Genomic DNA, 57,171 nt, shown 5'->3' with positions numbered 1-57,171 from the left:
TCATCACTCAGGGCACCCTGAAGATCACCGGCGACACCGTGACCATCACCCAGAACGCCCAGGGCGAGCTGGAAGTCTTCACCTCGGTGGGCAAGCCTGCCTACTACGAGCAGAAGCCTGCGGTGGACAAGCAGATCGTCAAGGCATACGGCATGACCATCCAGTACTTCGCTGCCAACGAGCGCATCGTGCTGATCGACCAGGCCAAGGTGATCCAGGAAGGCAACACCTTCGAAGGCGAGAAGATCGTCTACGACACCCAGCGCCAGATCGTCAACGCAGGCCGCGCCACGGGCACCAACGTCGGCACTCCGCGTCCGCGCATCGACATGGTCATCCAGCCGAAGAAGAAAGAGCAGCAAGCGGGACAAGCAGAGTAATGGCGACCCTCAAAGCCCAGCACCTGGCGAAGAGCTACAAGAGCCGCCAGGTCGTCCGTGACGTCAGCCTGTCCATCGACAGCGGCCAGATCGTCGGCCTGCTCGGCCCCAACGGTGCCGGCAAGACCACCTGCTTCTACATGATCGTGGGGCTGGTGAAAGCCGATCAGGGACGCGTGCTGATCGATCAGCAGGACGTCACCCACCAGCCCATGCACGGCCGTGCCCGGGCCGGTATCGGCTACCTGCCCCAGGAAGCCTCGATCTTCCGCAAGCTCAGCGTGGCCGACAACATCATGGCCATTCTCGAGACCCGCAAGGAGCTCGACCGCGCCGGCCGCCATCGCGAGCTGGAGAGCCTGCTGCAGGAGTTCCACATCAGCCACATCCGCGACAGCATCGGCATGAGCCTGTCCGGTGGCGAGCGTCGTCGCGTGGAAATCGCCCGCGCCCTGGCCACTGCCCCCAAGTTCATCCTGCTCGACGAACCCTTTGCCGGTGTCGACCCGATTTCCGTGGGCGACATCAAACAGATCATCCATCACCTCAAGGCCAAGGGGATCGGCGTGCTGATCACCGACCACAACGTCCGCGAGACACTGGATATCTGCGAAACCGCCTACATCGTGAATGATGGCCAGCTCATCGCCGAAGGCAGTGCAGAAGAGATCCTGGCCAACCAACTGGTCAAGGAAGTCTACCTGGGGCACGAATTCCGCCTCTGACGGACCAGCCCTGCGCGCAAAATGTTGCGGGCAGTAGAAAAATCATTCAAGGTCAGGCATATAATTTGCTTCCTGGTGGCGCCTCGGCGCCCTGTAGTGGATGGCGCATGTGCGCCGGCGAATAAGGTGCTAAGCCCTCTGCCATGAAACCATCGCTAGTCCTGAAGATGGGCCAGCAGCTGACGATGACCCCGCAGCTGCAACAGGCCATTCGCCTACTCCAACTGTCCACCCTGGATCTGCAGCAGGAAATCCAGGAGGCCCTGGAGTCCAATCCCATGCTCGAACGCCAGGAGGAAGGAGAAGACTTCGACAACTCCGACCCCATGGCAGAAAGCGAGCAACTGCCCAACTCCGCCAGCCAGGAATCCAGCTTCCAGGAATCCAGCGTCCCCACTTCGGAGAGCGAAAGCCTCGAAGACGGCGAATGGCACGAACGCATCCCCAGCGAACTGCCCGTCGACACCGCCTGGGAAGACGTCTACCAGACCAGCGCCAGCAGCCTCCCCAGCTCCGATGACGACGAGTGGGACTTCACGTCCCGCACCTCGGTGGGCGAGAGCCTGCAAAGCCACCTGCTGTGGCAGCTGAACCTGGCCCCCATGTCCGATACCGATCGCCTGATCGGCGTCACCCTGATCGACTGCATCAACAATGACGGCTACCTGGAGGAAACCCTCGAGGAAGTCGTGGAAGCCTTCGACCCCGAGCTCGAGATCGAACTCGACGAGGTGGAAGTCGTCCTGCACCGCATCCAGCAATTCGAGCCCGCCGGCGTCGGCGCCCGCGACCTGCGCGAGTGCCTGCTCCTGCAACTGCGCCAACTGCCCGCCAAGACCCCATGGCTGAGCGAGGCGCAGCGCCTGGCAGGCGACTATCTCGATGTTCTCGGCAGCCGCGACTACAGCCAGCTCATGCGCCGCATGAAGCTCAAGGAAGACGAGCTGCGCCAGGTGATCGAGCTGATCCAGGGCCTCAACCCCCGCCCCGGCTCACAGATCGAAGCCAGCGAACCCGAGTACGTCGTGCCGGATGTCATCGTGCGCAAGCACAATGAACGCTGGCTGGTGGAACTGAACCAGGAAGCCGTCCCGCGCCTGCGCGTCAACCCGCATTACGCCGGTTTCGTCCGTCGTGCCGACTCCAGCGCCGACAACACCTTCATGCGCAATCAGCTGCAGGAAGCCCGCTGGTTCATCAAGAGCCTGCAGAGCCGCAACGAAACGCTGATGAAGGTCGCCACCCAGATCGTCGAGCACCAGCGCGGTTTCCTCGAGTACGGCGACGAGGCGATGAAGCCCCTCGTCCTGCACGACATCGCCGAGGCGGTGGGCATGCACGAGTCGACCATCTCACGCGTCACCACCCAGAAATTCATGCACACTCCGCGTGGCATATACGAACTGAAATACTTCTTCTCCAGCCACGTCAGCACCTCCGAAGGCGGTGAATGCTCGTCTACCGCCATCCGCGCGATCATCAAAAAACTGGTCGCTGCGGAAAATGCCAAAAAGCCGTTGAGCGACAGCAAGATCGCTGGTTTACTGGAAGCACAGGGTATCCAAGTGGCCCGCCGCACAGTCGCCAAGTACCGGGAATCCCTCGGGATAGCGCCTTCCAGCGAACGCAAGCGGCTGATGTGACGCGGATTGATCCACGCCAAAGTGTTCCGGTGGCAGGCCCGTTAGCCTGTCTCTTACACACGGGCAATAAGGAGAAAGCGGTATGCAAGTCAACATCAGTGGACATCAACTGGATGTGACCGACGCCCTGCGCGACTACGTTGTCGAGAAGTTCGACAGACTGGAGCGCCACTTCGACAAAATCACCAATGTGCAGGTGATCATGCAGGTGGAGAAACTGAAGCAGAAGATCGAAGCCACCCTGCACATCGCCGGTGGTGAGGTCGTAGCCAATGCGGAGCATGAAGACATGTACGCGGCCATCGACCTGCTCACCGACAAACTCGACCGTCAACTGATCAAACACAAGGAAAAGCAGCTGAACCGCCAGCAGGGCGCCACCGCCCGCTGACATTCCCCTTCCTATGATCCGACTTGAGCAAATCCTGACCCCCGGCCGTTCCCTCGTGAACGTGCCGGGCGGCAGCAAAAAACGTGTCCTGGAACAGATCGCCAACCTGGTTGCTCGCGAACTTCCCGACCTCGACTCGCAAGATATCTTCGAAAGCCTGGTCGCCCGGGAGAAACTCGGCTCGACAGGATTCGGCAACGGTATCGCCATCCCCCATTGCCGGCTTCCCGGCTGCACCGCGCCCATCAGCGCCGTGCTGCGCCTGGATGCCCCCGTGGACTTCGACGCCATCGACGGCGCCCCGGTGGACCTGCTGTTCGTACTCTTGGTCCCCGAAGCCGCCACCGATGAACACCTGGAACTGCTCCGCCAGATCGCCAGCATGCTGGACCGCACCGAGGTGCGTGACCGCCTGCGCCAGACGCAGAGCAGCGACAGCCTGTACCAGGTGGTAGTGGACGTCCAGAACGGACGCTAGGACCTTGCCATGCGCCTGATCATCGTCAGCGGCCGTTCAGGCTCAGGCAAGAGCACCGCCCTCGACGTTCTCGAGGACAATGGCTTCTACTGCATCGACAACCTGCCCGCCGGCCTGCTCCCCGAACTGGCCGAGCGCGCACTGCTGCAGACCGAGTTGCTGCACCCCCAGGTCGCCGTCTCCATCGACGCACGCAACCTGCCCAGCCAGCTCAAGCGTTTTCCCGAACTCCTCGAAGAGGCCCGCGCCCGCCACATCCACTGCGATGTGCTGTACCTGGACGCGGATGACGAAACGCTACTCAAGCGCTTCTCGGAAACCCGCCGCCGCCACCCGCTGACCAACGAAGACCGCTCCCTCGCCGAGGCCATCCTCGACGAAGCCTCGTTGCTCGCTCCCATCGCCGACCTCGCCGACCTGAAGATCGACACCACCCACCTCAATCTGTACCAGCTGCGCGACAGCATCAAGCTGCGCCTGCTGAACAAGCCCGAGCCGGGAACCGCCTTCCTCGTCGAATCCTTTGGCTTCAAGCGGGGCATGCCGGTGGATGCGGACCTGGTGTTCGACGTGCGCTGCCTGCCCAATCCCTACTGGAAGCCTGAGCTGCGCGATAACTCCGGCCTCGACGCCAATGTCGCCGAGTACCTGGCCGCGCAACCGGATGTCGAGGAGATGTACCAGGACATCCTCGGCTACCTGAACAAATGGCTGCCGCGCTTCGCCGCCAGCAACCGCGCCTATGTCACCGTCGCCATTGGCTGCACCGGCGGCCACCACCGTTCCGTGTACCTCGCCGAGCGCCTCGGCCAGGCGCTCAAACCCAACCTGAAGAACGTCCAGGTTCGCCACCGCGACCTCAGTTAAAGGATCCCCGCCGCGATGCCAGCCTGTGAAATCACCATCATCAACAAACTGGGGCTGCATGCCCGCGCCGCGGCCAAGTTCGTCGGTGTCGCCGGGCGCTACCCCTGCCAGATCCGCGTAGGCCGCACCCCGGAAAGCCTGGTGGACGGCAAAAGCATCATGGCCGTGATGATGCTCGCCGCCGGCAAGGGCACCAACATCCACCTGCACACCGAAGGCGAGCAGGACGACGATGCGCTCAACGCACTGATCGAGTTGGTCAACAACCGCTTCGACGAAGGCGAGTGACGGAAAGCCCGGTACAGATACCGGGCCCGAAAGAGCTGAAACACTGAACCACCCCGCGACGCCTTCCCTGCGTCGCGACATGATCACCGGCCGATCAGGCCAGCGCCGTATCCAGCACCATCATCAGGCAGAAGCCCGCGGCCAACCCCAGGCTCGCAGCGGTTTCGTGGCCCTTGCGATGGCATTCCGGGATGATTTCGTGGGTCACCGCGAAGAGCATCGCCCCCGCCGCCAGGGCCAGGCCCCAGGGCAACAGCAACGCCGACACCTGCACCAACCAGGCACAGAGCAACGCGAACACCGGCTCCACCAGCCCGGACGCCGCGCCGATCAGCATCGCCTTGCCCCGGGACATGCCCGCCCCCGCCAACACCAGGGAAATGATCAACCCCTCCGGCAGGTCCTGCAGTGCGATGCCCAATGCCAGGCTATCCGCGCCCGCCAACCCGGCGCCCGCCGCCACGCCCACCGCCATGCCTTCCGGGATGTTGTGCAGGACGATGGCAATGACGAACAGCAGGATGCGCGGTGCCAGCACCAGGCGGTCGGTACGCGCATCCACCTCGAGCTGCCGCTCCGGCAGCAGCCTGCCAAGGCCGAACAGTGCACTGGCCCCCAGCAACAGGCCGAGGCTCATCAGGAAGCCTGCCGACCATTTGGAAAAGCCCAACTGGCCGGCCGCATCCAGTCCGGGGATCAACAGCGAGAACACCGTCGCCGCCAGCATCACACCGGCACCGAAGCCCAGCAGGGTGTCGGAGGTGCGTGCCGAGATGCTGCGCATGAACAGCACCGGCAAGGTGCCGACGGCCGTGCCCAACGCACACAGCGTGCCCGACTTCAGCGCATGCCAGAGATGAGGCTCCAGCGCACGCTCGGCAGCCAGTACCGCCTGCCAGGACAACAGCAGGCAGCCGACGAGCATCACGCAGAGGCCAAGAACCTGGCGCAGGGAAAGCCCGCTGGGTAATAGAGAAGACATGGGACCCCGGCTGGGCGAGTGCAGGCGCCCGTCGGCACCCAGGCTGTGCAGGTCGGGCTCAGGCATCAGGCCATCGCCTCTCGGTATCGACGGTCCACTTCGGCCCAGTCGATGACATTGTAGAAAGCGCCGATGTATTCGGGACGACGGCTCTGGTAACGCAGGTAATAGGCGTGCTCCCAAACATCCAGCCCGAGGATCGGCACGTTGCCATTCATCAGCGGGCTGTCCTGGTTACCGCTGCTCTCCACCACCAGGCGCTTGCCCGGCGTCACGCTGAGCCAGGCCCAGCCGCTGCCGAAGCGGGTCAGCGCCGCCTTGGTGAAGGCCTCCTTGAAGGCCGCGAAGCCGCCCAGCTCCGCCTCGATGGCCGCACGCACGGTGCCATGGGACTCCCCACCGCCAGTGGGCGACATCACGGTCCAGAACAGCGAATGGTTGGCGTGCCCGCCGCCGTTGTTGATCACCGCGCCGCGCAGTTGCTCGGGCACCTCCGCCAGGCGCCGCAGCAACGACTCCACCGGCAGCTGGCCGAGGGGGTTGCCCTCCAGGGCTGCATTGAGATTGTTGATGTAGGTCTGGTGGTGCTTGCTGTGGTGGATTTCCATGGTCTGCGCATCGATATGCGGTTCCAGGGCATCGTAGGCGTAGGTGAGGACGGGCAGGCTGTAGGTCATGGTCGGTTCCTTGTTCAATGGTAGTAGCGGCTGCCGGAGGTGCTCGGCAGGGCTCGCGAAGAATGGCCAGGCACGATGCCGAGCAGGCGATCGGTGCGGGGATAGGCGCCGTGCTCCTGGATGAACTGCAACAGGCTGCTGTAGGTGCAGCGGCTGTGGCGCAGGGCAACGTCGCGCAGCGCCTCGGGCAGGCTGGTGTCACGCAGCACCTGCAGCAGGCGCTCGTGGCAGGTGCAGAGGTTCTCCGCCGTCTCCTCCGGCTGGCCGAGCATCAGGTGCAGGTCGGCCAGGTTGTGGTGGGAGACCACGAACGCGGCCACCGCCTGGTCCGCATCCGGCCACCGCTCCAGCAGCATCTGCGCCTGGGCCAGGGCCTGCAGGTAAAGCTCCCGCGCCTCGATCCAGTCACCGCTGTGGAAGCTGCGGTTGCCAGCCTCGATGGTTCGTTTCCAGTACTCCATCGGCCACCTCCAGGTGGGCGAAGGGTGCCGCCGTGGCAGCACCCGGTGTCGCGGCTAGAGGCCGCCCTCGGTGAGTTTTTCCGGGTCGAGCAGCTTCTCCAGCTCCGCGCGGCTCAGCTCGGTGTTCTCCTGCGCCACATCGATCACCGGGCGCCCCTCGCGGTACGCCTGCTTGGCGATCTCGGCGGCCTTGAGGTAGCCGATGATGGGATTCAGCGCGGTGACCAGAATCGGGTTGCGCGACAGCGCTTCGTTCAGCTTCGGCTGGTTGACCTTGAAGCTCGCCACCGCACGGTCGGCCAGCAGCAGGCTGCTGCTCGACAGCAGCTGGACGCTGTTCAACAGGTTGTGGGCGATCACCGGCAGCATCACGTTCAGCTCGAAGTTGCCCGACTGGCCGGCAACGGTGATGGCCGCGTCATTGCCGATCACCTGGGCGGCGACCATCGCCGTGGCCTCGGGGATCACCGGGTTGACCTTGCCCGGCATGATCGAGGAGCCCGGCTGCAGGGCCTCCAGCTCGATCTCGGCCAGGCCTGCCAGCGGGCCGGAGTTCATCCAGCGCAGGTCGTTGGCGATCTTCATCAGGGTCACCGCCACCGTTTTCAGCTGGCCGGACAGGGCCACGGCGGTGTCCTGGGAGCCGATCAGGGCGAAGAAGTTGTTGCCCGGGGTGAACTGCAAGCCGGTGAGCAGGTTCAGCTCCACGCAGAAACGCTCGGCGAAGCGCGGGTGGGCGTTGATCCCGGTGCCGACCGCGGTGCCGCCCTGGGCCAGTTGCTGCAGGCTCGGCATCAGCGCACGCAGGTGCTCGATATTGCTCTGCACCTGCTGGGCCCAGCCGTCCAGCACCTGGCTCATGCGCACCGGCATGGCGTCCATCAGGTGGGTGCGGCCGGTCTTTACATAGGGGCGTACTTCCAGGGACTTCTCGCAGAGCACCTTGAGCAGGTGGCCGAGGGCGGGCAGCAGTTGCTCGCTCACCTCGATGGCCGCGCTGGCATGGATGCTCGACGGGATGATGTCGTTGCTGCTCTGCCCGCAGTTGACGTGGTCATTCGGGTTGACCTTCTCCGCCAGCAGGCGGCTGGCCAGGGTGGCGATCACCTCGTTGGCGTTCATGTTCGAGCTGGTGCCGGAGCCGGTCTGGAACACGTCCACCGGGAAGTGGGTCATGAAGTCGCCCGCCAGCAATTCCTGGCAGGCGCTGACGATGGCGTCGCCCATGGCCGGGCTGATCTGCTCCAGGTCGACGTTGGCCCGTGCGGCAGCAGCCTTGGCGAGGATCAGTGCACGAATGAAAGCTGCCGGCATGCGCTGGCCGGAGACCGGGAAGTTGTTCACCGCCCGCTGGGTCTGCGCGCCGTACAGCGCCTTGGCCGGGACTGCCAGTTCGCCCATGCTGTCGCGTTCGATTCGGGTATCAGTCACGCTGTATTTCCTTCTTCCGGTTCGATGTAGCTCAGGGATGGCGCCAGGCGCAGGGTCGCCAGGCGCCGCTGCAGCCCGAGCAGGCGCTGGCGTCGCAACGGATCGCGGGCCAGCGGGCGCAGGGACTGCAGGGGTAGATAGGCGTGGTCGAGGCACAAGCAGCGCCAGTGCCAGGGCAAGGCGCGGTCGGTGGCGCTGTCCAGCAGCAGCTGGAAGCTGCCTTCGAAAATGCGCCAGGCCGGCAGTTCGTGGTGCACGACCAACTCGTGGCCATCGTTGAGGAAGCGCGTCAGCAGGCGCGGATCGTCCGGCGCCAGGGCGCAGCGGATACGCTGGCCAAGCCAGCGCCAATCGGAGCATGCCTGGGGTTCGTCGAGACGGGGCCGCACTGCGAATCCTCAAATAGTAAGCATTCGCGTTTGAGAATAATAAACATTACTCGCACTTGCAAAGTGAAAGTGCGTCAGAGGCGGCCCCGCCTCACGTCAGCGGACGCAATCCATGCGTTAACGGCTGGCAGATTGGCTGCAAAAGCATCCAACAGCACCGATCTCCGGAGCACATGAAAGTCGCGTCGTCGAGCGTGGCGGGCCATCGGTGCGGGAAAAACACCCATAAAAAACGCGCCACCCGGGCGCGTTCTTCATAACGACGGCTGGGCGGGCGATCAGCTGCCCGCCACCGTCATGCGCTCGATCAGCACCGAGCCGGTGCGGATGTTGCCGCGCACTTCCAGGTCGCTGCCAACGGCGAGGATCTGGCGGAACATGTCCTTCATGTTGCCGGCGATGGTGACCTCCTGGACGGGGAACTGGATTTCGCCGTTCTCCACCCAGTAACCGGCCGCACCACGGGAGTAGTCGCCGGTGACCATGTTCAGGCCGTGGCCCATCAGCTCGGTCACCAGCAGCCCGCGGTCCATGCGGCGCAACAGCGCCTTCTGGTCTTCCTGGCCGTGGGTGACGAAGAGGTTGTGCACGCCCCCGGCGTTGGCGGTGCTGGGCAGGCCCAGCTTGCGCCCGGAGTAGGTGCCGAGGATGTAGGAGACCAGTTCGCCCTTCTCCACGAACGGCTTGGCGTAGGTCGCCAGCCCGTCGTTGTCGAAAGAGGCGCTGGCCATGGCGCGTGGGATCAGCGGGCGCTCGTCGATGCTCAGCCACTCGGGGAACAGGCGCTCGCCCAGTGCACCTTCGAGGAAGGACGACTTACGGTAGAGGTTGCCGCCGGAGATGGCCGACAGGAAGCTGCTGAACAGCCCGGTGGCCAATTCCGCGGCGAACAGCACCGGCACCTCGCAGGTGGGCACCGGGCGCGCGCCCAGGCGGCTGACCGTGCGTTCCGCCGCGCGGCGGCCGATGACCTGAGCATCGGTCAGCTGGGTGCCGATGCGGTTCACGTCGTACCAGTAGTCGCGCTGCATCTGCCCTTCGCCACCGGCGATCATCACGCAGCTCAGGCTGTGCCGGCTGCTGGCGTAGCCGCCGATGAAGCCATGGCTGTTGCCATAGACGCGGCAGCCTTGGTGGGTGCTGAGGGTGGTGCCATCGGCGTTGCTGATGCGCGGGTCGGCATCGAAGGCCGCCGCCTCGCACACCAGCGCCTGCTCCACCGCCTGTTCGGGGGTGATGGTCCAGGGGTGGTAGAGATCGAGGTCCGGCAGGTCACGGGCCATCAGGCCGCGATCGGCCAGGCCGGCGCACTCGTCCTCGGAGGCGTGCTTGGCGATGGCCAGCGCGGCGGCCACCGTCTCGCGGATGGCGTCATCGCCGGTGGCCGAGGTGCTGGCCGAACCCTTGCGCTGCCCCACGTACAGGGTGATGCCGAAGCCTTGATCACGATTGAACTCGACGGTTTCCACTTCGCGCTGGCGCACCGTGGTCGACAACCCCTGCTCCACCGAAACCGCGACCTCACAGGCCGTCGCACCCTGGCGACCGGCTTCGGCGAGGATGCGCTCGACCCGTGCCTGCAACTCGGGCAAGGCCTGCGGGCCGACCACTTCTACTTCACTCATAGCCACTCCAGTTCACAAAACCTTTTCGACGGGGCGGGCGCACCCGGCGCACCACCCCACGGACCGCACCATTGCGGCGCCAGCCGGGCCGGACAATCCCCGTCCGACTGGTTATCATGGCGGCGTTTCCCACTGGATCGCCCCCATGTCTGAATACCTCGACGACGACTTCTCCGGAGAGAAGAGCAAAACCCAGGTCAAGAAAGAGCTTCACGCCCTGCAGGACCTCGGTGAACGTCTGACCACGCTCAAACCCGATGTCCTCGCCAAGCTGCCGCTGACCGACGCGCTGCAGAAGGCCCTGCTCGAAGCGCCTAGGCACAAGGCCCACATCGCCCGCAAACGCCACCTGCAGTACATCGGCAAGCTCATGCGCGAGCAGGACATCGAGGCCATCGTCACCCTGGTCGACCAGCTCGACGCCTCCACCCGCCAGTACAACGAGCGCTTCCACAACCTGGAGCGCTGGCGCGACCGCCTCATCGGCGGGGACGACAGCACCCTGGAATCCTTCGTCGCCGAATACCCGGAAACCGACCGCCAGCACCTGCGCAGCCTGATCCGTCATGCCCAGCACGAGGCGGCCCGTAACAAACCGCCGGCCGCGGCGCGCAAGGTCTTCAAATACATCCGCGACCTGGACGAAACCCAGCGCGGGCTGCGTTAAAGGCCGCTGGAAGCTCGAAGCCGGAAAGCACACGGCTTCGAGCGCCCAACGCCCCTCCTCAAGCTCCCGTACCACCCACCGTGATCGCATCGATCTTCAGTGTCGGCTGGCCCACGCCGACGGGCACCGATTGCCCATCCTTGCCGCAAGTGCCCACGCCGCTGTCCAGCGCCAGGTCGTTGCCGACCATGGAAACCCGGCTCATCGCCTCGGGGCCGTTGCCGATCAGGGTCGCGCCCTTGACCGGCGCGGTGATCTTGCCGTTCTCGATCAGGTAGGCCTCGCTGGTGGAGAACACGAACTTGCCGCTGGTGATGTCCACCTGGCCGCCGCCGAGGTTGGCGCAGTAGATGCCGCGCTCCACCGAGGCGATGATCTCTTCCGGGTCGCTCTCCCCCGCCAGCATGTAGGTATTGGTCATGCGCGGCATCGGCAGGTGCGCGTAGGACTCGCGACGGCCGTTGCCGGTGGGCGCCACGCCCATCAGGCGGGCGTTGAGCTTGTCCTGCATGTAGCCCTTGAGCACGCCGTTCTCGATCAGCGTGGTGCACTGGGTCGGGGTGCCTTCGTCGTCCAGGCTCAGCGAGCCACGGCGGCCCGCCAGGGTGCCGTCGTCGACGATGGTGCAGAGGCTGGAAGCGACCTTCTCGCCGATCCGCCCGCTGTAGGCCGAGCTGCCCTTGCGATTGAAATCGCCTTCCAGGCCGTGACCCACCGCTTCATGCAGCAGCACGCCGGACCAGCCCGCGCCCATCACCACCGGCAAGGTACCGGCCGGCGCCGGAATGGCTTCCAGGTTCACCAGCGCCTGGCGCAGCGCCTCACGGGCGTATCCCATGGCGCGGTCTTCCTGGAGGAAATAGCGGTAGTCGGTACGCCCGCCACCGCCGTGGCCACCGCGCTCGCGGCGACCGTTCTGTTCGACGATGACGCTGACGTTGAAACGCACCAGCGGGCGCACGTCGGCACCCAGGCTGCCGTCGCTGGCGGCGACCAGAATGTGTTCCCAGACACCCGCCAGGCTCACGGTGACCTGCTTGATGCGCGGGTCCAGCGCACGGGTGGCGACGTCGATGCGCTTGAGCAGCTCGACCTTCTCGGCGCGGTCGATCACGTCCAGCGGGCTGTCCGGCGCGTAGAGCCGGGCGACGTCCGGGCTGGCGAAGGCCTGCACGCGGCCCTGCTGCCCGGCACGGGCGATGGAGCGTGCGGCGCGGGCCGCCTGGCCCAGTGCATCGGCGGTGATGGCATTGCTGTAGGCGAAACCGGTCTTCTCGCCGGACTGCGCGCGCACGCCCACGCCCTGGTCGAGGTGGAAACTGCCGTCCTTGACGATGCCGTCCTCCAGCACCCAGGACTCGGAAACCTGGCCGTGGAAGTACAGGTCGGCGGCATCGATGCCCGGGCCGGCGACTTCGCCCAGCACGCCCGGCAACTGCTCGATGGTAAGGCCGCCGGGTGCCAGCAGTTGGTCACTGACGGATAACAACAATTGGCTCATAACTTCTCCGTTCTCGCCGGCCCGGGTGCGGCCGGCGTCAAGAATCTTCTGTGTGCCGTCACCGGCATGCGCTGGCGCACCGCCAGCTGTTCGTCCTTATCGCGGCGGGCGATCAGCACCGCCTCGCCGCTGGCCTGTTCGGCAATCACCCGACCCCATGGATCGACGATAGCCGAATGGCCGAAAGTCTCGCGCGGCCCCGGATGAACGCCACCCTGCCCCGCCGCCAGTAAATAGCACTGGGTCTCGATGGCCCGCGCCCGTACCAGCACCTGCCAATGCGCCGCACCGGTCACCGCGGTGAAGGCCGAGGGCGCGGTGATCAGCTCGGCACCGGCCTCGCGCAACGCCCCATACAGCTCGGGGAAGCGCAGGTCATAACAAACCGTCAGGCCCAACCGGCCCACCGGCGTATCAGCGAGCACCACACGCTCGCCGAAGGCATAGTCGTCCGACTCGCGGTAGCGGCCCCGGGCATCGGCCACGTCGACATCGAACAGGTGGATCTTGTCGTAGCGCGCCACCCGCTCGCCCCGCTCATCCACCAGCAGCGAACAGGCATTGGGCTTGGCATCCGGCGCGTCGTCCGGCGGCAACGGTACGGTACCGGCCACCACCCATAACCTGAGGTCACGAGCCACCTGTTTCAACCAGGACAGGATCGGGCCTTCACCAAGCGCCTCGGCACGGCCGATGGCGGCATAGTCGCGACGCCCCATGGCGGCGAAGTTCTCGGGCAGTACGGCGAGGCGCGCGCCGCCCTCGGCAGCGGACTCGAGCAGGCGACGGGCGGTCGCGAGATTGGCCAGGACATCGTCCTGGCTGACCATCTGGATCACCGCGAAGGTCATGGCATTCTCCACAGCGGGTATCGCCGCATGCTACTCCAGCGCGTGGCCGACGGAATCAATTGGGCTTCTCGAACGGCTTGTCGAAACTGATCTTCGGCTCCGTCAGCGGCCCTTTCACCTCGTACTGCACGCTGGCGAAGCGCGCCACCTTGTCACCCAGCAGCTTGTCCACCACGAACAGCGCACCACCAATGGCCGGCGCCCCGACGATCAAGGCGGCCAGCGGCAGGTTGTTGGTCACCGGCAGGGTCACCAGCAGCTTGGCATCGATGGTGTCGTGGGCCATGTCCAGGGTGCCTTTCAGCTCCAGGCCGCTGGAAGGGCCTTCGAGAACGATGGGCTCACGGGTGACGAAGACCCCCTCGCTGCCCACCAGCAGGCCCTTGACCCGGTCGTAGGCCAGGCCCTTGCCGAGCAGGTCGGAGAAGTCCAGGCGCAGGCGGCGGCCGATGGAGTTGAAGTTGAGCAGGCCGAACACGCGCAGGGCCTGGGCGCTGCCCTCCACCTCGACGAACTGCCCCTTGCGCAGGCTGGCATCGAGGGTGCCGGAGAAGCGCTTGAGGCTCACCCAGGCCGGCGAGCCCGGCCAGCGGCCGTCGGCATCCAGGCGGAAGCGCTCGCTGGTGGCGGTGGGCGCGAACTTCCAGGCCAGCAATACATCGGCGAGGTTCTTGCCTTCGAGGCGGCCTTTGTACCAGCTGGAGCTGGCACCGGCGGCGCCTTCCCACCCGGTGGAGCCGGTGATCTTCAGCCCCTTGAGGTTGAGGTCAAGGTCACTGAACAGGGTGCCCTGGGCCGTCGGCCGGGCCTTGAACGCCCAGGCGCCCAGGGGCTCGTCGCCAAGCTGCACCTGGGCGATGCGCACATCCAGCGCCGGGACGGCATGGGGGTCGACATCCTTCAGCGGGTCGGGGCTGGCTTCCGCCGCCTCGTCGTTCTCCGGCGGCTTGGGCAGGCGCACCCGCGCCAGGTCGAGCACGATGGGCGCACCCTTGGCATCGGGCAGGCTGACGCTGCCCTGCAACAGGTCACTGTCGAGGTCGACCTTCCACAGGGCGTCACCACGGGCCAGGCCGACCCGGAAGTCCTCGAGGCTCATGCCCATGCCATCGAAGTGGCCGATGCGCAGGTCGGCGCCTTGCAACAGGCCCACAGCGTCACCGGCATCCTTGGCGGCGTAGCGATCACGCACCGCCTGCCAGGCAGCCAGGTCCAGCGTGTCCAGGGTGCCGCGTACGCGAATGCCACGGTTCGACGGCATGCTCGCGCTGCCCGAGCCCAGCAGCAGTTCGCCGCGTGCCTGGGAAAAGTCCGTGGCCGGTGCCGCGACCGCCAGGTTGGCCAGGCCGCCGTAGTCGAACCAGTAGCGCCGCTCGGGGCCGTCCAGGGTCATGCGCCATTGGCTGTCACGCACCTCGCCCGCCGCCTTGCCGAAGGGTGCCGGCAGGTCGATGGCCGCCCCCTTGAGGCTTGAATCAATGCGCAGCTGGCTGTCCTTGCCGTCCAGCGCCAGGTCGAGCTTGTAGGGGATGTCACCGGAAATCGGCAGCGGCCGGGTCACCCCCAGCCAGGCGGCAACGTCCTTTACCGCCGCCTGACCGCTGGCCTGGATGCGCGTGCGCCCCTTGCCATTGCGCCCCTCGGCGATGGCCTTGGCGGTGACCTCGCGACCGAAGGCCTTGCCCCGGATCTGCTGGGCGCTGAGGCCGCTGGCGGTGTCGAAGCAAAAGGTGCCGGCCAGGGCGCTGAGCTCCAGGCTCGGCTTGGCGAACTTCAACCGGGCATCACGGGTGGTGAGCTCGACGATGACCCGGGGTTCGCCCCCGGCCTTCTCCAGGGGGATGTCCAGGTCCAGGTTGCCATCCAGGCTGCCGTCACCCTGCCAGCCGGCCATCACTTCAGCAGCCGGTGTGGGTGCCTCCTGCATGATCTTCAGGCCGTCGGTGAAGCTGCTGTCCAGCTGTGCCTTGACCCGCAGGTGCGGCACCTGGCCGTGTTCCACATGGGGCACATCGGCGCGGGCATCGCTGACGCGGCTGTCGAGGATGCGCCCGCTGGGTACGCGCACGCGCACGCCGCTGTCTTCGACGAACACGTCGCCACGGGCCTCGCGCAGGGCCGGCCAGCCAGGCTGATAGGCCAGCTCGGCATCGTGGACCTTGAAGAACAGGCTGATGGAGCGGGATTCCGGCGGCGAGTCGTGCTGCAGCGAACCTTGGTACTGGAAGAAGCCCTCGTCCACCACGCCCCCCTTGATCGCGGTCTTCAGCCATTCGGCCAGGGCCGGGCTGAGGCCGCTGGACAGGGTCGGCAGGTACTTCTCGGTGTAGCGCGCATCGCCCTCGTGCAGGCCGACGCGCAGGTCCATGTAATCCTCCTGCGCCGGGTCGTGCAGCAGGCGGATGAGGAAGTCGCCGGCGACCTTGCCTTCATCGCCGGTCACCTGCAGGTAGGGGCTGATCAGGGTGAAGCCCTGGTCATCCAGCTTCCAGGTCAGCCGCGCATGGGCCTCGTGGTAGCGCCAGGGCTTGGGGAACAGGTGGTCGAGGTGCAGGGCGAAGTCGTCGGAGTCCATCCGCAGCTCACCGCCGGCCAGGTCGCCGGTGATGCTGCCGCTGACGTTCTCGGCCGCCGGCGCGCCGTGCACGGCGTTGAAGGCGATGCGCTCCAGGTTGCTGCTGAAGCCGATATGCCGGGCACCCTCCACCTGGGGCCGGTAGACCATCTGCAGGTTGCGCAAGGCACCCCGGGGCTTGAGGCCGCTGACCAGCTCGGCAGCCAGGTCCGGCAGCGGCACCAGGCCCTCCACCAGCGGCACCAGGGGCTGCAGGTCGAGGCGGTCGGCGGCGAGCTTCCACTCGGCTTCGCCCTGGCCGTTATCCAGCACCTGCTCCAGCTTGATGTGGGCATTGCTGTAGCGCTGCTCGCCAACGCTCACTGCCAGGGAGTCCAGCAACAGGCTCATGCCCTTGTCGTTGCGGTTGAAGTAGGCGTCCACCGCCAGGTCCTGCAGGGCCACCGGCTTGCGCTGGGCATAGCTGCCGCGCAGTTCGCCGACGTGCACACGGGCCACGGCGCCTTGCAGGGCACCGCGCTTCCAGTCGACCCAGAGTTCGCCACCGCCCTTGAACTGCTCGATGCGCCAATCACGGGTCAGGCCCTTCGGCAGCCAGCGTGCCCAGTCACTCTGAGGCAGGCTGAGGTAGAGCTCGGCGTCGCTGTCCAGCACCACGTCGGGATTGAGCCGGGTACGCAGGCGCAGGCTCAGTGGCTGGCCGTCCGGCAGGGTCAGCTGGCCGTCCAGGCGTTGCCGCGAGGCACTGCCGCCCAGGGATGTCTGTACATAGGTGAAGGTGACCGGCTTCTGCTTCCAGGGCTCCAGGGTGACCTGGCTGTTGAGCAGGGAGATGCGTTTGACCACCCCGAGGCCATCGATCAGCTTGCGCGGGTTGAACGGCTGCTGGTCGTCGCGGGCCGGCATGCCGGCCAGGGTCCACTTGCCGGCTTCGTCCTGCTGCACCTGCAACTGCAAGCCCTCGACTTCCAGGCTGGCGATGCGCGGCGCACGGGCCAGCAGGCTGCCAAGCAGATCAGGCACCACGCGCACCTGGTCCAGGCGCAGGACCGCATCCCCCTCCCCCAGCATCACGTCATGGGCCACCAGCACCGGGCCCATGCCTCGCCAGCGGCCTTCGAGGCTACCGATCAGCAAGGGTTCGCCCAGGGCCTCACGGGCCTTTTCCTGGACTTCAGCTCGGTACTCGGCCACCAGCGGCACCAGTTGCCGCCCGAGGCTCACATAGAGCGCAGCCAGCACCAGGCCCAGTGCGCAGAGCGCCAGCAGGGTACGCAGGAAGGTGACCAACGTCAGGCCCGGACGCGCCATATCAGTTCAGGCCCTCAGAGCAGCACGACATCGTACTGCTCCTGGGAATACATGCCCTCGACCTGGAACTTGATGGTGCGCCCGATGAAGGCTTCGAGATCGGCGACGTTGCCCGATTCCTCGTCCAGCAGGCGGTCCACCACCTTCTGGTTGGCCAGCACCAGGTAGCCTTCGGCCTGGTAGGCGCGGGCTTCCCGGAGGATTTCGCGGAAGATCTCGTAGCAGATGGTTTCGGCGGTCTTCAGCATGCCGCGACCCTGGCAGCTCGGGCACGGCTCGCAGAGGTTCTGCATCAGGCTTTCGCGGGTGCGCTTGCGGGTCATCTGCACCAGGCCGAGTTCGGTGATGCCGATGATGTTGGTCTTGGCGTGGTCCCGTTCCAGCTGCTTCTCCAGCGTCCGCAGGACCTGGCGCTGATGCTCCTCGTCCTCCATGTCGATGAAGTCGATGATGATGATGCCGCCCAGGTTGCGCAGGCGCAGCTGGCGGGCGATGGCGGTGGCCGCTTCGAGGTTGGTCTTGAAGATGGTCTCTTCGAGCGTGCGGTGGCCGACGAAGGCGCCGGTGTTCACGTCGATGGTGGTCATCGCCTCGGTGGGGTCGATGATCAGGTAGCCGCCGGACTTCAGCAGTACCTTGCGCTCCAGGGCCTTCTGGATCTCGTCCTCGACGCCGTAGAGGTCGAAGATCGGGCGCTCGCCGGGGTAGTGCTCCAGGCGGTCGGCGATCTCGGGCATCAGCTCGTCGACGAACTGGGTGACCTTCTGGAAGGTTTCCCGGGAGTCGATGCGGATCTTCTCGATGCGCGGGTGGACCAGGTCACGCAGGGTGCGCAGGGCCAGGCTCAGGTCTTCGTAGATCACCGAAGGCGCAGGTGCGCTCTGCATCTGCGAGGAAATCTGCTCCCACAGCCGGCGCAGGTAACGGATGTCGACGAGGATCTCTTCGGCCCGTGCCCCATCGGCAGCGGTGCGCAGGATGAAGCCGCCGGTCTCCACGATGCCTTCGGCGGCGACGCAATCGGCCACCACCTGCTTGAGGCGTTCGCGCTCGGCTTCGTCTTCGATCTTCAGCGAGATGCCCACATGGGCGGTACGCGGCATGTACACCAGGTAGCGGGAGGGGATCGACAGCTGCGTGGTCAGGCGCGCGCCCTTGCTGCCGATGGGGTCCTTGGTCACCTGCACCACCAGTGCCTGACCCTCGTGGACCAGGGCGGTGATGTTCTCCACCGCACTGCCCTCGCGGTTGGAAATCTCCGAGGCATGGATGAATGCGGCGCGATCCAGGCCGATGTCGACGAAGGCCGCCTGCATGCCCGGCAGCACCCGCACCACCTTGCCCTTGTAGATGTTGCCGACGATGCCACGACGCTGGGTGCGCTCTACATGCACCTCCTGCAGCACGCCGTTTTCCACCACCGCCACGCGCGATTCCATCGGCGTGATATTGATCAGAATCTCTTCGCTCATGCTGAGAACCTACCCGACGCGCTGCCAACAAGAAATGCCGAATTCGCCCAGCACGTCCGCCGTTTCCAGCAACGGTAGACCCACCACGGCGGAATAACTCCCCTGAATGTTCTCGACGAACACCGCACCCAGTCCCTGAATCGCGTAGCCACCTGCCTTGTCCGTCGGCTCGCCGCTGGCCCAATAGGCCTCGCGCTCGGCCTGGGGGATGACGCGGAAGCGCACCCGACTGGTCACAAGGCGCGAGATGCAACGCCCGGGCTGGGCCACCGCCAATGCGGTCAACACCTCGTGCTCGCGGCCGGAAAGGCCCGCCAGCATCGTCAGGAAGTCGTCGCGGTCCTGGGGCTTGCCGAGGATGCGGCCATCGAGCACCACCGACGTATCGGCACCCAGCACGCAGGCATCCCCGGCGGCATCGCCCAGGGCGGCCAGGCCGGCGGCGGCCTTTTCCCGGGCCAGGCGCTCGACGTAGGCCGGGGCAGGTTCGCCGGGGCGCACGGATTCATCGATGGAAGCGGAAAGAAGCCGGAAGGGAACGCCGATCTGGGCGAGCAATTCGCGACGGCGGGGCGAGCCGGATGCCAGGTGGAGCGTGGCCATGCTGGGACTTCTCCATGTCGAGAAGGCGCGCGGCATGGCCGCGGCCTGGTCATTTGACGTTGAGGCGGCGGCTCAAGCCGCGCAAGGCGGCGAAAATCCAGGGCCAGAGCAAGGCGCTGACCAGGGCGGGCAAGAGGAACAACAAGGTCGGCGGGCGGTTGCCGGTCAGGGCGTTGAGCCACAGCTGCACCAGTTGGGCGAGGCCGAAGACCACCATCAACACCAGACTCTGCTGCCACATGGGGAACATGCGCAAGCGCTGATGCAGGGTCAGCACGAGGAATGTGATCAGGGACAGGATCAGCGCGTTCTGCCCCAGCAGGGTGCCGTAGAGCACGTCTTCGGCAACGCCGACCAGCCAGGCGGTGGTCATGCCTACGCGGTGCGGCAGGGCCAGCGTCCAGTAGGTGAGCAGCAGGGCGGGCCACAGCGGGCGCCCCACTTCCATGAAGGTGGGCATGGGCGCAACGCTGAGCAGCAGGGCCAGCAACAGGCTGAACCAGATCACCCAGCCATTGTTCGAACGGGCGCTGACCATCAGCGGTTCTCCCGGTGGGCGGGCGGCGTAGCCGGCGTCGAGGAGGCCGTACCAGCCGGGGCCGGAGCGGCAGGAGTCGGGGCGGCAGGCGTTGCCGCGGCGCCTGGGGCGGCCGCACCGGCGGGCGCGGGCGTCGCAGCGGGCTTGCCGGCGGCTTCGCGATCGGCCGCTTCCTGGGCTTCGGCCGAATCGTTGGCGCGTTGTTCGGGGCTGCGGGTATCGGTGAACACCAGCAGCAGGTAGCGGCTGCGGTTCAGCGCAGCGGTGGGCACGGCACGGACGATGGCGAAAGGCTGGCCGGAGTCGTGGATGACTTCCTTGACCGTCGCCACCGGGTAGCCGGCGGGGAAGCGCTGGCCAAGGCCGGAACTCACCAGCAGGTCGCCTTCCTTGATGTCCGCGGTATCGGCCACATGGCGCAGCTCCAGGCGTTCCGGGTTACCGGTGCCGCTGGCGATGGCGCGCAGGCCGTTGCGGTTCACCTGAACCGGAATGCTGTGGGTGGTATCGGTGAGCAGCAGGACGCGGGCGGTGTAGGGCATCACCTCCACCACCTGGCCCATCAGGCCACGGGCGTCGAGCACCGGCTGGCCGAGGAACACGCCGTCCTTCTCGCCCTTGTCCACCAGAATGCGGTGGGTGAAGGGGTTCGGGTCGACGCCGATCAGCTCGCCCACCAGAACCTTGTCGTCCACCAGGGCGGAGGAGTTGAGCAGCTCGCGCAGGCGCACGTTCTGCTCGGTCAGGGCCGCCAGCTTCTGCAGGCGACGCTGCATCAGCAGGCCTTCGGCCTTGAGCTTCTCGTTCTCGGCGATCAGGGTGCTGCGGCTGGTGAACTGGTCGCTGACGCCATCCCAGAGTCGCACCGGCAAATCCGCCAGCCAATAGAAGGGCGTCAGCACGAGGCCCATCTGGCTGCGTGCTGGTTTCAACGTGTCGAAGCGGGCATCGACCACCATCAAGGCGGCAGAAAGCACGGCGAACGCCAACAGGCGCACGCCGAGCGAAGGTCCCTTGGCGAATAGCGGTTTTATGACCCGCTCCTCAGGTGCAATGGCTCTCCAACCTTACTCGGTGGAGAGCAGGTCCATTGCGTGACGATCCATCATTTCCAGGGCGCGACCACCACCACGGGCCACGCAGGTCAGCGGGTCCTCGGCGACGATCACCGGCAGGCCGGTTTCCTGGGACAGGAGCTTGTCGAGATCGCGCAGCAGCGCGCCACCACCGGTCAGCACCAGGCCGCGCTCGGCGATGTCGGAAGCCAGCTCCGGCGGGGATTGTTCCAGGGCGCTCTTGACCGCCTGGACGATGGTCGCCAGGGATTCCTGCAGCGCTTCCAGAACCTCGTTGGAGTTCAGGGTGAAGCTGCGCGGTACGCCTTCGGCCAGGTTGCGGCCACGGACGTCGATCTCGCGGACTTCGCCACCCGGGAAGGCGGTGCCGATTTCCTGCTTGATGCGCTCGGCGGTGGATTCACCGATCAGGCTGCCGTAGTTGCGGCGCACGTAGGTGACGATGGACTCGTCGAAACGGTCGCCGCCAACCCGTACGGATTCGGCGTAGACCACGCCGTTGAGGGAGATCAGGGCGATCTCGGTGGTGCCACCGCCGATGTCGACGACCATGGAACCACGGGCCTCTTCGACCGGCAGGCCGGCACCGATGGCCGCGGCCATGGGTTCTTCGATCAGGAAGACTTCACGGGCGCCGGCGCCCAGGGCGGATTCGCGGATGGCGCGACGCTCGACCTGGGTGGACTTGCAGGGAACGCAGATCAGCACACGGGGGCTGGGCTGCAGGAAGCTGTTCTCGTGCACCTTGTTGATGAAGTACTGCAGCATCTTCTCGCAGACGCTGAAGTCGGCGATCACGCCGTCTTTCATCGGGCGGATGGCGGAAATGTTGCCGGGGGTACGACCGAGCATGCGCTTGGCCTCGGTACCGACGGCCACGACGCTCTTCTGGTTGCCGTGGTTACGAATGGCGACCACGGACGGCTCGTTCAGGACGATGCCGCGCTCGCGCACATAAATCAGGGTATTGGCAGTGCCCAGGTCGATCGAAAGATCGCTGGAAAACATGCCACGCAGTTTCTTGAACATGGGAGAGGGACCCTAGGCAACGCGTGGGTAAAAAAGTGCGGCAAACTCTAACAACGACAGGGATTTTGGGCAAGGCGCCGATATGTTAAATTGCCGGTTTTTCCGGGCCTCTGGGCCCATCATCGCGGCCTTTGACCGCCCGTTCGCGGTGCCGTTCCCGGCGCCCTTCCCGCACGGTCCCATGCACTGCGCTGACCGCACCTCAGTTGGAGAACCCGATGGCGCTTGAACGCTCCGACGTGGAAAAGATCGCCCATCTCGCCCGCCTGGGCCTGAACGACGGCGATATCCCGCGTACCACCGAGACCCTCAACAACATCCTCGGCCTGATCGACGCGATGCAGGCCGTGGACACCGACGGCATCGAGCCGTTGGCCCACCCCCTCGAAGCCACCCAGCGCCTGCGCGCGGACGAAGTGACCGAGGAGAACCACCGCGACGCCTACCAGGCCATCGCGCCGGCCGTCGAAAACGGCCTCTACCTCGTGCCTAAAGTCATCGACTAAGGAAAAGGGTTACAGCATGCATCAATTGACCCTGGCCGAGATCGCCCGTGCGCTGGCCGCCAAGGAATTCTCCTCCGAGGAACTGAGCGGCGCCCTGCTGGCACGCATCCAGGCCCTCGACCCGCAACTCAACAGCTTCGTCACCGTCACCGCCGACCAGGCGCTGGAACAGGCTCGTGCCGCCGACGCCCGTCGCGCCGCCGGCGAGAACGGCGCCCTGCTCGGCGCGCCCATCGCCCACAAGGACCTGTTCTGCACCCAGGGCGTACGCACCAGCTGCGGTTCGAAGATGCTCGACAACTTCACCGCGCCCTATGACGCCACCGTGGTCGAGAAGCTCAAGGCCGCCGGCACCGTCAGCCTCGGCAAGCTGAACATGGACGAGTTCGCCATGGGCTCCGCCAGCGAATCCAGTTACTACGGCGCGGTGAAGAACCCCTGGGCGCTCGACCGCGTGCCCGGCGGCTCCTCCGGCGGTTCCGCCGCGGCCGTCGCCGCGCGCCTGGTGCCCGGCACCACCGGTACCGATACCGGCGGCTCGATCCGCCAGCCTGCGGCCTTCACCAACCTCACCGGCATCAAGCCCACCTACGGCCGCGTGTCGCGCTGGGGCATGATCGCCTACGCCTCCAGCCTCGATCAGGCCGGCCCGCTGGCCCGCACCGCCGAGGACTGCGCCCTGCTCCTGGGCGCCATGGCCGGCTTCGATCCCAAGGACAGCACCAGCGTCGACGCCCCGGCGGACGATTACCTCGCCGCCCTGGCCCAGCCCCTGGCCGGCCTGCGCATCGGCCTGCCCAAGGAATACTTCGGCAGCGGCCTCGACGCGCGCATCGGCGCCGCCGTGATGGCCGTGGTCGACGAGCTGAAGAAGCTCGGCGCCACCGTCAAGGACGTTTCGCTGCCCAACATGCAGCACGCCATCCCCGCCTACTACGTGATCGCCCCGGCCGAGGCCAGCTCCAACCTCTCGCGCTTCGACGGCGTGCGCTTCGGCTACCGCTGCGATGCGCCCAAGGACCTCACCGACCTGTACAAGCGCTCCCGTGAGGAAGGCTTCGGCAGCGAAGTGAAGCGCCGCATCATGGTCGGCACCTACGCGCTCTCCGCCGGCTACTACGACGCCTACTACCTGAAGGCGCAGAAGATCCGTCGCCTGATCAAGAACGACTTCGTCAAAGCCTTCGAGGGCGTCGACCTGATCCTCGGCCCGACCACGCCCAACCCGGCCTGGAAACTCGGCGAGAAGAACAACGACCCGGTCGCCCAGTACCTCGAAGACATCTACACCATCACCGCCAACCTCGCCGGCCTGCCCGGCCTGTCCATGCCCGCCGGCTTCGTCGACGGCCTGCCGGTGGGCGTGCAGCTGCTCGCACCCTACTTCCAGGAAGGACGCCTGCTCAACGTGGCCCACCAGTACCAGCAGGTCACCGACTGGCACAAACAGGCCCCGGCCGGATTCTGAGGACGACACACATGCAATGGGAAACCGTGATCGGGCTGGAAATCCACGCACAGCTCAGCACCCAATCGAAGATCTTCTCCGCCAGCGCCACCACCTTCGGCGCCGAGCCCAACACCCAGGCCAGCCTGGTTGACCTCGGCATGCCCGGCGTCCTGCCGGTACTCAACGCCGAAGCCGTGCGCATGGCCGTGAAATTCGGCCTGGCCATCGACGCCGAGATCGGCGAGCGCAACGTCTTCGCCCGCAAGAACTACTTCTACCCGGACCTGCCCAAGGGCTACCAGACCAGCCAGATGGACCTGCCCATCGTTGGCAAGGGCCACCTGGACATCACCCTGGACGACGGCACCACCCGCCGCATCGGCATCACCCGCGCGCACCTCGAAGAGGACGCCGGCAAGAGCCTGCACGAAGACTTCCACGGCATGACCGGCATCGACCTCAACCGTGCCGGCACCCCGCTGCTGGAAATCGTCTCCGAGCCGGAGATGCGCAGTGCCAAGGAAGCCGTGGCCTACGCCAAGGCCATCCACGCCCTGGTCCGCTACCTCGGCATCTGCGACGGCAACATGGCCGAAGGCTCGCTGCGCTGCGACTGCAACGTCTCGGTCCGCCCCAAGGGCCAGGTCGAGTTCGGCACCCGCCGCGAGATCAAGAACGTCAACTCGTTCAAGTTCATCGAGCGCGCCATCAACACCGAGATCGCCTGGCAGATCGACGAGCTGGAATCCGGCCGCAAGATCGTCCAGGAAACCGTGCTCTACGACGTGGCCGCCAACGAAACCCGCTCCATGCGCAGCAAGGAAGAAGCCAACGACTACCGTTACTTCCCCTGCCCGGACCTGCTGCCGGTGGTGATCGAGAAGAGCTTCCTCGACGAAGTACGCGCCCAGCTGCCGGAACTGCCGGTGCAGAAGCGCGAGCGTTTCGAGAGCCAGTTCGGCCTCTCCGCCTACGACGCCAGCGTGCTCTCAGCCAGCCGCGAGATGGCCGACTACTTCGAAGCCGTGCAAAGCACCTGTGGCGACGCCAAGCTGGCCGCCAACTGGGTGATGGGCGAGCTCTCCAGCCTGCTCAACAAGGACGGCCTGGAGATCGAGCAATCGCCGGTGTCCGCCGAGTACCTGGGCGGCATGATCCTGCGCCTGAAGGACGGCACCATCAACGGCAAGGCCGCGAAGACCGTGTTCGCCGCCATGGCCGAAGGTGAAGGGTCCCCCGACGCCATCATCAAGGCCCGCGACCTGGTGCAGAACACCGACAGCGGCGCCGTGGAGACGCTGCTCGACGAGGTGCTCGCCGCCAACGCCGAACAGGTCGAGCAGTACCGCGCCAGCGACGAAGCCAAGCGCGGCAAGATGTTCGGCTTCTTCGTCGGCCAGGCCATGAAAGCGGCCAAGGGCAAGGCCAACCCGGCCCAAGTGAACGAACTGCTGAAGAAGAAGCTCGAAGGCTGAGCCTGCTGAACCGGTGGGCCCCGCACGGGGCCCACCGGACAGTGACAGGGCACAAGAACGTTTCGCCTCCATCAGGTGACGCCATGCAGCGACTGCTCTGCCTTCTCGCTTTCTCCGGCCTGTTGACCGGCTGCTCCTACATCCCCTTCGAACGCGACAGCGAAACCCCGGGCGACTACCGCGCCGAGGGCCGCGCCTCCTTCTATGGCGCCCGCCACCACGGCCAGAAAACCGCCAGCGGCGAACGCTTCGACCAGAACGCCCTGACCGCCGCCCACCGCACCCTGCCCTTCGGCACCCGGGTCAAGGTCACCAACCTCGACAACGACCGCAGCGTGGTACTGCGCATCAACGATCGCGGCCCCTATGCCCGCACGCGGATCATCGACGTCTCGAAAAAGGCCGCCGAGGAGCTGGGCATGATCCGCTCGGGCGTGGTGCCGGTGCGCGTCGAAAGCCTCAGATGAATCCAAGCAGGAAACCGCTATGAGCGAAACACGCAAACCCGGCGTCCAGGTCCGCCGCGAAGTCATGGGCGACGCCTTCGTCGACCGCGCCCTGGGCAATGCCACTGAATTCACCCAGCCGCTGCAGGAGTTCGTCAACGAACACGCCTGGGGCGGCGTCTGGAACCGTGAAGGCCTGGACCGCAAGACCCGCAGCCTGATCACCCTCGCCGCCCTCACCGCCCTGAAATGCCCCCAGGAGCTCAAGGGCCACGTGCGCGGCGCGCTGAACAACGGCTGCACCGTGGAAGAAATCCGCGAAGCGCTGCTGCACTGCGCCGTCTACGCCGGCGTCCCCGCCGCCATCGACGCCTTCCGCGCCGCCCAGGAAATCATCGACACCTGGCAGGCCGACCAGAAGGCCTGAGCCCTTCCAAGGGGCAGACCCATGGGGGCGAATTCATTAGCTATGTCGGCGTTAGGTGTTGCTGGAGAGTTTCGAGCCCAGCTTATTGCCGAGTTCTGGTGAGACTTTTGGTTTCGCCCACCCGGGCGAGTCCCTTTTCCAATCGCTGGAACGCCAGCCCGGTGAAAAGGAACCAAAAAACTCACCCCATCATCCGGCCCCGGCTTCGCCGGGGTGCCCTCGCTCCATCATCGTTACTCGCTACGCTCGCCCTTCGGGCCGCACTGAAGTGCGTTCGCCACAAGTGGCGTCCAGGGGCACGCCGCGACATCCATGTCGCTCAACCCCTTACACGACGATTGCGCTCAGCCTTCTGGAGGGGCATTTGGCGGCTGCTCCAACTTTATCCGCTCCCCTCTCACCTCGATGTGCGCATCACCCGTGGGCGCGCACGGCCTTTCGTAGGGTGGGTAGAGCTTGGCGAAACCCACGCGGAGAGGTGGCAGGAATCCTGAAGCGCTAGGGAAACGCTGTATTTGAGCTGTTGCATCGAATCCACAACAGCTAACGCAGACAGAGCCAATTCATTCGCCCAGCGGCGCGCAGCGCCGCCATGCCTACCGATCAGGGATAGCTGAAGCTCTTCACCAGGGTCAGCTCCCCCGGCTGGCGCATGGGCACGAGGAAGCTCTGCTGCTTCTCGTTGGCCGTGCCCTCTTCGCTGATCACGGTGATCTGGCCGATGGTCAGCGCCTGCCCCGGCGAGCTGCTGCCGTCCTCGTCGCTGCGGTAACCACCGCCGTAGTAGTTCACATAGACCAGGTACTGGCCCTTGAGCGGGGTCGGCGTGGCGATCATTTCCGGGCCGTAGCCGGTGGTCACGTCCACGTCCAGGGCCGCGCCGTTGGCCAGGGAGCGCTCGCCGTACCACACGTGGCCACCATCCGGGGTCACCAGGTGCAGGTCGAGGTCGGTGTTGTCGCTGTCCCAGGACAGCACCACCCGCAGGCGCGCCGAAGCCCCGCCGCGACCGAGGCTGTAGAACTGCACGCGACGCTTCTGCTGGCCGTCGGGGCTGCGCACCTCAACGCTGTTACTGCCCCCCGGGAACACGAAGGGACGGTCGAAGCCGCCGTCCTCGTTGATCTTCAGCGGCATGTCGATGCCGTTGACCACCAACCGGCCCGGGCCCTGCGGAGCCTTGGCCAGGCCCGTGATGGCGCCCTTGATGCGCGCGGTATCGGCCTGATCCTCGGCGACGTTCACCGAGGACGCCGGGTAGTTCACCTGCTGCATGAAGTGCTCGCCGTCGCCGCTGCCTTGGCGCCAGCCGCCACGGGGCGTGTCGAGGCGCACCTCGGCACTGGCGGCCAGGGGGATCAGGCTGAGAAGCAAGGGGGCGAGGTATCCGGGGCGCAGGCGCATGGGGTCATTCCAGTAACAGGTGGCGGGCGAGGCGTTCGACGTAGTCTTCGTCCTGGCCGTTGGGGTGGGCTTCGAAGGCCAGGTGCAGGTATTCGTGGGTCAGGTCGAGGCGGTCCTGCAGGGAGAACAGGCCACGCACGAAGATGCGCCGCCGCTCACGGTCGACATGGGGCTTGCCGGAGGCCAGGCGGCACACGGCGAATTGCTGGATCTCGTCATAGCCGGGCTCGGCGTCCAGGGTGGCGCGCCAGCCGCGGCGCTGCGTGCGCAACCACTCCTCGGCATTGGGCAGCGCCTGGCAGGCGGCCACGGGCTTGTCCCAGCGGCTGAGGCTGGCACGGGGAAAGGCGCGGGCGAGGATGGCGTCGTAGCGCAGGCCATCGCCGGCCTGCTGCACCGCCTGTTGCCAGGCCAGGCGATCAGGCCCCGGTTTGTCGCTGTGGTAGGTCACCGGGCTGCCGGCCAGCACCAGGTCGGCGGTCCAGGCGGCGATGGCGCGGGCCTCGGCAGTGGCCGGGCGCGGTGCCACGCGCTGGTTGGCGCTGCTGTCGTCGATGGTCAGGCACTCGCCACGGCGGCCGGCGTTCTGTTGCAGGTAGCTGCGGATGGCCACGGCCAGGGCCTTGGCCGCCTCCACCGGCTGCGCCGAGGCTTCGCGTTGCAGCACGCGGGCCACGTAGTCCTCGCGTTGCAGGTGGGCGGTGAGCGTCTGGGCATCGCCCTGGCCTTCGAGGAACAGCTCGCCGTCGCTTTCGATACCCAGGCGGTTGCCATTGGCGAACTCCACCTCATAGCGCCCGCGTAGCATGCCCGGCGCCACGGCGGCGGCCTGCCCCTCGCGGCGTACCTGGCGCACCGGGTAGCGGGTGAACAGATCGACTTCGACGCAGGCGCCGGTTTCCGCTGGCCAGGTGGTGGGCAGTGTCTGCCCGAGTATCTCGGCGTAATCCTTGAGCACCCGCTGACTGGTACCCGGGCCACCGGCCCAGATCGGCGTGCCATCGGCCAGCCAGCCGGCGAAGCCGCCCTGGCGCGCCTGGGCATCGCCATCGGCCAGCCAGCTCCAGGTCTTGGCCCGCAGGCGCCCACCCAGGGCGCCCAGGGCGGCGGAATCGGGGGCCGACAGGGGCACGTCGAGCAGCACCTGGCGCGCCTGGGCCTGGGCCGGCAGGTGGGCCAGCTCGTCCAGCAGCTCGCCCACCGGCACCCGGGCCTGGGGCTGCAACTGGTCGAGGCGCTGCAGCCAGCCGGCGCCCTGGCGCTCATGCCAGTAGCGCGACCAGTCGGCGGGGTCGAGGTGCAGTTCGGGGGATGAGAAGTACAGGCCGCAGGACTTCACCAGCGCCTGGTCCCGGTCGATGCGCTCGCCGGGGTTGCAGCAATAGACCTCGTCGCGGTCCTGGCCCTTGCATTGGTAGCCGGGGTCGGGGCGCGCGTTATCCACGAGGTAGGCGTAGACGAACAGTTTCCACAGGCTGCCCAGGGGCGTCTGGTGCTCGGCGGGCAGCGGCCCGCGCGTGAGCACCCGGCTGCGGTCCAGCTGCAGCAGCTCATTGCCCTGGGGCCCACGCCAGGCGAGGTTCAAAGGCGCCTCGCCCGCGTGAAGCAACGGGGCCGCCAGCATCAGCAGGGCCCCGGCCAGGTGTCGCGTCCTAGTCAACCTTGATCCGTCCGAGCGCAGGTTCGCTCTCCAGCGCCTGCTCCTGGGGAGCGTAGAGGCGCTGGTAGCGGGCCGGCGGCAGTTCGAAGGAACCTTTCTGCGAGAAGCGCACCAGGTGTTGCAGCACCACGCTGCCCTGCAGGCTGTCCACCGGCACCGCGTAGAGCAGTTGGCCCGGCTCGTTGCGCGCGCGCTCCAAGGTTTCGGCTTCTTCGCCACCCAGGCCGGAGATCTTGATGCCCCAGGTGGTGCGCTCGACATCGGCGCCCGGCGGCAGCGGCACTTCCAGCATGCCGTAGCGCAGCGCGCGTTCGCCCTTGCTGGTGAGCACGATGGTGTCCAGGTAGAGGTCGTCGCTGGAGATGTCTTCCGGCTTCACCTCCTCGGCGGTGAAGTTGAAGGCCTCATCGCTGGGAACCAGGCGCAGCAGGCGGCGGGAAATCTCCACGTCCAGCTTCACCGGGGTGGCCTGGGCGCTGTTGAAGTCCAGGCGCACGTCCACCGGGTGCGGCAGGTCGGCCGGCAGTTCCAGCTCGCTCGGCACGCCCTGGCCTTGCCACAGCCAGTAGCCTTCGCCACTGGTGCCTTCGGCCGCGTGCCAGTCGCCCTGGGGCTTGAGGACGATGTCTTCGCTGTCCTGGCCGAGGGAACGCTGCAGCCAGGTCAGCGCCAGGGCGCGTTCCAGGGTGGCCTGGCCGGGTGCCAGGCGTTTGAGCAGCGAGGCGGCACGTTCGCGGTCGGCACCGTTGACGTACAGACCGATGGCCTCGCCAAAGGGCTGCTGGCTGGCGGCCAGGCGTTCGCGGGCGGCGCCAACCTGCGCGGCCAGCGCATCCGGCACCTGGACCTGCACCTGGCGCGCCAGGCCGACGGTGAGCACCCGTGCGGCGGCAAGGCCCAGGGCCGAATCCGGCGCGGTCATCACCAGGCTCTGGCTGCCGTCGTCCGACAGGGCCTGGTCGCTGCCCTCCCCGGCGGCGGCCAGGTCAGCCATCAGGCCTTCCATCAGGGTGTTGACCGGCAGCTGCATCTCACGGGCGAAGCCGAGGATCAACGCACGTTGCAGCAACGGCGTGGTCGGCGCCTGGGCGGCGTAGACGTCCAGCACGCGCTGCCAGTGCTCCGCCGGCAGTTGCACCTCCAGGGCGCGACTGGCGTACCAGTCGGCGTAGTAGGCGTAGGCGGTGAGGAAGGCATCGGCATCCGCCTCGTCGCCCCACCAGGTGAAGGACGCTTCGGGGCCGGCCATCTGCACCAGGCGCAGGCGGCTGTTCTGCATGATCAGGCGCAGGCGGTCGCGCACGCGCGGTTCGCCCTGGGCCAGGGTCGGGTAGGCCAGGGCCAGCGGCAGCAGGCGGCTGGCGGTCTGCTCGACGCCGCCGTAGGGGTAGCCGAGCAGGTCGTCCAGGGCGCCCTTGAACAGGGAGCGGCCACTGTCGTCGAGACGCAGGCGGATGGCGCTGGCGTCAGCCGGCAGGCCCAGTTCGGTCTTGCCGGCGTAGGCGACGACGGTCTTCGCCTGGGCGCTCTGCCAGCCGCTGGCGGCCAGGTGCAGGGCGACGTCCAGGGCGTCGACGGCCTGGCCGTCCTGCACCAGTTCGGCGTGGAAGTCACCATTCACCAGGGCGGTCTCGGCCAGGGGCAGGTAGTTGATGCCCTTGGCCAGCTCCACCGGGGTGCGCTGTTCCTGGCCGTTGTAGCGGGTCACCAGCTCGGCCTTGGTCGCGGCCTCGCCCTGGTTGAAGGCGAACAGGCCGAGAGCCGGCTTGTCGCCGCCACGGTAGGTGGCCGGGCCGCTCCACTTCAGGTACAGCGGCTTCTCGGAACGCACGAACTGGCGCTTCTGGCCGACCTGGCCATCGGCGTTGACGGCGCGGGCGGTGATGCGCCAGCGGGTCAGCGAGTCGGGCATGCGGAAGCTGAAGCGGGCCTTGCCGTCGGCGTCGGTGACCAGGTCCGGCTGCCAGGAGGCGGTGTCCACTTCCTCGCGGCGCGGACGCTCCAGTACCTTCACGCCACGGTCGCTGCGGTTGGCGCGGCCCGGGGCGCTGGGCGTACCGGGCAGGGCCAGGTCGTAGGCGATGAACGACAGGCTGGCGTTGGTGCGCACGTTGTTGCGGCGCGGGTGGTAGAAGAACTGGTCGATGCCCGGGGCGATCTCCGGCTGCAGCGCGTAGATCATCTCGTCCACCACGCTGACGGTGAGGCGCGAGGCGGTCGGCTTGCCGGCGTAGCGGGTGGTCAGCTCGACGGTGACCATGTCGCCGGGGCGCGCGGTTTCCTTGTCGGCGACGATCTGGATGTCGATCTGCGGCGTCGCCACCTTGATGCCGGCGTTCTGGAAGCTGTAGTCACCGCCACGGGTGTAGAGCGCGGAGAAGGTGATGTTCGGCGAGAAGGTCTCGCCCACCGGAATGCGCGCGCGGTACTGGGTGTCGGACAGGCGCTCCAGCTTCAGCCAGCTGGCGCCCTTGGACAGCAGCGCGGTGGCCTCGACCTTGTCGCGCTCCAGGGTCAGCAGCGCATCGCTCACCGGCTCGGGGAAGGTGATCAGGGCCAGGGCCTCGTCACCGGCCTGGTACTCGGCCTTGTCCAGCACGATCTCGATGGTGCCGGCCACGGACTTGACGCCCTCGCCGCTCACCGAGTGGCCGGTGGCGCCGAGGATCAGGTCGTGCTCGTCCTTGAGGGTGATGCTGTAGGTGCCGGGGCGCTCGAACTTGAGGTCGAAGCCCTCGTCACCGGCGGACAGGCTGCCGCTGTGGCTGCTCTGGTCTTCCAGGCGCACCCAGTCGTAACGCGCCGGCTTCAGCTCGGTGGGGCGTTCGCTGCGGTAAGTGAAGCGCACCGACTCGCCGGTGCTGCTGAAGCGCTGCGGGGCGCTCAGGACGTAACGGGCGGCGCCGCGCTCGATGAGGATTTCCTTGCTGGTCTTGACCCGGTAAGCGGCGCCATCGCTGGCGAACACGGTGAGCAGGTAGCGGCTGGGCTTCTCCGCGGCCGGCAGGTCGAACTCGGCACGGCCCTTGGCGTCGGTGGACAGCTCGCTGCTGGTCAGCTCAACGGGGAACTGGCCGAGGTACTGCAGTTCGTTGTCGATCATCGACAGCTGCTGGGCGCGCAGGCTCAGCTGCACATTGGCGTTGACCACCGGCTTGCCGTCCGGGTAGAGCAGCACCAGGGCGCCCTTGATCGGCTCGCCGGTGCGGAAGTCGGGCTTGGCCAGGTCCAGCGACACCTCGAAGTGCGGCTTGATGTAGTCGGCGACGCGGAAGGCGCTGCTGTAGATCTGGTCGCGGTAGGTGAAGCGCAGCTCGTAGCCACCGGCCACGGCGTTCTGCGGCAGCTGGAAGCGGCCGGCGGTGCCGGAGCTGGATTCCAGCTTCAGGTCCAGAGTCTGCAGCTGGGTGCCGTTGGCGTCCAACACGGCCAGTTTGACCGGTGCGGCGCCGGGCGCCACCGAGTCACGGGCGTTCTTGAACTCGCGGCCGACGATCTTCACTTCCACCCAGTCGCCCGGGCGGTACAGCGGGCGGTCGGTGAAGGCGTAGAGCTTGGTGTCGTAGATCTCGCTGTCGTAATAGAAGTTCTCGGAGACGAACACGCCGCCTTCGGCGTCCTCGCCCAGCACGTAGGAGCGCTCCGGGCTGGCATGGCCGAGGCGCAGCAGGCCTTCGGCATCGGTGCTGCCGCTGGTCATCACGCCCAGGCCATCGGTCCACAGCACCTTGGCCCCGGCGACCGGGGTGCCTTCATGCTTGCGCGCGGTCCATACCAGCAGCTCGCCGCCGGTGATCTTGCTCACGGCGACGGTGTTGGATACGAATACCACGGTGGTGGCGCGGTACTTGCCGACGATGGCTTCGGCCAGGTACAGGCCCGGCTTGAGCTTGCCCAGGGGGATGTAGACGTTGCCCGGCTGGGTGCTGGTGAACTGGCTGGAGGAGCCGGCCAGCTCGACGCCCTTCGGCGGCTCGATGGGCTTGGCTTCCCACAGCGGGTAGCGGAACTGCGAGACCAGGGGCAGGCCCTTCATGGGGGCGTACTGCACCTGCGGGGTGAACTCGGTGGGCTGGCGGATGGCATCGCCCATCTTCAGCTCGGGGGCTTCCTCGGTGACCTGCTTGCGCGACTCGTAGGAGAAGGCGCGCTGCATCACCCGCCGCGACTTGCGGTACCAGTTGTCCCACAGGTAGCCGAGGGTGTTGGACAGGCCCTCGCCCTTGAAGTCGCCCTCGGCGACCACGCGGTGCAGGTTCTTCTGGCGCTTGAGGAAGTCCAGCGGGTTGTCGATGCGGTACACCCGCACGTCGACACCGCCGTAGCCTTCCATGCGGTAGCGGCGGTAGTCGCGGCCCGGCGCTTCGAGGCGCACCTTGGCCACCTCGTCGGCGGCGAAGCTGCTGTCGGAGAGCAGGAAGAAGGATTCACCCGCGAGCGGCGTGTAGCCGCTGGACGGCACCTCGTCCTCGGCCTGGGCGCTGCCGAAGGGCAAGGCCAGGGCGAGCAGGGCCGCCGCCGACAGGGAGGCGGCGCGGCGCAGCAGGCGGGCGGCAGTCATCGGGAGAGGAAGTGCAGCCGATAGATGCCGATAAAGTTGGGGTTGGATTCGTCGGGGATCCATCGGGTGTCCTTCCATGTCATGAGTTGTTGCAGGCTCACGGAGCGCATGCCGTTATCGGTCGGCGTGGTGGTTCCGGTGTGGTACGCGATGTCGCGGCCCATCCAGATCATCAGGTGCTGCTCGTCGCCCTGGTCGAAGAAGATCAGGTCGCCGGGCCGCGCCTGGTTGAGGTCGCGGCCGGCGAACCGGCTGTTGTACTGGATCAGCTTGATGGCATTCACATAGGGCCCGACCTTGCCGCCGCCCTGCTGCCAGGTCTGCGCCAGGCGGCGCTGGCCTTCGCTGAGATCCAGCTCCGGCGGCAGGTAGCGGTTGGACAGGCCATTGGCACGCAGCCACTTGCCGTCATGGGGCTTGAGCGCTTCGTTGGCGGCGAAGCGCACCAGGCCGGCGCAGTCCTGCTGGTGCCAGCGCGGGCTCGGCCCCTGGCGCAGCTGCTCCTGGGCGATGCGCACGAACCAGGCGCGGAACACCTGGGACTGCTCGGCGTCCAGGGCGGGAACGTCTTCGGCGCGCAGGGCCAGGCTCCACGCCATCAACAGCGCGGCGAAGCCCAGCGGCAGGCGGGCCAGGGTGCGGGTCACAGCGGGCGCCATTCCAGCGGCAGCCATTGCCAGTCGGAACCGGCCTTGGTGCCCTCAGGCAGCGCCAGGGCGTACTTGCCGTGGCCACCGAGGGCCCGCAGCTTGGGCAGCAGGTGGGTTTCGGCGGCGTTGCGGAACACCGGCTCGTAGTTGCTCGGCAGGCTGTCGAGGGTTTCGCGCTCGAGCAGCTTGGACAGGCCATCCGGGGCCATGAAGGCCGGCACCAGGGCGTCCTTGGGCAGGGTCTCGGCCAGCGGCGGGAAGCGCTTGTCGAGGGTGTCCAGGCCCTTGGTCACCAGCTTGTCGTCGAGGGAGAACAGCAGGGTGTCGCCATGGCGCGCCAGGCTCACGCGGAAGAAGCCACTGGAGCCCAGGGCGTCCGGGTTGGCGTTCTCGCTGGCCGGGTACTGGCCGAAGTTGGAGCCGACGTCGCGGGTCCAGCGGCGGGTCTGGCCATTGGTCTGGTCGTCCACCGGGAAGCGGCCGCCTTCGACATAGGGCTCGTAGGCGCCGATCACCGAGCCGAACAGGCCCTCGATGGCGGTATCCAGTTCAGGGGTGGCCGCCTCGCCCAGCTGGGTGACCAGCAGCGGCGAGTGCAAGCGCGACTCGGCGTACCAGCACAGGCCGGCCGCGCCGTTCAGGCGCTTCTCCAGCTCGGCGGCGACGTCCTTGCCGGCGCCGACGCGGTCCAGCAGCTTGCCGGGCACACCGGGGGCCACCGGCAGGGCCACGCAGGCACTGGCGCCCATGGGCATGGCCTTCCAGATGGGGGTGAAGTCGAAGGCCGGCTGGTCGTCGATCTCGTTGAGGGCGACATAGCTGTGCCAGCCCTTGTCGTCCATCTCGAAACGCAGCCCGGCGAAGGACGGGAAGAAGCGCTGGTAGCCGAAGGCGACGTACTCGCCGGACAGGGCGATGCGCTGTTGCTCGGTGCCACGGGCATCCAGACCGAAGCGCTCGGGGAAGGGGTTCTCGCCGTCGAGCAGGGATTCCACCGACTCGGTGGCGTCCTTGGCCAGTTGGCCGGCCTCGTCCATCAGCATGCCGGGGCTGGACAACACCAGCAGCTTGTCGCCGTGGCTGGCCAGCAGTACGGAGCGGTCGCCCAGGTAGCTCAGGCGGTAGAGCGGTACGGCATCGCCGTCCACACGCAGTTCGCCGGCCTGGCTCAGTTGGCTGTCGTCGAGGGCGATGTGGGCCAGGGGCTCCAGCACCCGCGCCAGGCCGCCACGCTCGATGGTCAGCAGCACGTGCTTGAGCTTGCCGTCGGCGCCGCGCCACAGGGCCACTTCGGCGGGCTGGTCGAGCAGCTCGTCCAGCAGCGTGTCCTGCAGCTTGAGGTCACGCTCGTAGATGATCCGGCGCAGGCTGCCGGACAGCCCGAGGCGGTCGGCGTTGTCCTGGTAGTAGAAGACGAAGTCCTCGGTCAGGGTGTCGCGCAGCAGCGGCACGGCGAGGATGTCCTTGGGCAGGCGGCTCAGCGAGACGCTCTCGATCAGCGCGTCGGGGCGCTTGAGGTCGAGGCCCAGGGCGCTCTTCTCGGCCAGCTCGCGCGGCGGTTCCTTGGAGCACCCGCCCAGCAGGCCGAAGGCGGCCAGCGGCAGCAGCAGGCCGGCGGCGAGCACGCGCGGATGGCGTGCCAGGGCCGGGCGGCGGGCCGGTTCGGGTGTGGTGGTCTGGCTCATGTCGAATAACCCCAGTTCATCCAAGCGTCGGGACATCAGAAATTGAAGGATTTGACGAGCAGCAGCTCGCCGATGGCGCGCAGCGGGACGATGAAGGTCTCGCGCTTCTCGTTCACGGTGTTCTCGTTGAACACCAGGCTGATCTGCGAGGTGATCACCTCGTTCTGGTTGCTGCCGGCATCGAAGTTGTAGCCGCCGGCGCCCAGGTTGCCCCAGTAGTTCACGTACACCAGGTAGGTGCCGTGCAACGGCGCGGTCATGGTGAACATCTCGGGGCCCGGGCCATCGACGCTGTCGGTGTCCAGGCCGCCGCCGTTGCTCATCACCGGGTCCGCCCAGAAGGCGTGCTGACCGTCGGGGGTGACGATGTGCAGGTCGAGCTCGGCCTTGGGGTCGTCCCAGCCGAGCACCACGCGCAGGCGCGCCGGGGTGCGATGGGTGTTGGCTTCGTAGAACTGCACGCGGCGGAGGGTTTTGCCGTCGCCGGACACCACTTCCACGCCGTTGGAGCCGGCGCCGAAGGCATAGGGGCGGACGAAGCGGCCCTGGTCGTCGGTGTAGAGAGGCAGCGGGTTGCCGTTGACCACCAGGCGGTGCGGCTGGCGCACCTGGCCGATGTTGGCCAGGCGACCTTCGATAAGGGTGCGGTTGCGCTGGCCGCCACGGTCGATGGGCGGCGTGGGGTAGGCGACGGCGGGGTTCTCGCTGCGGTCCAGCAGCCCGGCGTAGCGCCAGCCGGCAGTCGGCCCCTCCAGCGTCGCAGACGGTTCGGCAGCCTGGGCCAGGGAGGCCAGGAGCGTCAGGCAGAGCAGGAGGGGGGCGCGCATGTTTAATCCTTTAACGGCGCAAAGGCGGTGATGCTAGAGCCTGATGGGGGAGCCGCGCAATCCGGGGCGATGAGGAGTCGGAAGTTCCTCACAATTTGAAACATCTAACCTCGGAAAGCTAGATCAGCCCCATCAGCTGCAACGTCAGCAGGCCGATGTTGGTGGTGACCACCGCCGCCAGGGTGGTGACCACGATGATCGCCGCCGCCAGCTCGTGGTTGCCGTTCACCGCACGTGCCATGACGAAGCTGGCCGCCGCCGTGGGGCTGGCGAAATACAGGAAGAGGATCGCCAGCTCGGCATTGCGGAAGCCGCAGGCCCAGGCGCCGAGCGTGGCCACCAGGGGCAGCCAGACCATCTTCATCAGGCTGGCGCTCAGCGCCATCGGCCCGCTCGCGCGCAGGGAAGCCAGGGACAGGGTGCCGCCGATGCAGATCAGCGCCAGGGGCAGGGTCATCTGGGCGAAGTACTCGCCGGAAGTGACCACCCAGGCCGGCAGCGGCAATTGCAGGTAGGCCACCGGGATGGCCGCCAGCACGCCGATGATCAGCGGGTTGCAGAGGATGCTCTTGAACAGGCTCCAGGGGTCGGTCTTGGCGTTGGGCGCGTAGATGGCCAGCACCACCGAGGACAGGGTGTTGTAGCAGAGGATCACCACGCCCCCGAGCACCCCGCCCACCGAGAGCCCGTAGTCGCCGTACATGCTGGTGGCCAGGGCCAGGCCGATGATGCCGTTGTTGCCACGGAAGGCGCCCTGGGTGTAGACGCCGCGGTCCGCCTTCGGCACCCGCCAGGTCGCCCAGAGCCAGGCCAGGCCGAAGCACACCAGCGTGGCCAGGACGAAGTAGCCGATCAGCCGTGGCTGCAACGCCGTGCGCAGGTCGGCCTGGACGATGGCGAGAAACAGCATGGTCGGCATGGTGCCGCGGAACACCAGCGAGGACGCCGTATCGATGAAGGGCGCATCGATCCAGCGCAGGCGACGCAGCAGGACGCCGAGGAAAAGCATGGAAAAGACCGGCGCGGTGATGCCGATGATTTGCTGGACGACGGCGAACATGGAGGGGCCTGGCGCGCGGGGATAGTTAGGCGGCTAAGGATAACCAAGTCGGGGCGGGAAGTGGCTTTCGTGAAGCTTTCAGGGGGATAAAAACCGAGGGCGGCGCTGCGCGCCGCTTGGCGACTGAAGTCGCCCCTACAAGGCCCCTGCGAACCCGGGCTGCCAGGACGGCTCCGGCGTGGAGGTCGCCTTTTACCTCCACCAGACGGGGCCAGGGTCGGCACAGGAGTGTGCCCGGGGCTCCGGCATCGATGATTTAGCAAATAAAGGAGAAGCGGTGGGCTGAAGCCCACCCTACACATCCCCAACAAGGCGCCGAGGTTTTGTTCGGCGCCGGCGTCAGCGGCGGACCGGGCGCTTCTGCAGCTTGCGCTGCAAGGTGCGGCGGTGCATGCCGAGGGCGCGGGCGGTGGCGGAGATATTGCCGTCGTGCTCGGCCAGCACGCGCTGGATGTGCTCCCACTGCAGGCGGTCCACCGACATGGGGTTTTCCGGCACCAGGGTGTCCAGGTCCGCATGCTGGGACAGCAGCGCGGTGAGCACGTCATCGGCGTCGGCCGGTTTGCACAGGTAGTTGGTGGCACCGCGCTTGATGGCTTCCACGGCGGTGGCGATGCTCGAATAGCCGGTGAGGATCACCACGCGCATCTCCGGGTCCAGCTCCAGCAGCTTGGGCAGCAGCACCAGGCCGGAGTCGCCATCCATCTTCAGGTCGAGCACCGCGTAATCGGGCAGGTCGTCCTTGGCCACGACCAGGCCCTCTTCGGCCGAGCCGGCGACCGAGACCCGCAGGCCGCGGCGGCTCATGGCACGCGCCATGACGCGGGTGAAGGTGGTGTCGTCGTCCACCAGCAGGAGGTGGGGCTGCTCTTCGCCTTCGATCAGGGGTTCATCGCTCATTTCAACTCCTCGCGGGTTCAGCTCAGGCAACGCCGTAGCCTCGTGGCAGGCGCAACTCGGTGAGCGTACCGCCATCTTCATGGTTGTACAGTTTCACGGTTCCGCCGGCGCGGGTAACGCTGGCCTGGCTGAGGAACAGGCCGAGGCCGAAGCCTTTGCCCTTGGTGGTGAAGAAGGGCCGGCCGAGCTGCTCGGCGATGGCCAGGGGCACACCGGCGCCCTGGTCGCGGATGCTCAGCACCACCCACTGGGGATCCCAGTTGAGGCGAATGTCGAGCTTGTCCGGGCAGGCATCGGCGGCGTTGTTCAACAGGTTGAGCAGGGCCTGGGTCAGGTCGGCCGGCGGCATCAGCCGCGGTGGCAGGCCGATGCCCAGGCACTGGTAGCGATAGGTGGCTTCGGGGCGCATCAGGTGCCAGCGGTTGAGGGTAACCTCCAGCCACTCCACGGCCGATTGCTCCACCACCGCCTGGCGTCGATCCGCCTCGGCGGCGCGCACCAGTTGCTGCAGGGTGTCCTTGCACAGGCGCACCTGCTCCTGCAGCAGGGCCAGGTCCTCCTGCAGGGAGGGCTTGTCGCCATACTCCCGACGCAGTTCCTTGAGCAGCACGCTCATGGTCGCCAGCGGCGTGCCCAGTTCATGGGCGGCACCGGCGGCCTGGGTGGCCACGGCCAGGAGTTGCTGGTCACGCATGCCCTCTTCGCGGCGCACCGACTGCAGTTGGTCCTGGCGGCGCAGCTCCTCGGTCATTCGCGCGGCGAAGAAGGTGATCATCGCGGCGGCCAGGGCGAAGCTCAGCCACATGCCATAGATCAGCAGCGCCTCGCGCTGGGCCACCGGCATCTCCAGCGGATGGAACCACACCAGCAGCAGGGTGTAGGCAGCCAGCGCCATGCCCGCCAGCACCAGGGTGTAGAGCCAGGGCAGCGTCGCCGCGGCGATGGTCAGCGGCACCAGGTAGTAGGAGACGAAGGGGTTGGTCGAACCGCCCGAGTAATAGAGCAGCACGCTGTGGATAACCAGGTCGCAGGCCAGCTGCACCGAGTATTCCAGCTCGGTGACCGGCCAGGGGCCGCGCAGGCGCAGGGCGGTGCTCAGGCACAGGACGAGGGAAACAACGAGAGTCACCGACAGTTCCAGCCAGGGCAGTTGCAGCAGCTGGGCCTTGTAGGCGAGCCCCACCGAACCGGCCTGGGCGGCCAGCACGAGGATGCGGATGAAGGTCAGGCGCAGCAGGTTCTGCCGGCTGGCGGATAACAATTGCAAGGGTGCGAGCATGGGTACTCCAGGGCGTCGGCGGAGTATAACCAAGGCGCCACGCGCTCCGCTGATATGCGTCAACTCGCCGCATCGTCGCGCGCCTTTCGTCGACCGACGACGGGTCGCCCACTGGGTGGGCCCGACCGGAACGCAAAAAAATCTTCCGGGTCTTAACCCCGTTCGCAGCAGACCTGCGTCTAACCTCGGGACTGCTGCACAATCCGTGCACCCACTGCCTCTCACAAGGAGCCGTTATGCAAGCCATCACCCGCCTCGCCGCCGCCATCACCCTGTGCGCGGCGACCTTCGGCAGCCTCTCCGCCCAGGCCGAAGACGCCCGCTACAACCAGGTGGCGCTGCGCGCCGAGGTCAGCCAGGAAGTGGCCCACGACCTGATGCACGTGACCCTCTACAGCGAATCCCAGAGCGCCGACCCGGCCAAGCTCGCCGCCGAAATCACCCGCACCATCAACGCGGCGGTGGAAAAGGCCCGCGCCACCAATGGCGTGTCGGTGAGCCTGGGCAGCCGCAACAGCTACCCGGTCTATGACGACAAGGGCCAGAAGATCACCGGCTGGCGCGAGCGCGCCGAACTGCGCCTGGAAAGCCCGGACTTCGCCACCCTCTCCCAGCTCAGCGCCGACCTGATGGGCAGCCTGAAGATGGGCGGCATGGACTTCAGCATCGCCGACCCGACCCGCAAGAAGAACGAAGACGCCCTGATCAAGCAGGCCGTGGATGCCTTCAAGGCCCGCGCCCAACTGACCACCGAAGCCCTCGGCGGCAGCGGCTACAAGCTGGTCAGCCTCAACCTCAACAGCGCCGGCTTCCAGCCGCAGCCGGTGATGATGCGCGCCATGGCCGCCAAGTCGTCGATGTACGACAGCGCCCCGGCACCGGAAGTCGAAGCCGGCACCAGCCGCGTGACCGTCAACGCCGACGGCGTCATCGAGGTGCAGATGCCCTGATAACGGGCGGGAGCCGCGCTGCAACGGCGCGGCTCCCTTTCATTCCCGCGCCCCCTCATTTGCATATTTGCGACACCGCCTTACACCTTCGTCACAGCTTCTACACTCTCCCCTGCCCTCGGCTTGCCTCAGGCATGTGCCGTGCATAGGTTCTTGCAAGGTCCCTCACGAAGGGGCCCCTCACGATGACAACCACAACAAGACATGAGGTCAAAATGCGTAAAAACGCCGTCATCCAAGCGCTGCTCGCCGCCGGCCTGATCGCCGCCGCCCCGCTCGCCAGCGCCGCCAGCAACCTGGTCTTCTGTTCCGAAGGCAGCCCCGCTGGCTTCGACCCCGGCCAGTACACCACCGGCACCGATTTCGACGCGGGGGCCGAAGCGGTCTTCAACCGCCTCACCCAGTTCGAGCGCGGCGGCACAGCGGTCGAACCCGGCCTGGCGGAGAAATGGGACATCTCCGACGACGGCCTGACCTACACCTTCCACCTGCGCCCGGGCGTTAAGTTCCACAGCACCGACTACTTCAAGCCCACCCGCGAATTCAACGCCGACGACGTGCTCTTCACCTTCCAGCGCATGCTCGACAAGGACCACCCCTTCCGCAAGGCGTACCCCACCGAGTTCCCCTACTTCACCGACATGGGCATGGACGCCAACATCGCCAAGCTGGAGAAGCTCGACGCGCACACCGTGCGTTTCACCCTCAACACCGTGGACGCGGCCTTCATCCAGAACATGGCCATGAGCTTCGCCTCCATCCACTCGGCCGAATACGCCGACCAGTTGCTCAAGGCCGGCAAGGCCGCCGACCTCAACCAGAAGCCCATCGGCACCGGCCCCTTCGTCTTCAGCCGCTACCAGAAGGACGCGCAGATCCGCTACAAGGGCAACAAGGACTACTGGAAGCCCGAGGACGTGAAGATCGACAACCTGATCTTCGCCATCAACTCCGACGCCTCGGTGCGCTACCAGAAGCTCAAGGCCGGCGAGTGCCAGATCACCGCCTACCCGCGCCCGGCCGACCTCGACGCCATGCGCAAGGACCCCAAGCTCGACGTGCCCCAGCAGGCCGGTTTCAACGTCGGCTACATCGCCTACAACATGGAGCACAAACCCTTCGACAAGCTCGAAGTGCGCCAGGCGCTGGACATGGCGGTGAACAAGCCGGCCATCATCAAGGCCGTCTACCAGGGCTCCGGCCAGCTCGCCACCAACGGCATGCCGCCGACCCAGTGGTCCTACGACGACAGCATCAAGGACCCCGCCTACGACCCCGAGAAGGCCAAGGCCCTGCTCAAGGCCGCCGGCGTCGCCGAAGGCACCGAGATCACCCTCTGGGCCATGCCGGTGCAGCGTCCCTACAACCCCAACGCCAAGCTGATGGCCGAGATGCTCCAGGCCGACTGGGCCAAGATCGGCATCAAGGCCAAGATCGTTTCCTACGAGTGGGGCGAGTACAACAAGCGCGCCAAGGCCGGCGAGCACGACGCCCTGCTGATCGGCTGGACCGGCGACAACGGTGACCCGGACAACTGGCTCGGCGTGCTCTACGGCTGCGACGCCATCGGCGGCAACAACTACTCGCGCTGGTGCGACAAGGGCTACGACAAGCTGATCAAGGAAGGCAAGGCAGTCACCGACAAGGACAAGCGCACCGCCCTCTACAAGGAAGCCCAGCAGATCCTCAAGCGCGAAGTGCCGATCACCCCGATCGCCCACTCCACCGTCAACCAGCCCATGAGCAAGACGGTCAAGGACTTCCGCATCAGCCCCTTCGGCCTCAACTCCTTCTATGGCGTCAGCGTCGAGAAGTAGGCCCTGTCGGCGGGGCCACCCGGCCCCGCCCTTCCACCCCCGAAGGGAAGCACCATGCGCCGATGCCTGTCGTCCCTTGCCCTGCTCCTGCCCCTCGCCTGCAACGCCGCCAGCTCCCTGGTGGTGTGCACGGAAGCCAGCCCCGAAGGCTTCGACATCGTCCAATACACCACCGCCACCACGGGTGATGCCGCTGCTGAAACGCTGTTCGACCGCCTGGTGCAGTTCGCCCCCGGCAGCACCCGCCTGCAGCCCGGCCTCGCCGAACGCTGGGACATCAGCGTGGACGGCCTCACCTACGACTTCCAGCTGCGCCGCGGGGTGAAGTTCCACACCACGCCCTGGTTCACCCCCAGCCGCGAATTCAACGCCGACGACGTGCTCTGGAGCTTCCAGCGCCAGCTCGACCCCAAGCACCCCTGGCACGGCCTCTCGCCACGGGGCTTCCCCTACGCCGAATCCATGGCCTTCGCCCAGTTGATCGAGCGCATCGAGAAGCTCGACGACCACCGCGTGCGCTTCGTCCTGCGCCACCCCGAGGCGCCCTTCCTCGCCGACCTGGCCATGGGCTTCACCTCCATCTACTCCGCCGAATACGCCGCCAGGCTCCTGGCCGCCGGCACCCCCGACGCCCTCAACAGCCAGCCGGTAGGTACCGGGCCCTTCGTCTTCCAGCGCTACGCCAAGGACGCCCAGGTGCGTTTCTTCGCCAACCCCGACTACTGGAACGGCAAGCCGCCCAGCGACCGCCTGCTGCTGGCCATCACCCCCGACCCGAACGTGCGCATCCAGCAGCTGCGCGCCGGCGCCTGCCAGGTGGCCCTCTACCCCAAGCCCACCGACGTGCCCGCCCTGCGCGGCGCTCCCGGCGTGAAGCTGGTGGAGCAGGACGCACTGATGGTCGCCTACGTCGCCCTCAACACCCGCCACCCGCCGCTGGACGACGTGCGCGTGCGCCAGGCGATCAACCTCGCCTTCGACAAGAAGTCCTACATCCGCGCCCAATACGGCGAACGTGCCGCCAGCGCCGCGGTCAACCCCTACCCCGCCACCCTGCTGGGCTACAACAGCGACCTCGACCCCTGGCCCCACGACCCCGAGCGCGCCCGCCAGCTGCTGGCCGAAGCCGGCCACGGCAAGGGCCTCAAGCTGTCCATCTGGACCCGCCCCGGCGGCGGTCCCACCAACCCCAACCCCGGCATCGGCGCGCAGATGCTCCAGGCCGACCTCGCCGCCGTCGGCATCCAGGCGGACATCCGCGTCTTCGAATGGGGTGAGCTGATCAAGCGCGCCAAGAACGGCGAGCACGACCTGGTGTTCATGGGCTGGGTGGGCGACAACGGCGACCCGGACAACTTCCTCACCCCCAACCTCTCCTGCGCCGCCGCCAAATCAGGGGAGAACCAGGCCGGCTGGTGCGACACGAAGTTCGACGAACTGATCCGCCAGGCCCGCGCAGAGAACGACCGGGAAACACGCGCCCAGCTCTACCGCCAGGCTCTGGCGATCTTCCACGAACAAGCCCCCTGGATCCCCCTCGCCCACCCTAGGCTGTTCAACGTCCTCACCCCCGAGGTGGAAGGCTTCCGCATGAGCCCGCTGGGGTCGAACAACTTCGCGACCACGCGGTTGAAGGCGAAGCCGGGCACCCCGTAGGAGCGAGCTCTGCTCGCGAAGCCCTTTGCAGCTGTAGGTCGGAGGCAACCCGACAGCGCATGCGCAGGCACTCCCGGGCTGAAGCCCGGGCTACGACTCGGCGCGACCAGAAAGAAAGAGCCCGCCTTGTCGGCGGGCTCTTCTGGATCATTCCAACCCGAACGGGTCGTCGATGGAGTGGCTGGGCTGGGTGAACCAGCGCGGGCCGTCTTCGGCCATGTAGAAGTGGTCTTCCAGGCGGATGCCGAATTCGCCGGGCACGCAGATCATCGGCTCGTTGGAGAAGCACATCCCCGGCTCCAGGGGCGTGGCGTCGCCGCGCACCAGGTAGGGACCTTCGTGGATGTCCAGGCCGATGCCGTGGCCGGTGCGGTGCGGCAGGCCGGGGAGTTGGTAGTCCGGGCCGAGGCCGTTGGCTTCCAGGGAGCGGCGCGCGGCGGCGTCCACCGACTCGCAGGGGGCGCCGAGGCGGGCGGCTTCGAAGGCGTGCAGTTGCGCGGCCTTTTCGAAGTCCCAGAAGGTGCGCTGGCGTTCGCTCGGGGTGCCGAAGACGTAGCTGCGGGTGATGTCGGAGATGTAGCCGTGGAGCTTGCAGCCGGTGTCGACCAGCACCATGTCGCCGTCCTTGAGCACTTGCGGCTCGCGCACGCCGTGGGGGAAGGCGCTGGCGGGGCCGAACAGCACGATGCAGAAGTAGGAGCCGGGGGCGCCGACCTTGCGGTGGGCCTGGTGGATGAACTCCTCGACCTCGGTGGTGCTGATGCCGGCGCGGAGGATGCTGGCGGCGGCCTTGTGCACTTCCAGGGTCATGCCCTTGGCCCGTTGCATCAGGGCGATCTCGGCGGCGGACTTGCGCTGGCGGCAGTGGCCGGTCACCCGGGCGCCGTCGATGAAGTCGTAGGTGCTGCCTTCACGACGGATGCCGTCGAACATGAAGAAGGGCAGGCTCGGGCACAGCGCCACCCGGGCATCGGCGGCCAGGTTCAGGTCGGCGAGCATGTCCAGCAGCAGGCGATAGGGGTTCTCGTGTTCCTGCCAGGTGCGGATCGCTCCCGGGACCACCTGGAAATCGCGCACCGTGCCTTCCTCGAAGGCCGGAGCGATGTATTCCAGCGCGCCGCTGGCCGGCAGCAGCGCGCCCACCAGGCGTTCGCTCGGGTGCCATTGCACACCGGTGAAATAACGCAGGTTGCTGCCCGCGTTGAGGTACAGGGCGGCGATGCCCTGCGCCTGCATCAAGGCCTGGGCACGCTCGATCCGGGCCTGGTATTCGGCCAGCCCGATGGGGCTGCTCCCGGCGGTCATGTCACGCAATCCGGCGAGCGCCTGCTCCGGCGTACTTCCGCCTACACCCCTGGTCATCGCTGAAACCTCTTTGTCCGACAATTGCGGCGAAATTTAAGTGAGACTTAAATAGAGGTCAAAACAAATTTTCAGTCCCACTTAAGAATCATCCGCTCCCTGCGGCGCTTTCACGCAGGCCCCGTGCCGTTATACTGGCCGCCTTCCAACAAGAGCCCTCGCCATGTCCGTAGATCGCATCGGAGAACGCTTGCGCCGTTACAGACGCGCCGCCAAGAAGACCCTGAACGAGGTCGCGAGCGAGTCCGGCCTCACCGCCAGTTTCCTCTCCCAGGCGGAGCGCAATCTCACCGGCGTGTCGATCTCGTCCCTGGCGAGCATCGCCAAATCCCTCAACGTTCCGCTCAACGTCCTCTTCGACCAGCCGCCCCAGCCACAGCCCGATTCCCACCAGGGCGAGCGCGTGCGCTACACCATCGAGGGCCAGCCGCTGGCCTACGAGCGCCTGTCCACCTCGTTTCCCGGCAACCTGCTCAATGCGGTGAAGATGAACATGCCGGTGGGCTATCAGTCGGAGCTCATCGCCCACGAAGGCTCGGAGTTCGCCTATGTGCTTTCCGGGCAGATCATCTACACCATCGAGGGTCGGCAATATCCTCTTAGCGCCGGCGATTCGGTGCACTTCGATGCGGGCAAGGCCCATTGCCTGGCCAATGCCGGCAGCGAAATGGCCGAGGTCCTGACCATCACCACCATGCCGCTGTTCGACGACCACAGCGCTTCCTGAGCCCTTTCCACGGGGCTCCCGCAACGCCCATGCACAGGACTGTGACGCGCCAATGTTAGTCGCGCTTAATTTCTATTGACCGGAATTTCAGCATGACTTAATTTCGGCCTCGGCTGTTTGCCGGGGATGGACCCATGGCAACGCCGCTTACCGCTGCAAAGGGCCGGCTCACCCGACCAGGGATCCGGAATGCAGCGGGGTGTACCGATGCATGTGCTCGGTCCAAAAGGCCGCCACGCACATGACGCCCTCAGAAAAAGAACAAATTGAGGTTTGCATGCGCAAGAACACCCCCATCCAGGCCCTGCTCGCCGCAGGCCTGCTTCTCGGTTCCCCATTCGTTTCCGCCGCCAGCAACCTGGTGTTCTGCTCCGAGGGCAGCCCAGCGGGCTTCGACCCCGGCCAGTACACCACCGGCACCGATTTCGACGCGGCTTCCGAAACCCTGTTCAACCGCCTGGTGCAGTTCGAACGAGGCAGCACCCAGGCCGTCCCCGCCCTCGCAGAGAAATGGGACATCTCCCCGGACAACCTCAGCTACACCTTCCATCTGCGTCCCGGCGTGAAGTTCCACAGCACCGACTACTTCAAGCCCAGCCGCGAATTCAACGCCGACGACGTGCTCTTCACCTTCCAGCGCATGATCGACAAGGAACACCCGTTCCGTAAGGCGTACCCCAGCGAGTTCCCCTACTTCACCGACATGGGCCTGGACAAGAACATCGCCAAGGTCGAGAAGGTCGACGAGCACACCGTGCGCTTCACCCTCAACACCGTCGACGCCGCCTTCATCCAGAACCTGGCGATGCCCTTCGCCGTGGTGCATTCGGCCGAATACGCCGACCAGCTGCTCAAGGCCGGCAAGGCCGCCGAGCTGAACCAAAAGCCCATCGGTACCGGCCCCTTCGTGTTCAAGCGCTACCAGAAGGACGCGCAGATCCGCTTCGCCGGCAACAAGGACTACTGGCAGCCGGACGAGGTGAAGATCGACAACCTGATCTTCTCCATCAACACCGACGCCTCGGTCCGCGCGCAGAAGCTCAAGGCCGGCGAGTGCCAGATCACTCTCAACCCGCGCCCCGCCGACCTCGAGTCGCTGAAGCAGAACGCCAAGCTGCAGGTGCCGTCGAACCCCGGCTTCAACCTCGGCTACATCGCCTACAACGTCACCCACGCGCCCTTCGACAAGGTCGAGGTGCGTCGCGCACTGGACATCGCGGTGAACAAGCCGGCGATCATCCAGGCCGTGTACCAGGGCGCCGGCCAGCTGGCGGTCAACGCCATGCCGCCGACCCAGTGGTCCTACGACGAGACCATCAAGGGCAGCGAGTACAACCCCGAGAAGGCCCGCGAGCTGCTCAAGGCCGCCGGCGTCAAGGAAGGCACCGAGATCACCCTCTGGGCCATGCCCGTGCAGCGTCCCTACAACCCCAACGCACGGCTGATGGCCGAGATGCTCCAGGCCGACTGGGCCAAGGTCGGCATCAAGGCACGCATCGTCAGCTACGAGTGGGGCGAGTACATCAAGCGTGCCCACGCTGGCGAGCACGACGCCATGCTGATCGGCTGGACCGGCGACAACGGTGACCCGGACAACTGGCTCGGCACCCTCTATGGCTGCGACTCGATCAACGGCAACAACTTCTCCAAGTGGTGCGACAAGGACTACGACAAGCTGGTCAAGCAGGCCAAGAACGTCACCGACCAGGCCCAGCGCACCGAGCTCTACAAGCAGGCCCAGCAACTGCTGCAACGTGAAGTGCCGATCACCCCGATCGCCCACTCCACCGTCTACCAGCCCATGAGCAAGAGCGTGCAGGGCTTCAAGATCAGCCCCTTCTCCACCAACTCCTTCTACGGCGTCTCCAATGCGCCCTGACCGCACCTGACGAACCCGGCGGGCCCCACGCCCGCCGGCTTTCGCGGCCCGTTCCGGGCCACTCCGTGAACCCCATCTCCATCCGACGCCAGATCGGAGGAGGACCCTTTCATACCTGCCCCAACGAGTTCGCAAGGATGCTGCGCTTGCGCGCGTCGGCACCGGCTTGCCCGGCGTCGGCGGCAGTCCGCATGAGCGTTCCTTGTTTCGATGAAGAAGCGATAACAAAAAAGGAGCACACGTGATGAAATCCACCCCCTTCCAACGAGCAACCCTGGGACTGGCACTGATGGCTGCCAGCGCACACCTCTTCGCCGCCGAAGAGGAAAAGGTCCCGCCGGTGCCCGAGAACCCCAGCTACGCCGCCCAGGTGCAGAACATCCCCGCCGTGGAAAAACCGGTGAAGGGCCAGGCTGGCGCCACCGGCTTCATCGAAGGCCAGAGCCTGAGCCTGAGCACCCGCAACTTCGCCGCCCGCGAGCAGATGAAGGACGGCTTCGGCTTCACCATCCCCAAGGATGACGGCCGGCAGCGTACCCACAGCCGCCGCGCCTGGGTGCAGGGCACCCAGCTGAAATACAGCTCCGGCTACACCGAAGGCACCATCGGCTTCGGCCTGGACGTGGCCGCCTTCAGCGCCATCAACCTCGAGCGCGGCAAGGGCCGCATCGGCGGTGGCGGCAACCGCACCCTGGCCGACAGCAACGGCCACGGCCAGGAGGAATGGTCCAAGCTCGGTGTCGCCAACGTGCGCCTGCGCGCCTCCAACACCGAGTTCAAGGCCGGCCGCTTCCTGGTGGACACCCCGGTGCTCAGCTACATCGACAACCGCGCCTTGCCCTCCAGCTTCACCGGCTACGCGGTGACCAGCGAGGAGTTCGACGGCCTCGCCCTGCAGGCCGGCAGCTTCCGCCGCGCCAGCCCGCGTACCGGCGCCGGCGACGAAGCCTTCACCACCGAATACGGCACCCGCGAAGTCACGGGCGAGCACATGCATTACCTCGGCGGCAACTACAAGCCGCTGGATAACCTCGAGGTCGCCGTCTACGCCGGCCGCTTCGAAGACGTCTGGGACCAGTACTACCTGAGCGTGGCCCACGACCTGGGCGACCGCGAGACCCTGTCCCTGCGCACCGCCTTCAACGGCTACCGCACCCGCGACACCGGCGACCGCAAGGCCGGCTACATCGACAACGACACCTTCAGCCTGGCCTTCACCCTGGCCCACCAGGCCCACGCGCTGACCCTCGCCTGGCAGCAGGTCGACGGCAACGAGTACTTCGACTACATCCACGAAACCGCCGCCATCTACCTGGCCAACTCCCTGCTCTCGGACTACAACAGCCCCAACGAGAAGTCCGCGCAGATCCGCTACGAGACCGACTGGAGCTACTTCGGCATCCCCGGCTTCTCCACCACCGCCTGGTACGCCAAGGGCTGGGACATCGACGGCACCCACTACGACGGTGACCGCAACGGCGCCTACGGCAACTACGCGGAAGTGCGCGCCATGGACGACGAGCGCCACCGCGAATACGGCCTGATGGCGGCCTACAAGGTGCAGAGCGGGACCATCAAGGACAGCACCTTCAAGGTCACCTACATGTCCCACAAGGCGAGCAAGCAGCAGATCGACGGCAGCGTGAACGAGCTGCGTATCGTCAGCACCTTCCCCTTCGACCTGCTCTGACATGGATGCGGCGCCGGCCCCGCGCCGGCGCCTGGAGGACCCGACATGAAGATGCGTTACCTGCCCCTGCTGGCCGCCCTCGCCGCCGCCAGCGCCCAGGCCCAGAACCTGGTGGTCTGCACCGAAGCCGCGCCCGAGGGCTTCGACATCGTGCAATACACCGGCGCGGTGACCGCCGACGCCACCGCCGAGACCGTGTTCAGCCGCCTGCTCGGCTTCAAGCCCGGCACCACCGAGCTGATCCCCGGCCTGGCCACCAGCTGGGAAATCAGCGACGACGGCCTGATCTACACCTTCCGCCTGCGCCCGGACGTGAAGTTCCACGCCACCGACTGGTTCACCCCCAGCCGACCGTTCAACGCCGACGACGTGGTCTGGACCTTCCAGCGCGCCCTCGACCCCAAGCACCCCTGGCATGAATCGGCGCAGCGCGGCTACGCCTACTTCGACGCCATGGGCATGCGCGAGCTGATCAAGTCCGTGGAGAAGGTCGACGCGCTCACCGTGCGCTTCACCCTCACCCACCCGGAAGCGCCCTTCCTCGCCGACATGGCCATGCCCTTCGCCTCCATCTACTCGGCCGAGTACGGCGACCAGCTGCTGGCGGCGGGCAAGACCAACCAGCTCAACCAGTTGCCCATCGGCACCGGCCCCTTCGTCTTCAACCGCTACGCCAAGGACGCCCAGGTGCGCTACAAGGCCAACCCGGACTACTTCCGTGGCAAGCCCGAGATCGACAACCTGATCTTCGCCATCACACTCGACTCCAACGTGCGCCTGCAGAAGGTGCGCGCCGGCGAGTGCCAGGTGGCGCTCTACCCGAAACCCGAGGACGTGGCCGGCATCCGCAACGACCCGCGCCTGGCGGTGGACGAGATCGACGCGCTGCTGACCACCTACGTGGCCATCAACACCGAGCACAAGCCGCTGGACGACGCCCGCGTGCGCCAGGCCATCAACCTCTCCATCGACAAGCAGGCCCTGCTCGGCGCGGTGTTCGGCCCGGGCGCCGCCAGCGCCGCGGTCAACCCCTACCCGCCGACGCTGCTGGGCTACAACCACCAGATACAGGATTGGCCCCACGACCCGGAGAAGGCCCGCGCGCTGCTCGCCGAAGCCGGGGTGAAGGACCTGAAGATCACCCTCTTCATCCGCAACGGCACCTCGCCTACCATCCCCAACCCAGCGCTGGCGGCACAGATGATGCAAGCGGATCTGGCCAAGGCCGGCATCCAGATGACCATCCGTTCGCTGGAGTGGGGCGAGCTGCTCAAGCGCTCCAAGGGCGGCGAGCACGACATGGTGCTGCTGGGCTGGGCCGGCGATAACGGCGACCCGGACAACTTCCTCAGCCCCAACCTGTCGTGCGCGGCGGCCAAATCGGGGGAAAACCAGGCGCGCTGGTGCGACCAGGACTTCGAAACCCTGATGCAGAAGGCCCGCACCGTGAGCGAGCCGGCCGAACGGGCGAAGCTCTATGAACAGGCCCTGGAGGTATTTCACAACCAGGCCCCATGGATTCCCCTGGCACACCCTAAGCTGTTCAATGTGCGCCGCAGCAATATCGACGGCTACGTGATCAGCCCCTTGAGCAACAACAACTTCGCCACCACCCGGGTGAAGTAACGGCAGCGTCGCGGCGGTCCAACCCACAGCCGCGACGCTCCCAACAACAAGAACGGCGCCCGCCCACCGTCACAAGCGGAAGCGGGCGTGATACCTGAGGAGTCAACCACCGAGATGCTAAGTTTCATCGCCCGCCGACTGGGGCTTCTGATCCCCACCTTCTTCGGCATCACCCTGCTCACCTTCGCGCTGATCCGCCTGATCCCGGGCGACCCGGTCGAAGTGATGATGGGCGAACGCCGGGTCGACCCCGAAATGCATGCCCAGGCGATGACCCGCCTCGGCCTCGACAAACCCCTGCGCGAGCAGTACTTCGACTACATCGGCAAGCTCGCCAAGGGTGATCTGGGCGAGTCCCTGCGCACCCGCGAAAGCGTCTGGCACGAATTCCTCACCCTGTTCCCCGCGACCCTGGAGCTGGCCCTGGCCGCCCTGCTGTTCGCCGGCACCCTGGGCCTGCTGGCCGGGGTGATCGCAGCGCTCAAGCGCGGCTCGCTGTTCGACCACGGGGTGATGGGCATCTCGCTGGCGGGCTATTCCATGCCGATCTTCTGGTGGGGCCTGCTGCTGATCATGTTCTTCTCCGTCTGGCTCGGCTGGACACCGGTCTCCGGGCGCATCGACCTGCTCTACGACATCGAGCCGGTCACCGGCTTCATGCTCATCGACACGCTGCTCTCAGACGAGGAAGGCGCCTTCCTCGACGCCCTGCGCCACCTGATCCTGCCGGCCATCGTGCTCGGCACCATTCCCCTGGCGGTGATCGCCCGCATGACCCGCTCGGCCATGCTCGAGGTGCTGCGCGAGGACTACGTGCGCACCGCCCGCGCCAAGGGCCTGTCGCCGGCCCGCGTGGTCTTCGTCCACGGCCTGCGCAATGCGCTGATCCCGGTGCTCACGGTGTTCGGCCTGCAGGTCGGCACGCTGCTGGCCGGTGCCGTGCTCACCGAAACCATCTTCTCCTGGCCGGGCATCGGCAAATGGCTGATCGAATCGATCGGCGCCCGCGATTACCCGGTGGTGCAGAACGGCATCCTGCTGATCGCCTGCCTGGTAATCCTGGTGAACTTCGTCGTGGACGTGCTCTACGGCTTCGCCAACCCACGCATTCGCCACCAGCGCTGAGGACCCGTCATGACCATCGCTCAGAACACGGTCGAACCGGCCATCCTCTACCCCTCGCCGATGAAGGAATTCTGGCGGGCCTTCTCCCACAACAAGGGCGCCGTCGGCGGCCTCGCCTTCATGGTGATCATCGTGATCTGCGCGCTGTTCGCGCCCTGGATCGCGCCCTATGACCCCAGCGAGCAGTTCCGCGACGCCCTGCTGACCCCGCCGGCCTGGCTCGAAGGCGGCCAGTGGCAGTTCGTGCTCGGCACCGACGAGCTGGGCCGCGACCTGCTCTCGCGGCTGATCCACGGCGCGCGCCTGTCGCTGCTCATCGGCCTCGCCTCGGTGGTGATGTCGCTGCTGCCCGGCATCCTTCTGGGCCTGATCGCCGGCTTCGCCCCGCTGCTGGGCATGCTGATCATGCGCCTGATGGACATCATGCTGGCCCTGCCCTCGCTGCTGCTGGCGGTGGCCATCGTCGCCATCCTCGGCCCAGGGCTAATCAACACCGTGATCGCCATCGCCATCGTCTCGCTGCCTTCCTACGTGCGCCTGACCCGCGCCGCAGTGATGGTCGAGCGCAACCGCGACTACGTCACCGCCTCGCGCCTGGCCGGTGCCGGCATCTTCCGCCTGATGTTCATCACCGTGCTGCCCAACTGCATGGCGCCGCTGATCGTCCAGGCGACCCTGAGCTTCTCCTCCGCCATCCTCGATGCCGCGGCCCTCGGCTTCCTCGGCCTCGGCGTACAACCGCCGACCCCGGAATGGGGAACCATGCTGGCCTCCGCCCGCGACTACATCGAGCGCGCCTGGTGGGTGGTCTCGCTGCCCGGCCTGACCATCCTGCTCAGCGTGCTGGCGATCAACCTGATGGGCGACGGCCTGCGCGACGCGCTGGACCCGAAACTCAAGAATGCCCTCTGAGGAGCCCACCATGAGCCTTCTGGATATCAAGAACCTCGGCGTGCGCTTCGGCGACGCCAATGCGGTACCGGTGGTCGACGGCCTCGACCTCTCCGTGAACAAGGGCGAGGTGCTGGCCATCGTCGGCGAGTCCGGCTCCGGCAAGTCGGTGACCATGATGGCGCTGATGGGCCTGATCGACGCCCCCGGCAAGGTCACCGCCGACAGCATGCAGTTCGACGGCACCGACATGCTGCGCCTCAAGGGCAAGCAGCGCCGCCACATCGTCGGCAAGGACCTGGCCATGGTCTTCCAGGACCCGATGACCGCCCTCAACCCCAGCTACACCGTGGGCTTCCAGATCGAGGAAGTGCTGCACCAGCACATGGCCCTGAAGGGCCGCGCCGCCCGCCAGCGCGCCCTGGAGCTGCTGGAGCGCGTGGAGATACCCGGCGCCGCCAGCCGCCTCGACGCCTACCCCCACCAGCTCTCCGGGGCATGAGCCAGCGCGTGGCCATCGCCATGGCCATCGCCGCCGAACCCAAGCTGCTGATCGCCGACGAACCCACAACCGCCCTCGACGTGACCATCCAGGCGCAGATCATGGACCTGCTGCTGGATCTGCAGCGCGACCAGGGCATGGGCCTGGTGCTGATCACCCACGACCTGGCGGTGGTGGCCGAAACCGCCGACCGCGTCTGTGTGATGTACGCCGGCCAGGCGGTGGAAATCGGCGAAGTGCCGCGCCTGTTCGATGCCCCGACCCACCCCTACACCGAAGCACTGCTCAAGGCGATTCCCGAGCACAGCCAGGGCCAGCGCCGCCTGGCCACCCTGCCCGGCATCGTCCCCGGCCGCTACGACCGGCCCCACGGCTGCCTGCTGTCGCCGCGCTGCCCCTACGCCCAGGCCAGCTGCCGCGAGCGCCGCCCCGGCCTGGACCCGCACGAACATGGCGCGGTGCGCTGCTTCTTCCCCCTGAATCTCGGCGAGGTGGCCTGATGACTGCCGTACTGACCGCCCGTGACCTGACCCGTCACTACGACATCTCCCGTGGCCTGTTCAAAGGCACGGCCACGGTGCGCGCCCTCAATGGCGTGTCCTTCGAACTGCAGGCCGGCAAGACCCTCGCCGTGGTCGGCGAATCCGGCTGCGGCAAGTCCACCCTGGCCCGCGCCCTGACCCTGATCGAAATCCCCAGCTCCGGCTCCCTGCAAATCGCCGGGCAGGAAGTCACCCGCGCCAACGGCCTGCAGCGCAAGCAGATGCGCCGCGACGTGCAGATGGTGTTCCAGAACCCCTATGCATCCCTCAACCCGCGGCAGAAGATCGGTGACCAGCTGGCCGAGCCGCTGCTGATCAACACCTCGCTGTCCCGCGCCGAGCGCCGCGAGCAGGTGCAGGCGATGATGCAGCAGGTGGGCCTGCGCCCCGAGCACTACCAGCGCTACCCGCACATGTTCTCCGGGGGCCAGCGCCAGCGCATCGCCCTGGCCCGCGCCATGATGCTCAACCCCAAGGTGCTGGTGGCGGACGAACCCACCTCGGCGCTGGACGTTTCCATCCAGGCCCAGGTCCTCAACCTGTTCATGGACCTGCAGGAGCGCTTCAACACCGGCTACGTGTTCATCTCCCACAACCTCTCGGTGGTGCAGCACGTGGCGGACGACGTGCTGGTGATGTACCTCGGCCGCCCGGCGGAGATCGGCCCGGCGGAGCTCATCTACGAGCGCCCGTTGCACCCCTACACCCGCGCGCTGCTCTCGGCCACGCCGACCATCCACCCGGACCCGGCCAAGCCGAAGATCAAGATCGTCGGCGAACTGCCCAACCCCCTCGACCCGCCCAGCGGCTGCGCCTTCCACAAGCGCTGCCCCTACGCCACCGAGCGCTGCCAGGTGGAAGTCCCCGAACTGCGCGCGCTGGACGCCCGCCAGGTCGCCTGCCACCACGCCGAAACCATCGCCCCGTAACCCCGCCCCACGAACCCCATCGCCCGATGGGGTTCGCTGGCCCGTGGCGCCACACCCTGACCGCTCTGTGGGGACGAATGCATGGGCTGTGTCTGCGCTGAGTGTTGCTGGAAGAATGGACGACGATTCGCTCGGCCTCCTGGGAAGGGGCGTTTGGCGGCTGCTCCACCGTTCTTCGCTCGAATCCTCACATTGATGTGCGCACCAACCCAGCGTGCAAGTGGCGGCTTTCGTAGGATGGGTAGAGCGAAGCGAAACCCATGCTGTGGAGGTGGCGGAAACTCTTGGGAGCCCGGAACGGGCCGTGCTTGAGCGCTTGCTTTAAAACCACAACTGCTAATTCAAACAGAGCCAATTCATTCGCGATGCCCGCAGGTCGGGTGAAACCCGACACATACATCCCCTGTCACGCGGGTTTCACCCGCCCTACATGTCACGCAACAGCGCCAACCTCACCCCGAAGCCCACCAGCACGCCGCCGAACAGCCATTGCTGGATGCGCTGGGCCAGCGGCCGTTGCCCCAGCCAACGCCCGATGCCGGCACCGGCCAGCGCATAGCAGGCATCGAAGGCCAGGCCCACGCCCACCAGCACCGCGCCCAGCAGGGCGAACTGGGCGAACAGCGGCCCCGCCGCCGGGTCGACGAATTGCGGCAACAGCACCGAACAGAACAGCAGCGCCTTGGGGTTGAGCAGGTTGGTCAACAGCCCACGGCGGATCGCCGGCCACCAGGCGCCGCCCAGGGCAACGCCCTCCCCGCCGCTGCCGGCCACCAGTTGCGAGGCCGGCGTCTGCAGGATGCGCACGCCGATCCACAGCAGGTAGGCCGCGCCAGCCAGGCGCACCAGGTCGAAGGTCCAGGGCGCGGTGCGGAACAGCACCGCCAGACCCAGCCCCGCCAGCGCCACATGGCAGCCACGCGCCACCGCCAGCCCCAGGGTGGTGGCCAGCGCCAGGGCGCGCCCCTGCCGGGCGCCGGTCTGCAGCAGCAGGATCATGTCCGGCCCCGGCAGCAGGTAGGCCACTGCCAGGGCCATCAGGAATACGCCTATATCCGCCATCGCCCGCTCCTCCACAGGTCTTCCGGAGGAAAAATTCTATGCCCGGAGGCCGGGGCAGGTGCTTGCGCATTACGCCAACAAGAGGATGCTGTTTGGCACGAACAAGGAGATATCTCCGACAGG

Annotated in this window: 48 protein-coding genes and 1 pseudogene (1 of these 49 running past the window's edge); 24 read left to right on the top strand and 25 right to left on the bottom strand. The window is 66.7% G+C overall.

What is annotated here, in order from left to right:
- From lptA to PSm6_RS16040, 7 genes are all read left to right on the top strand, one after another.
- Positions 1-380 carry the 3' portion of a lipopolysaccharide transport periplasmic protein LptA gene (gene lptA / locus PSm6_RS16070; RefSeq protein ID WP_021217835.1) on the top strand. Its footprint begins 166 nt before the window's first position, so only the last 380 of its 546 coding nucleotides appear in the window; its start codon lies beyond the left edge, outside the window; its stop codon occupies positions 378-380.
- Entirely contained in the window at positions 380-1,105 is a 726-nt protein-coding gene (gene lptB / locus PSm6_RS16065) for an LPS export ABC transporter ATP-binding protein (RefSeq protein ID WP_021217834.1), read from the top strand. Before lptA ends, lptB begins: the two co-directional genes overlap by 1 nt.
- A 143-nt stretch (positions 1,106-1,248) precedes the next feature.
- Positions 1,249-2,748 (top strand): RNA polymerase factor sigma-54, encoded by a 1,500-nt coding sequence (locus PSm6_RS16060; protein WP_031287164.1) that lies wholly within the window; start codon positions 1,249-1,251, stop codon positions 2,746-2,748.
- Positions 2,749-2,830: 82 nt separating this feature from the next.
- Positions 2,831-3,139: a ribosome hibernation-promoting factor, HPF/YfiA family gene (gene hpf, locus PSm6_RS16055; protein ID WP_021217832.1), complete on the top strand. Its 309-nt coding sequence runs from the start codon at positions 2,831-2,833 to the stop codon at positions 3,137-3,139.
- 13 nt (positions 3,140-3,152) lie between these two features.
- On the top strand, positions 3,153-3,617 hold the full coding sequence (gene ptsN, locus PSm6_RS16050) for a PTS IIA-like nitrogen regulatory protein PtsN (RefSeq protein WP_021217831.1): 465 nt from the start codon (positions 3,153-3,155) through the stop codon (positions 3,615-3,617).
- 9 nt (positions 3,618-3,626) lie between these two features.
- Complete coding sequence (gene rapZ, locus PSm6_RS16045; RefSeq protein ID WP_021217830.1) at positions 3,627-4,484, top strand: RNase adapter RapZ; 858 nt, start codon at positions 3,627-3,629, stop codon at positions 4,482-4,484.
- A gap of 15 nt (positions 4,485-4,499) precedes the next feature.
- On the top strand, positions 4,500-4,772 hold the full coding sequence (locus tag PSm6_RS16040; RefSeq protein ID WP_043241484.1) for an HPr family phosphocarrier protein: 273 nt from the start codon (positions 4,500-4,502) through the stop codon (positions 4,770-4,772).
- Positions 4,773-4,866: 94 nt separating this feature from the next.
- On the opposite strand, the gene PSm6_RS16035 is transcribed toward PSm6_RS16040, so the two are convergent.
- From PSm6_RS16035 to pmbA, 6 genes are all read right to left on the bottom strand, one after another.
- On the bottom strand, positions 4,867-5,754 hold the full coding sequence (locus PSm6_RS16035; protein WP_043241525.1) for a ZIP family metal transporter: 888 nt from the start codon (positions 5,752-5,754) through the stop codon (positions 4,867-4,869).
- A 65-nt stretch (positions 5,755-5,819) separates the two neighbouring features.
- Positions 5,820-6,431: a superoxide dismutase gene (locus PSm6_RS16030; RefSeq protein ID WP_043241487.1), complete on the bottom strand. Its 612-nt coding sequence runs from the start codon at positions 6,429-6,431 to the stop codon at positions 5,820-5,822.
- Positions 6,432-6,445: 14 nt separating this feature from the next.
- On the bottom strand, positions 6,446-6,892 hold the full coding sequence (locus tag PSm6_RS16025; protein ID WP_021217777.1) for a tetratricopeptide repeat protein: 447 nt from the start codon (positions 6,890-6,892) through the stop codon (positions 6,446-6,448).
- A 54-nt stretch (positions 6,893-6,946) separates the two neighbouring features.
- Positions 6,947-8,323, bottom strand: coding sequence for a class II fumarate hydratase FumC (fumC, locus tag PSm6_RS16020; RefSeq protein ID WP_021217776.1), 1,377 nt, complete (start codon positions 8,321-8,323; stop codon positions 6,947-6,949).
- Positions 8,320-8,712, bottom strand: coding sequence for a hypothetical protein (locus tag PSm6_RS16015; protein WP_043246896.1), 393 nt, complete (start codon positions 8,710-8,712; stop codon positions 8,320-8,322). The genes fumC and PSm6_RS16015 overlap by 4 nt, the downstream gene beginning before the upstream one ends.
- Positions 8,713-8,990: 278 nt before the next feature.
- Entirely contained in the window at positions 8,991-10,337 is a 1,347-nt protein-coding gene (gene pmbA, locus PSm6_RS16010) for a metalloprotease PmbA (protein ID WP_043246895.1), read from the bottom strand.
- A gap of 145 nt (positions 10,338-10,482) precedes the next feature.
- Between pmbA and yjgA the strand changes: the two genes are divergently transcribed.
- A complete protein-coding gene (gene yjgA, locus PSm6_RS16005) occupies positions 10,483-11,004 on the top strand; it encodes a ribosome biogenesis factor YjgA (RefSeq protein ID WP_043246893.1) in 522 nt (173 codons plus the stop codon).
- A gap of 58 nt (positions 11,005-11,062) precedes the next feature.
- Here the strand turns inward: yjgA and tldD are convergent, their stop codons facing one another.
- The 8 genes from tldD to mreB are packed head-to-tail and all read right to left on the bottom strand — an operon-like array spanning position 11,063 to position 21,960.
- Complete coding sequence (gene tldD / locus PSm6_RS16000; RefSeq protein ID WP_021217772.1) at positions 11,063-12,505, bottom strand: metalloprotease TldD; 1,443 nt, start codon at positions 12,503-12,505, stop codon at positions 11,063-11,065.
- Entirely contained in the window at positions 12,502-13,356 is an 855-nt protein-coding gene (locus PSm6_RS15995) for a carbon-nitrogen hydrolase family protein (RefSeq protein WP_265167745.1), read from the bottom strand. Before PSm6_RS15995 ends, tldD begins: the two co-directional genes overlap by 4 nt.
- A gap of 55 nt (positions 13,357-13,411) precedes the next feature.
- Positions 13,412-17,242, bottom strand: a complete 3,831-nt coding sequence (locus tag PSm6_RS15990) for a YhdP family protein (protein ID WP_265167743.1) — start codon at positions 17,240-17,242, stop codon at positions 13,412-13,414.
- 14 nt (positions 17,243-17,256) lie between these two features.
- Positions 17,257-18,714 carry a ribonuclease G gene (gene rng / locus PSm6_RS15985; RefSeq protein WP_021217769.1) on the bottom strand — a complete coding sequence of 486 codons (1,458 nt, stop codon included), beginning with the start codon at positions 18,712-18,714 and terminating at the stop codon, positions 17,257-17,259.
- 9 nt (positions 18,715-18,723) lie between these two features.
- Positions 18,724-19,317 (bottom strand): Maf family protein, encoded by a 594-nt coding sequence (locus PSm6_RS15980; RefSeq protein ID WP_265167742.1) that lies wholly within the window; start codon positions 19,315-19,317, stop codon positions 18,724-18,726.
- Positions 19,318-19,366: 49 nt separating this feature from the next.
- The gene (gene mreD / locus PSm6_RS15975) at positions 19,367-19,855 is read right to left on the bottom strand and encodes a rod shape-determining protein MreD (protein ID WP_021217767.1); all 489 of its coding nucleotides are present in this window, start codon (positions 19,853-19,855) and stop codon (positions 19,367-19,369) included.
- Positions 19,855-20,889: a rod shape-determining protein MreC gene (gene mreC, locus PSm6_RS15970; RefSeq protein ID WP_169708357.1), complete on the bottom strand. Its 1,035-nt coding sequence runs from the start codon at positions 20,887-20,889 to the stop codon at positions 19,855-19,857. The genes mreD and mreC overlap by 1 nt, the downstream gene beginning before the upstream one ends.
- A 33-nt stretch (positions 20,890-20,922) precedes the next feature.
- Positions 20,923-21,960, bottom strand: coding sequence for a rod shape-determining protein MreB (gene mreB, locus PSm6_RS15965; RefSeq protein ID WP_021217765.1), 1,038 nt, complete (start codon positions 21,958-21,960; stop codon positions 20,923-20,925).
- Between the two features lie 218 nt (positions 21,961-22,178).
- Here mreB and gatC point away from each other — a divergent pair, with 218 nt between their 5' ends.
- The 5 genes from gatC to PSm6_RS15940 all read left to right on the top strand — a co-directional run bounded on the left by gatC (position 22,179) and on the right by PSm6_RS15940 (position 26,264).
- Positions 22,179-22,466: an Asp-tRNA(Asn)/Glu-tRNA(Gln) amidotransferase subunit GatC gene (gatC, locus tag PSm6_RS15960; RefSeq protein ID WP_021217764.1), complete on the top strand. Its 288-nt coding sequence runs from the start codon at positions 22,179-22,181 to the stop codon at positions 22,464-22,466.
- Between the two features lie 16 nt (positions 22,467-22,482).
- Positions 22,483-23,934, top strand: a complete 1,452-nt coding sequence (gene gatA, locus PSm6_RS15955; RefSeq protein ID WP_043246066.1) for an Asp-tRNA(Asn)/Glu-tRNA(Gln) amidotransferase subunit GatA — start codon at positions 22,483-22,485, stop codon at positions 23,932-23,934.
- An 11-nt stretch (positions 23,935-23,945) separates the two neighbouring features.
- A complete protein-coding gene (gene gatB / locus PSm6_RS15950) occupies positions 23,946-25,391 on the top strand; it encodes an Asp-tRNA(Asn)/Glu-tRNA(Gln) amidotransferase subunit GatB (RefSeq protein WP_043246068.1) in 1,446 nt (481 codons plus the stop codon).
- An 83-nt stretch (positions 25,392-25,474) separates the two neighbouring features.
- Positions 25,475-25,858 carry a septal ring lytic transglycosylase RlpA family protein gene (locus PSm6_RS15945; protein WP_021217761.1) on the top strand — a complete coding sequence of 128 codons (384 nt, stop codon included), beginning with the start codon at positions 25,475-25,477 and terminating at the stop codon, positions 25,856-25,858.
- 19 nt (positions 25,859-25,877) lie between these two features.
- Positions 25,878-26,264: a carboxymuconolactone decarboxylase family protein gene (locus PSm6_RS15940; RefSeq protein WP_021217760.1), complete on the top strand. Its 387-nt coding sequence runs from the start codon at positions 25,878-25,880 to the stop codon at positions 26,262-26,264.
- Positions 26,265-26,867: 603 nt separating this feature from the next.
- Here the strand turns inward: PSm6_RS15940 and PSm6_RS15935 are convergent.
- The 9 genes from PSm6_RS15935 to PSm6_RS15895 form a co-directional block, all read right to left on the bottom strand.
- The gene (locus PSm6_RS15935) at positions 26,868-27,668 is read right to left on the bottom strand and encodes a YfaP family protein (RefSeq protein WP_043246070.1); all 801 of its coding nucleotides are present in this window, start codon (positions 27,666-27,668) and stop codon (positions 26,868-26,870) included.
- Between the two features lie 4 nt (positions 27,669-27,672).
- Positions 27,673-29,292 carry a DUF2300 domain-containing protein gene (locus tag PSm6_RS15930; protein ID WP_043246073.1) on the bottom strand — a complete coding sequence of 540 codons (1,620 nt, stop codon included), beginning with the start codon at positions 29,290-29,292 and terminating at the stop codon, positions 27,673-27,675.
- A 28-nt stretch (positions 29,293-29,320) separates the two neighbouring features.
- A complete protein-coding gene (locus tag PSm6_RS15925) occupies positions 29,321-33,889 on the bottom strand; it encodes an alpha-2-macroglobulin family protein (protein ID WP_265167739.1) in 4,569 nt (1,522 codons plus the stop codon).
- Positions 33,886-34,548 carry a DUF1175 domain-containing protein gene (locus PSm6_RS15920; protein ID WP_169708348.1) on the bottom strand — a complete coding sequence of 221 codons (663 nt, stop codon included), beginning with the start codon at positions 34,546-34,548 and terminating at the stop codon, positions 33,886-33,888. Before PSm6_RS15920 ends, PSm6_RS15925 begins: the two co-directional genes overlap by 4 nt.
- Complete coding sequence (locus PSm6_RS15915) at positions 34,533-36,224, bottom strand: DUF2138 domain-containing protein (protein WP_271660101.1); 1,692 nt, start codon at positions 36,222-36,224, stop codon at positions 34,533-34,535. Before PSm6_RS15915 ends, PSm6_RS15920 begins: the two co-directional genes overlap by 16 nt.
- A 35-nt stretch (positions 36,225-36,259) precedes the next feature.
- The gene (locus PSm6_RS15910; RefSeq protein WP_043246079.1) at positions 36,260-37,051 is read right to left on the bottom strand and encodes a YfaP family protein; all 792 of its coding nucleotides are present in this window, start codon (positions 37,049-37,051) and stop codon (positions 36,260-36,262) included.
- Positions 37,052-37,169: 118 nt separating this feature from the next.
- On the bottom strand, positions 37,170-38,111 hold the full coding sequence (locus tag PSm6_RS15905) for an AEC family transporter (RefSeq protein ID WP_043246081.1): 942 nt from the start codon (positions 38,109-38,111) through the stop codon (positions 37,170-37,172).
- A gap of 339 nt (positions 38,112-38,450) precedes the next feature.
- A complete protein-coding gene (locus tag PSm6_RS15900) occupies positions 38,451-39,011 on the bottom strand; it encodes a response regulator transcription factor (protein WP_021217751.1) in 561 nt (186 codons plus the stop codon).
- 22 nt (positions 39,012-39,033) lie between these two features.
- Positions 39,034-40,290, bottom strand: coding sequence for an ATP-binding protein (locus tag PSm6_RS15895; protein ID WP_021217750.1), 1,257 nt, complete (start codon positions 40,288-40,290; stop codon positions 39,034-39,036).
- A 236-nt stretch (positions 40,291-40,526) separates the two neighbouring features.
- On the opposite strand from PSm6_RS15895, the gene PSm6_RS15890 reads away from it, so the two are divergent.
- The 3 genes from PSm6_RS15890 to PSm6_RS15880 all read left to right on the top strand — a co-directional run bounded on the left by PSm6_RS15890 (position 40,527) and on the right by PSm6_RS15880 (position 44,713).
- Complete coding sequence (locus PSm6_RS15890; RefSeq protein ID WP_021217749.1) at positions 40,527-41,240, top strand: SIMPL domain-containing protein; 714 nt, start codon at positions 40,527-40,529, stop codon at positions 41,238-41,240.
- A 215-nt stretch (positions 41,241-41,455) separates the two neighbouring features.
- Entirely contained in the window at positions 41,456-43,057 is a 1,602-nt protein-coding gene (locus PSm6_RS15885) for an ABC transporter substrate-binding protein (RefSeq protein WP_265167730.1), read from the top strand.
- 54 nt (positions 43,058-43,111) lie between these two features.
- On the top strand, positions 43,112-44,713 hold the full coding sequence (locus PSm6_RS15880; RefSeq protein ID WP_265167729.1) for an ABC transporter substrate-binding protein: 1,602 nt from the start codon (positions 43,112-43,114) through the stop codon (positions 44,711-44,713).
- A 147-nt stretch (positions 44,714-44,860) separates the two neighbouring features.
- On the opposite strand, the gene PSm6_RS15875 is transcribed toward PSm6_RS15880, so the two are convergent.
- The gene (locus PSm6_RS15875; protein WP_031287149.1) at positions 44,861-46,075 is read right to left on the bottom strand and encodes a M24 family metallopeptidase; all 1,215 of its coding nucleotides are present in this window, start codon (positions 46,073-46,075) and stop codon (positions 44,861-44,863) included.
- A 163-nt stretch (positions 46,076-46,238) separates the two neighbouring features.
- Here PSm6_RS15875 and PSm6_RS15870 point away from each other — a divergent pair, with 163 nt between their 5' ends.
- The 8 genes and pseudogenes from PSm6_RS15870 (at position 46,239) to PSm6_RS15835 (ending at position 55,986) form a co-directional block, all read left to right on the top strand.
- Positions 46,239-46,802, top strand: a complete 564-nt coding sequence (locus tag PSm6_RS15870) for a helix-turn-helix domain-containing protein (RefSeq protein WP_021217745.1) — start codon at positions 46,239-46,241, stop codon at positions 46,800-46,802.
- A 277-nt stretch (positions 46,803-47,079) separates the two neighbouring features.
- Entirely contained in the window at positions 47,080-48,681 is a 1,602-nt protein-coding gene (locus tag PSm6_RS15865; RefSeq protein ID WP_021217744.1) for an ABC transporter substrate-binding protein, read from the top strand.
- 244 nt (positions 48,682-48,925) lie between these two features.
- Positions 48,926-50,371: an OprD family outer membrane porin gene (locus PSm6_RS15860; protein WP_021217743.1), complete on the top strand. Its 1,446-nt coding sequence runs from the start codon at positions 48,926-48,928 to the stop codon at positions 50,369-50,371.
- 45 nt (positions 50,372-50,416) lie between these two features.
- The gene (locus PSm6_RS15855; protein WP_265167725.1) at positions 50,417-51,997 is read left to right on the top strand and encodes an ABC transporter substrate-binding protein; all 1,581 of its coding nucleotides are present in this window, start codon (positions 50,417-50,419) and stop codon (positions 51,995-51,997) included.
- A gap of 114 nt (positions 51,998-52,111) precedes the next feature.
- Entirely contained in the window at positions 52,112-53,122 is a 1,011-nt protein-coding gene (locus PSm6_RS15850) for an ABC transporter permease subunit (RefSeq protein WP_021217741.1), read from the top strand.
- A 9-nt stretch (positions 53,123-53,131) separates the two neighbouring features.
- Complete coding sequence (locus tag PSm6_RS15845) at positions 53,132-54,034, top strand: ABC transporter permease subunit (protein ID WP_265167722.1); 903 nt, start codon at positions 53,132-53,134, stop codon at positions 54,032-54,034.
- Between the two features lie 10 nt (positions 54,035-54,044).
- Positions 54,045-55,015 (top strand): annotated as a pseudogene (locus PSm6_RS15840) (ABC transporter ATP-binding protein).
- A complete protein-coding gene (locus PSm6_RS15835; RefSeq protein ID WP_263400562.1) occupies positions 55,015-55,986 on the top strand; it encodes a peptide ABC transporter ATP-binding protein in 972 nt (323 codons plus the stop codon). Before PSm6_RS15840 ends, PSm6_RS15835 begins: the two are co-directional and overlap by 1 nt.
- Before the next feature lie 426 nt (positions 55,987-56,412).
- On the opposite strand, the gene PSm6_RS15830 is transcribed toward PSm6_RS15835, so the two are convergent.
- A complete protein-coding gene (locus PSm6_RS15830; protein ID WP_265167721.1) occupies positions 56,413-57,048 on the bottom strand; it encodes a LysE family translocator in 636 nt (211 codons plus the stop codon).
- Between the last annotated feature and the right edge of the window lie 123 nt (positions 57,049-57,171).

The sequence above is a fragment of the Pseudomonas solani genome, assembly GCF_026072635.1.
GTDB lineage: Bacteria > Pseudomonadota > Gammaproteobacteria > Pseudomonadales > Pseudomonadaceae > Metapseudomonas > Metapseudomonas solani.
Note: the sequence above shows the minus strand (reverse complement) of the source record. Positions and strands in the feature narration are given on the sequence as shown.

What these genes read in the sequence shown, in the direction of transcription:
- lptB (WP_021217834.1), top strand. Translation starts at nt 380, where the DNA reads ATGGCGACCCTCAAAGCCCAGCACCTGGCGAAGAGCTACAAGAGCCGC.
- PSm6_RS16060 (WP_031287164.1), top strand. Translation starts at nt 1,249, where the DNA reads ATGAAACCATCGCTAGTCCTGAAGATGGGCCAGCAGCTGACGATGACC.
- hpf (WP_021217832.1), top strand. Translation starts at nt 2,831, where the DNA reads ATGCAAGTCAACATCAGTGGACATCAACTGGATGTGACCGACGCCCTG.
- ptsN (WP_021217831.1), top strand. Translation starts at nt 3,153, where the DNA reads ATGATCCGACTTGAGCAAATCCTGACCCCCGGCCGTTCCCTCGTGAAC.
- rapZ (WP_021217830.1), top strand. Translation starts at nt 3,627, where the DNA reads ATGCGCCTGATCATCGTCAGCGGCCGTTCAGGCTCAGGCAAGAGCACC.
- PSm6_RS16040 (WP_043241484.1), top strand. Translation starts at nt 4,500, where the DNA reads ATGCCAGCCTGTGAAATCACCATCATCAACAAACTGGGGCTGCATGCC.
- PSm6_RS16035 (WP_043241525.1), bottom strand. Translation starts at nt 5,754, where the DNA reads ATGTCTTCTCTATTACCCAGCGGGCTTTCCCTGCGCCAGGTTCTTGGC.
- PSm6_RS16030 (WP_043241487.1), bottom strand. Translation starts at nt 6,431, where the DNA reads ATGACCTACAGCCTGCCCGTCCTCACCTACGCCTACGATGCCCTGGAA.
- PSm6_RS16025 (WP_021217777.1), bottom strand. Translation starts at nt 6,892, where the DNA reads ATGGAGTACTGGAAACGAACCATCGAGGCTGGCAACCGCAGCTTCCAC.
- pmbA (WP_043246895.1), bottom strand. Translation starts at nt 10,337, where the DNA reads ATGAGTGAAGTAGAAGTGGTCGGCCCGCAGGCCTTGCCCGAGTTGCAG.
- yjgA (WP_043246893.1), top strand. Translation starts at nt 10,483, where the DNA reads ATGTCTGAATACCTCGACGACGACTTCTCCGGAGAGAAGAGCAAAACC.
- tldD (WP_021217772.1), bottom strand. Translation starts at nt 12,505, where the DNA reads ATGAGCCAATTGTTGTTATCCGTCAGTGACCAACTGCTGGCACCCGGC.
- PSm6_RS15995 (WP_265167745.1), bottom strand. Translation starts at nt 13,356, where the DNA reads ATGACCTTCGCGGTGATCCAGATGGTCAGCCAGGACGATGTCCTGGCC.
- PSm6_RS15990 (WP_265167743.1), bottom strand. Translation starts at nt 17,242, where the DNA reads ATGGCGCGTCCGGGCCTGACGTTGGTCACCTTCCTGCGTACCCTGCTG.
- rng (WP_021217769.1), bottom strand. Translation starts at nt 18,714, where the DNA reads ATGAGCGAAGAGATTCTGATCAATATCACGCCGATGGAATCGCGCGTG.
- PSm6_RS15980 (WP_265167742.1), bottom strand. Translation starts at nt 19,317, where the DNA reads ATGGCCACGCTCCACCTGGCATCCGGCTCGCCCCGCCGTCGCGAATTG.
- mreD (WP_021217767.1), bottom strand. Translation starts at nt 19,855, where the DNA reads ATGGTCAGCGCCCGTTCGAACAATGGCTGGGTGATCTGGTTCAGCCTG.
- mreB (WP_021217765.1), bottom strand. Translation starts at nt 21,960, where the DNA reads ATGTTCAAGAAACTGCGTGGCATGTTTTCCAGCGATCTTTCGATCGAC.
- gatC (WP_021217764.1), top strand. Translation starts at nt 22,179, where the DNA reads ATGGCGCTTGAACGCTCCGACGTGGAAAAGATCGCCCATCTCGCCCGC.
- gatA (WP_043246066.1), top strand. Translation starts at nt 22,483, where the DNA reads ATGCATCAATTGACCCTGGCCGAGATCGCCCGTGCGCTGGCCGCCAAG.
- gatB (WP_043246068.1), top strand. Translation starts at nt 23,946, where the DNA reads ATGCAATGGGAAACCGTGATCGGGCTGGAAATCCACGCACAGCTCAGC.
- PSm6_RS15945 (WP_021217761.1), top strand. Translation starts at nt 25,475, where the DNA reads ATGCAGCGACTGCTCTGCCTTCTCGCTTTCTCCGGCCTGTTGACCGGC.
- PSm6_RS15940 (WP_021217760.1), top strand. Translation starts at nt 25,878, where the DNA reads ATGAGCGAAACACGCAAACCCGGCGTCCAGGTCCGCCGCGAAGTCATG.
- PSm6_RS15935 (WP_043246070.1), bottom strand. Translation starts at nt 27,668, where the DNA reads ATGCGCCTGCGCCCCGGATACCTCGCCCCCTTGCTTCTCAGCCTGATC.
- PSm6_RS15930 (WP_043246073.1), bottom strand. Translation starts at nt 29,292, where the DNA reads ATGCTGGCGGCCCCGTTGCTTCACGCGGGCGAGGCGCCTTTGAACCTC.
- PSm6_RS15925 (WP_265167739.1), bottom strand. Translation starts at nt 33,889, where the DNA reads ATGACTGCCGCCCGCCTGCTGCGCCGCGCCGCCTCCCTGTCGGCGGCG.
- PSm6_RS15920 (WP_169708348.1), bottom strand. Translation starts at nt 34,548, where the DNA reads ATGGCGCCCGCTGTGACCCGCACCCTGGCCCGCCTGCCGCTGGGCTTC.
- PSm6_RS15915 (WP_271660101.1), bottom strand. Translation starts at nt 36,224, where the DNA reads ATGAGCCAGACCACCACACCCGAACCGGCCCGCCGCCCGGCCCTGGCA.
- PSm6_RS15910 (WP_043246079.1), bottom strand. Translation starts at nt 37,051, where the DNA reads ATGCGCGCCCCCCTCCTGCTCTGCCTGACGCTCCTGGCCTCCCTGGCC.
- PSm6_RS15905 (WP_043246081.1), bottom strand. Translation starts at nt 38,111, where the DNA reads ATGTTCGCCGTCGTCCAGCAAATCATCGGCATCACCGCGCCGGTCTTT.
- PSm6_RS15900 (WP_021217751.1), bottom strand. Translation starts at nt 39,011, where the DNA reads ATGAGCGATGAACCCCTGATCGAAGGCGAAGAGCAGCCCCACCTCCTG.
- PSm6_RS15895 (WP_021217750.1), bottom strand. Translation starts at nt 40,290, where the DNA reads ATGCTCGCACCCTTGCAATTGTTATCCGCCAGCCGGCAGAACCTGCTG.
- PSm6_RS15890 (WP_021217749.1), top strand. Translation starts at nt 40,527, where the DNA reads ATGCAAGCCATCACCCGCCTCGCCGCCGCCATCACCCTGTGCGCGGCG.
- PSm6_RS15885 (WP_265167730.1), top strand. Translation starts at nt 41,456, where the DNA reads ATGCGTAAAAACGCCGTCATCCAAGCGCTGCTCGCCGCCGGCCTGATC.
- PSm6_RS15880 (WP_265167729.1), top strand. Translation starts at nt 43,112, where the DNA reads ATGCGCCGATGCCTGTCGTCCCTTGCCCTGCTCCTGCCCCTCGCCTGC.
- PSm6_RS15875 (WP_031287149.1), bottom strand. Translation starts at nt 46,075, where the DNA reads ATGACCAGGGGTGTAGGCGGAAGTACGCCGGAGCAGGCGCTCGCCGGA.
- PSm6_RS15870 (WP_021217745.1), top strand. Translation starts at nt 46,239, where the DNA reads ATGTCCGTAGATCGCATCGGAGAACGCTTGCGCCGTTACAGACGCGCC.
- PSm6_RS15865 (WP_021217744.1), top strand. Translation starts at nt 47,080, where the DNA reads ATGCGCAAGAACACCCCCATCCAGGCCCTGCTCGCCGCAGGCCTGCTT.
- PSm6_RS15860 (WP_021217743.1), top strand. Translation starts at nt 48,926, where the DNA reads ATGAAATCCACCCCCTTCCAACGAGCAACCCTGGGACTGGCACTGATG.
- PSm6_RS15855 (WP_265167725.1), top strand. Translation starts at nt 50,417, where the DNA reads ATGAAGATGCGTTACCTGCCCCTGCTGGCCGCCCTCGCCGCCGCCAGC.
- PSm6_RS15850 (WP_021217741.1), top strand. Translation starts at nt 52,112, where the DNA reads ATGCTAAGTTTCATCGCCCGCCGACTGGGGCTTCTGATCCCCACCTTC.
- PSm6_RS15845 (WP_265167722.1), top strand. Translation starts at nt 53,132, where the DNA reads ATGACCATCGCTCAGAACACGGTCGAACCGGCCATCCTCTACCCCTCG.
- PSm6_RS15835 (WP_263400562.1), top strand. Translation starts at nt 55,015, where the DNA reads ATGACTGCCGTACTGACCGCCCGTGACCTGACCCGTCACTACGACATC.
- PSm6_RS15830 (WP_265167721.1), bottom strand. Translation starts at nt 57,048, where the DNA reads ATGGCGGATATAGGCGTATTCCTGATGGCCCTGGCAGTGGCCTACCTG.